General features: G+C 35.6%; 58 protein-coding genes and 3 tRNA genes (2 of these 61 running past the window's edge). 4 read left to right on the top strand and 57 right to left on the bottom strand.

All coding sequences use genetic code 11. From position 1 onward, the window contains the following. The 8 genes from guaB to BN30_RS04810 all read right to left on the bottom strand — a co-directional run. Positions 1-1,425 carry the 5' portion of an IMP dehydrogenase gene (guaB, locus tag BN30_RS04845; RefSeq protein WP_019214387.1) on the bottom strand. It extends 39 nt beyond the left edge of the window, so 1,425 of the gene's 1,464 nt are visible here — the first part of the coding sequence; the start codon lies at positions 1,423-1,425; the stop codon falls past the left edge of the window. Between the two features lie 24 nt (positions 1,426-1,449). Then, positions 1,450-2,358, bottom strand: a complete 909-nt coding sequence (locus BN30_RS04840; protein WP_019214386.1) for an NAD(P)/FAD-dependent oxidoreductase — start codon at positions 2,356-2,358, stop codon at positions 1,450-1,452. Positions 2,359-2,575: 217 nt separating this feature from the next. Continuing rightward, a complete protein-coding gene (locus BN30_RS04835; protein WP_019214385.1) occupies positions 2,576-3,112 on the bottom strand; it encodes a TIGR01440 family protein in 537 nt (178 codons plus the stop codon). Between the two features lie 126 nt (positions 3,113-3,238). Continuing rightward, positions 3,239-3,988, bottom strand: a complete 750-nt coding sequence (locus tag BN30_RS04830) for a transglutaminase domain-containing protein (protein ID WP_019214384.1) — start codon at positions 3,986-3,988, stop codon at positions 3,239-3,241. A 356-nt stretch (positions 3,989-4,344) separates the two neighbouring features. Continuing rightward, entirely contained in the window at positions 4,345-5,094 is a 750-nt protein-coding gene (locus BN30_RS04825; RefSeq protein WP_019214383.1) for a class B sortase, read from the bottom strand. Between the two features lie 9 nt (positions 5,095-5,103). After that, entirely contained in the window at positions 5,104-6,894 is a 1,791-nt protein-coding gene (locus BN30_RS04820) for a Cna B-type domain-containing protein (RefSeq protein ID WP_019214382.1), read from the bottom strand. Between the two features lie 74 nt (positions 6,895-6,968). Continuing rightward, the gene (locus BN30_RS04815; protein WP_019214381.1) at positions 6,969-13,088 is read right to left on the bottom strand and encodes a hypothetical protein; all 6,120 of its coding nucleotides are present in this window, start codon (positions 13,086-13,088) and stop codon (positions 6,969-6,971) included. Positions 13,089-13,281: 193 nt separating this feature from the next. Continuing rightward, the gene (locus BN30_RS04810) at positions 13,282-13,815 is read right to left on the bottom strand and encodes a hemerythrin domain-containing protein (RefSeq protein WP_019214380.1); all 534 of its coding nucleotides are present in this window, start codon (positions 13,813-13,815) and stop codon (positions 13,282-13,284) included. 97 nt (positions 13,816-13,912) lie between these two features. Between BN30_RS04810 and BN30_RS04805 the strand changes: the two genes are divergently transcribed. Further along, a complete protein-coding gene (locus tag BN30_RS04805; protein ID WP_019214379.1) occupies positions 13,913-14,686 on the top strand; it encodes a ZIP family metal transporter in 774 nt (257 codons plus the stop codon). 95 nt (positions 14,687-14,781) lie between these two features. Here the strand turns inward: BN30_RS04805 and BN30_RS04800 are convergent, their stop codons facing one another. The 19 genes from BN30_RS04800 to BN30_RS04710 form a co-directional block, all read right to left on the bottom strand. Then, complete coding sequence (locus BN30_RS04800; RefSeq protein WP_019214378.1) at positions 14,782-15,201, bottom strand: flavodoxin; 420 nt, start codon at positions 15,199-15,201, stop codon at positions 14,782-14,784. 200 nt (positions 15,202-15,401) lie between these two features. After that, a complete protein-coding gene (arsS, locus tag BN30_RS04795) occupies positions 15,402-16,352 on the bottom strand; it encodes an arsenosugar biosynthesis radical SAM (seleno)protein ArsS (RefSeq protein WP_019214377.1) in 951 nt (316 codons plus the stop codon). Next, the gene (locus BN30_RS04790; protein ID WP_019214376.1) at positions 16,353-16,691 is read right to left on the bottom strand and encodes an arsenosugar biosynthesis-associated peroxidase-like protein; all 339 of its coding nucleotides are present in this window, start codon (positions 16,689-16,691) and stop codon (positions 16,353-16,355) included. It abuts the gene before it with no gap. A 122-nt stretch (positions 16,692-16,813) separates the two neighbouring features. Further along, positions 16,814-17,839, bottom strand: a complete 1,026-nt coding sequence (gene mreB, locus BN30_RS04785; protein ID WP_019214375.1) for a rod shape-determining protein — start codon at positions 17,837-17,839, stop codon at positions 16,814-16,816. Positions 17,840-17,850: 11 nt separating this feature from the next. Beyond that, positions 17,851-19,119 carry a UDP-N-acetylglucosamine 1-carboxyvinyltransferase gene (gene murA, locus BN30_RS04780; protein WP_019214374.1) on the bottom strand — a complete coding sequence of 423 codons (1,269 nt, stop codon included), beginning with the start codon at positions 19,117-19,119 and terminating at the stop codon, positions 17,851-17,853. Between the two features lie 129 nt (positions 19,120-19,248). Continuing rightward, positions 19,249-19,794, bottom strand: a complete 546-nt coding sequence (locus BN30_RS04775; RefSeq protein ID WP_019214373.1) for a rubrerythrin family protein — start codon at positions 19,792-19,794, stop codon at positions 19,249-19,251. A gap of 81 nt (positions 19,795-19,875) precedes the next feature. Further along, positions 19,876-20,367, bottom strand: a complete 492-nt coding sequence (locus BN30_RS04770; RefSeq protein WP_019214372.1) for a ferritin — start codon at positions 20,365-20,367, stop codon at positions 19,876-19,878. Between the two features lie 13 nt (positions 20,368-20,380). Beyond that, complete coding sequence (locus BN30_RS04765) at positions 20,381-20,989, bottom strand: DUF4230 domain-containing protein (RefSeq protein WP_019214371.1); 609 nt, start codon at positions 20,987-20,989, stop codon at positions 20,381-20,383. 1 nt (position 20,990) lies between these two features. Further along, on the bottom strand, positions 20,991-21,275 hold the full coding sequence (locus BN30_RS04760) for a hypothetical protein (protein WP_019214370.1): 285 nt from the start codon (positions 21,273-21,275) through the stop codon (positions 20,991-20,993). A gap of 139 nt (positions 21,276-21,414) precedes the next feature. Beyond that, positions 21,415-21,490, bottom strand: a tRNA-Phe gene (locus BN30_RS04755). 4 nt (positions 21,491-21,494) lie between these two features. Next, a tRNA-Ile gene (locus BN30_RS04750) sits at positions 21,495-21,571 on the bottom strand. Between the two features lie 137 nt (positions 21,572-21,708). Then, positions 21,709-22,518 carry an ATP synthase subunit B family protein gene (locus BN30_RS09615; RefSeq protein ID WP_019214369.1) on the bottom strand — a complete coding sequence of 270 codons (810 nt, stop codon included), beginning with the start codon at positions 22,516-22,518 and terminating at the stop codon, positions 21,709-21,711. A gap of 196 nt (positions 22,519-22,714) precedes the next feature. Then, positions 22,715-23,146, bottom strand: coding sequence for a DUF2871 domain-containing protein (locus BN30_RS04740; RefSeq protein WP_019214368.1), 432 nt, complete (start codon positions 23,144-23,146; stop codon positions 22,715-22,717). Beyond that, a complete protein-coding gene (locus BN30_RS04735; protein WP_019214367.1) occupies positions 23,127-23,807 on the bottom strand; it encodes a hypothetical protein in 681 nt (226 codons plus the stop codon). The genes BN30_RS04740 and BN30_RS04735 overlap by 20 nt, the downstream gene beginning before the upstream one ends. A 46-nt stretch (positions 23,808-23,853) precedes the next feature. Continuing rightward, positions 23,854-24,405, bottom strand: a complete 552-nt coding sequence (locus tag BN30_RS09060) for a TetR/AcrR family transcriptional regulator (RefSeq protein WP_019214366.1) — start codon at positions 24,403-24,405, stop codon at positions 23,854-23,856. Positions 24,406-24,511: 106 nt separating this feature from the next. Then, positions 24,512-24,952: a GNAT family N-acetyltransferase gene (locus tag BN30_RS04725; RefSeq protein WP_019214365.1), complete on the bottom strand. Its 441-nt coding sequence runs from the start codon at positions 24,950-24,952 to the stop codon at positions 24,512-24,514. Positions 24,953-24,971: 19 nt separating this feature from the next. Then, positions 24,972-25,613 (bottom strand): pyroglutamyl-peptidase I, encoded by a 642-nt coding sequence (gene pcp, locus BN30_RS04720; RefSeq protein ID WP_019214364.1) that lies wholly within the window; start codon positions 25,611-25,613, stop codon positions 24,972-24,974. A gap of 41 nt (positions 25,614-25,654) precedes the next feature. Then, complete coding sequence (locus tag BN30_RS04715; protein ID WP_019214363.1) at positions 25,655-26,653, bottom strand: DUF979 domain-containing protein; 999 nt, start codon at positions 26,651-26,653, stop codon at positions 25,655-25,657. After that, the gene (locus BN30_RS04710; protein WP_019214362.1) at positions 26,646-27,317 is read right to left on the bottom strand and encodes a DUF969 domain-containing protein; all 672 of its coding nucleotides are present in this window, start codon (positions 27,315-27,317) and stop codon (positions 26,646-26,648) included. The genes BN30_RS04715 and BN30_RS04710 overlap by 8 nt, the downstream gene beginning before the upstream one ends. Before the next feature lie 141 nt (positions 27,318-27,458). On the opposite strand from BN30_RS04710, the gene BN30_RS04705 reads away from it, so the two are divergent. Both BN30_RS04705 and BN30_RS04700 read left to right on the top strand, forming a co-directional pair. Further along, on the top strand, positions 27,459-28,301 hold the full coding sequence (locus BN30_RS04705) for a C40 family peptidase (RefSeq protein WP_019214361.1): 843 nt from the start codon (positions 27,459-27,461) through the stop codon (positions 28,299-28,301). 46 nt (positions 28,302-28,347) lie between these two features. Further along, positions 28,348-28,406, top strand: a tRNA-Arg gene (locus BN30_RS04700). A gap of 39 nt (positions 28,407-28,445) precedes the next feature. Here the strand turns inward: BN30_RS04700 and BN30_RS09610 are convergent. Continuing rightward, positions 28,446-30,503, bottom strand: coding sequence for a glucosaminidase domain-containing protein (locus tag BN30_RS09610; protein ID WP_019214360.1), 2,058 nt, complete (start codon positions 30,501-30,503; stop codon positions 28,446-28,448). A gap of 191 nt (positions 30,504-30,694) precedes the next feature. Here BN30_RS09610 and BN30_RS04690 point away from each other — a divergent pair, with 191 nt between their 5' ends. Further along, complete coding sequence (locus BN30_RS04690) at positions 30,695-31,027, top strand: hypothetical protein (protein WP_019214359.1); 333 nt, start codon at positions 30,695-30,697, stop codon at positions 31,025-31,027. A 45-nt stretch (positions 31,028-31,072) separates the two neighbouring features. Here the strand turns inward: BN30_RS04690 and BN30_RS04685 are convergent, their stop codons facing one another. The 29 genes from BN30_RS04685 to BN30_RS04540 all read right to left on the bottom strand — a co-directional run. Further along, a complete protein-coding gene (locus tag BN30_RS04685; RefSeq protein ID WP_019214358.1) occupies positions 31,073-31,900 on the bottom strand; it encodes an ABC transporter permease subunit in 828 nt (275 codons plus the stop codon). Beyond that, positions 31,884-32,849: an ABC transporter permease gene (locus BN30_RS04680; protein ID WP_019214357.1), complete on the bottom strand. Its 966-nt coding sequence runs from the start codon at positions 32,847-32,849 to the stop codon at positions 31,884-31,886. The genes BN30_RS04685 and BN30_RS04680 overlap by 17 nt, the downstream gene beginning before the upstream one ends. Then, complete coding sequence (locus BN30_RS04675) at positions 32,830-33,900, bottom strand: ATP-binding cassette domain-containing protein (RefSeq protein ID WP_019214356.1); 1,071 nt, start codon at positions 33,898-33,900, stop codon at positions 32,830-32,832. The genes BN30_RS04680 and BN30_RS04675 overlap by 20 nt, the downstream gene beginning before the upstream one ends. After that, on the bottom strand, positions 33,893-34,954 hold the full coding sequence (locus BN30_RS04670) for a BMP family ABC transporter substrate-binding protein (protein ID WP_019214355.1): 1,062 nt from the start codon (positions 34,952-34,954) through the stop codon (positions 33,893-33,895). Before BN30_RS04670 ends, BN30_RS04675 begins: the two co-directional genes overlap by 8 nt. A 1-nt stretch (position 34,955) precedes the next feature. After that, positions 34,956-35,402: a GNAT family N-acetyltransferase gene (locus BN30_RS04665; protein WP_019214354.1), complete on the bottom strand. Its 447-nt coding sequence runs from the start codon at positions 35,400-35,402 to the stop codon at positions 34,956-34,958. After that, positions 35,402-36,586, bottom strand: a complete 1,185-nt coding sequence (locus tag BN30_RS04660) for a cation:proton antiporter (protein WP_019214353.1) — start codon at positions 36,584-36,586, stop codon at positions 35,402-35,404. The genes BN30_RS04665 and BN30_RS04660 overlap by 1 nt, the downstream gene beginning before the upstream one ends. Position 36,587: 1 nt before the next feature. Further along, positions 36,588-36,926, bottom strand: coding sequence for a hypothetical protein (locus BN30_RS04655; RefSeq protein ID WP_019214352.1), 339 nt, complete (start codon positions 36,924-36,926; stop codon positions 36,588-36,590). Between the two features lie 59 nt (positions 36,927-36,985). Further along, on the bottom strand, positions 36,986-38,122 hold the full coding sequence (locus BN30_RS09050; RefSeq protein WP_019214351.1) for a D-serine ammonia-lyase: 1,137 nt from the start codon (positions 38,120-38,122) through the stop codon (positions 36,986-36,988). A gap of 54 nt (positions 38,123-38,176) precedes the next feature. Continuing rightward, complete coding sequence (locus BN30_RS09605; RefSeq protein ID WP_019214350.1) at positions 38,177-39,274, bottom strand: hypothetical protein; 1,098 nt, start codon at positions 39,272-39,274, stop codon at positions 38,177-38,179. An 11-nt stretch (positions 39,275-39,285) separates the two neighbouring features. Continuing rightward, the gene (locus BN30_RS04640; RefSeq protein ID WP_019214349.1) at positions 39,286-39,828 is read right to left on the bottom strand and encodes an ImmA/IrrE family metallo-endopeptidase; all 543 of its coding nucleotides are present in this window, start codon (positions 39,826-39,828) and stop codon (positions 39,286-39,288) included. Beyond that, entirely contained in the window at positions 39,828-40,202 is a 375-nt protein-coding gene (locus BN30_RS04635; protein WP_019214348.1) for a helix-turn-helix domain-containing protein, read from the bottom strand. Before BN30_RS04635 ends, BN30_RS04640 begins: the two co-directional genes overlap by 1 nt. 70 nt (positions 40,203-40,272) lie before the next feature. Then, positions 40,273-40,875 (bottom strand): ribonuclease H1 domain-containing protein, encoded by a 603-nt coding sequence (locus tag BN30_RS04630; protein ID WP_019214347.1) that lies wholly within the window; start codon positions 40,873-40,875, stop codon positions 40,273-40,275. After that, positions 40,875-41,831, bottom strand: a complete 957-nt coding sequence (gene hemB, locus BN30_RS04625) for a porphobilinogen synthase (RefSeq protein ID WP_019214346.1) — start codon at positions 41,829-41,831, stop codon at positions 40,875-40,877. The genes BN30_RS04630 and hemB overlap by 1 nt, the downstream gene beginning before the upstream one ends. Then, positions 41,821-43,299, bottom strand: coding sequence for a uroporphyrinogen-III C-methyltransferase (gene cobA / locus BN30_RS04620; RefSeq protein ID WP_019214345.1), 1,479 nt, complete (start codon positions 43,297-43,299; stop codon positions 41,821-41,823). Before cobA ends, hemB begins: the two co-directional genes overlap by 11 nt. Continuing rightward, positions 43,292-44,194: a hydroxymethylbilane synthase gene (hemC, locus tag BN30_RS09040; RefSeq protein ID WP_019214344.1), complete on the bottom strand. Its 903-nt coding sequence runs from the start codon at positions 44,192-44,194 to the stop codon at positions 43,292-43,294. The genes cobA and hemC overlap by 8 nt, the downstream gene beginning before the upstream one ends. Further along, positions 44,163-44,756 carry a precorrin-2 dehydrogenase/sirohydrochlorin ferrochelatase family protein gene (locus tag BN30_RS04610; protein WP_019214343.1) on the bottom strand — a complete coding sequence of 198 codons (594 nt, stop codon included), beginning with the start codon at positions 44,754-44,756 and terminating at the stop codon, positions 44,163-44,165. Before BN30_RS04610 ends, hemC begins: the two co-directional genes overlap by 32 nt. Continuing rightward, positions 44,737-45,549, bottom strand: coding sequence for an energy-coupling factor ABC transporter ATP-binding protein (locus tag BN30_RS04605; RefSeq protein WP_019214342.1), 813 nt, complete (start codon positions 45,547-45,549; stop codon positions 44,737-44,739). The genes BN30_RS04610 and BN30_RS04605 overlap by 20 nt, the downstream gene beginning before the upstream one ends. Positions 45,550-45,553: 4 nt before the next feature. Further along, positions 45,554-46,234 carry a CbiQ family ECF transporter T component gene (locus tag BN30_RS04600; protein WP_019214341.1) on the bottom strand — a complete coding sequence of 227 codons (681 nt, stop codon included), beginning with the start codon at positions 46,232-46,234 and terminating at the stop codon, positions 45,554-45,556. 15 nt (positions 46,235-46,249) lie between these two features. Beyond that, on the bottom strand, positions 46,250-46,543 hold the full coding sequence (locus BN30_RS04595; protein WP_019214340.1) for an energy-coupling factor ABC transporter substrate-binding protein: 294 nt from the start codon (positions 46,541-46,543) through the stop codon (positions 46,250-46,252). Further along, entirely contained in the window at positions 46,530-47,240 is a 711-nt protein-coding gene (locus BN30_RS04590) for an energy-coupling factor ABC transporter permease (RefSeq protein ID WP_019214339.1), read from the bottom strand. Before BN30_RS04590 ends, BN30_RS04595 begins: the two co-directional genes overlap by 14 nt. 449 nt (positions 47,241-47,689) lie before the next feature. Next, a complete protein-coding gene (locus BN30_RS04585) occupies positions 47,690-48,034 on the bottom strand; it encodes an ArsR/SmtB family transcription factor (RefSeq protein ID WP_019214338.1) in 345 nt (114 codons plus the stop codon). Further along, the gene (rsmA, locus tag BN30_RS04580; RefSeq protein WP_019214337.1) at positions 48,024-48,884 is read right to left on the bottom strand and encodes a 16S rRNA (adenine(1518)-N(6)/adenine(1519)-N(6))-dimethyltransferase RsmA; all 861 of its coding nucleotides are present in this window, start codon (positions 48,882-48,884) and stop codon (positions 48,024-48,026) included. Before rsmA ends, BN30_RS04585 begins: the two co-directional genes overlap by 11 nt. Then, positions 48,877-49,410: a ribonuclease M5 gene (rnmV, locus tag BN30_RS04575; RefSeq protein WP_019214336.1), complete on the bottom strand. Its 534-nt coding sequence runs from the start codon at positions 49,408-49,410 to the stop codon at positions 48,877-48,879. The genes rsmA and rnmV overlap by 8 nt, the downstream gene beginning before the upstream one ends. Continuing rightward, positions 49,403-50,173, bottom strand: a complete 771-nt coding sequence (locus tag BN30_RS04570) for a TatD family hydrolase (RefSeq protein WP_019214335.1) — start codon at positions 50,171-50,173, stop codon at positions 49,403-49,405. The genes rnmV and BN30_RS04570 overlap by 8 nt, the downstream gene beginning before the upstream one ends. Continuing rightward, a complete protein-coding gene (gene metG / locus BN30_RS04565) occupies positions 50,173-52,110 on the bottom strand; it encodes a methionine--tRNA ligase (protein ID WP_019214334.1) in 1,938 nt (645 codons plus the stop codon). The genes BN30_RS04570 and metG overlap by 1 nt, the downstream gene beginning before the upstream one ends. 88 nt (positions 52,111-52,198) lie before the next feature. Further along, complete coding sequence (locus BN30_RS09035; RefSeq protein ID WP_019214333.1) at positions 52,199-53,914, bottom strand: ABC transporter ATP-binding protein; 1,716 nt, start codon at positions 53,912-53,914, stop codon at positions 52,199-52,201. Next, entirely contained in the window at positions 53,907-55,625 is a 1,719-nt protein-coding gene (locus tag BN30_RS04555; protein WP_019214332.1) for an ABC transporter ATP-binding protein, read from the bottom strand. Before BN30_RS04555 ends, BN30_RS09035 begins: the two co-directional genes overlap by 8 nt. Before the next feature lie 396 nt (positions 55,626-56,021). Continuing rightward, positions 56,022-56,594 carry a methyltransferase domain-containing protein gene (locus BN30_RS04545; protein WP_019214330.1) on the bottom strand — a complete coding sequence of 191 codons (573 nt, stop codon included), beginning with the start codon at positions 56,592-56,594 and terminating at the stop codon, positions 56,022-56,024. Between the two features lie 69 nt (positions 56,595-56,663). Next, a protein-coding gene (locus BN30_RS04540) for a DMT family transporter (RefSeq protein ID WP_019214329.1) crosses the window boundary here: on the bottom strand, positions 56,664-57,671 show its 3' portion. It continues 42 nt past the right edge of the window; only the last 1,008 of its 1,050 coding nucleotides appear in the window; its start codon lies beyond the right edge, outside the window — the gene reads right to left on this strand; it ends in the stop codon at positions 56,664-56,666.

Raw genomic sequence — 57,671 nt, 5'->3', positions numbered from 1 at the left:
CTTAGTTATAGTGATATCATGTGGATGGTTTTCAATTAGTGATGCGCTTGTAATTTGAACGTATCTTGAATTTGTCTTAAGTGTAGGAATGTCCTTGCATCCAAGGTAGCCCATACCTGATTTTAATCCGCCAAGTAATTGATAAATAACTTCGCCTACTTTTCCTTTATAATGAACTCTTCCTTCAACACCTTCTGGTACATACTTCTTAGCCTTTGATTGGAAATATCTGTCAGATGAACCAGCCTTCATCGCTGCTAGTGAGCCCATGCCTCTATATTCTTTATATCTTCTGCCTTCGAAAATAACTTCTTCTCCTGGTGATTCATCAGTACCTGCTAATAATGAACCCATCATAACAACGTCAGCACCAGCAGCTATCGCCTTAGTAACGTCTCCAGAATATTTTATACCACCGTCAGCAATTATAGGTATTCCAGTTTCTTGAGATGCTCTATATGCTTCCATGATAGCGCTTACTTGAGGAACGCCAATACCTGTTACAACTCTTGTTGTACAGATAGATCCAGGTCCTATACCAACTTTAACGCAGTCAGCACCAGCATCCATAAGAGCCTTAGTTCCTTCGTAAGTTGCTACGTTACCTGCTATTACTTGTAAGTCAGGGAATTCCTTCTTAATGCTTCTAACAGCGTCAAGCACTCCCTTTGAATGACCGTGAGCAGTATCTAGAACGATAACGTCAACTTTTGCATCATATAGGGCCTTAACTCTTACAAGCATATCCTCAGTTATACCAACAGCTGCTCCGCAAAGAAGTCTTCCTTGATCATCTTTAGCAGAATTAGGGAATTCGATAGACTTTTCTATATCCTTAATAGTGATAAGTCCTCTTAGATGGAAGTTTTCGTCAACAATTGGAAGCTTTTCAATCTTATGAACCTTCATAACGTCCAAAGCTTCGTCCATGGAAACACCTTCTCTGCCAGTTACAAGATTACCCTTAGTCATAACCTCAGCAATTTTCTTTTCCATGTTAGTTTCAAATCTCATGTCTCTGTTAGTGATGATACCAACAAGTTTGCCGTCTTCATCAGTTATAGGCACACCAGAAATTTTGTACTTTTTCATAATAGCTTCAGCATCAGCAATCTTATGTTCAGCAGATAGATAGAACGGATCAGTGATTACACCGTGCTCACTTCTCTTAACTCTGTCAACTTCGATAGCTTGGTCCTCAATTGACATATTCTTATGAATTATACCAATACCGCCTTCTCTCGCCATCGCGATAGCCATCTTTGATTCAGTTACAGTATCCATGCCAGCACTCATCATCGGTATATTTAGCTTAATTTTTTTAGTTAATCTAGTTTCAGTATTAGTTTCTTTTGGCAAAATTTCCGAAAAATTTGGTACTAGCAGTATATCGTCAAATGTTAATGCATTTCCAATAAACTCCATCTTTACACCCCTTCTTTGTATTTTTTAATATCCTAAATATTTTTGTGCTTCGATAGCGCAAGTGCAGCCCTCAGCTACAGCAGTTGCTATCTGTCTAATCTTTTTGTCAATAATATCACCACAAGCGAATACACCTGGGATCGAGGTCTTAACTCCATCAGTCTTTATATATGCTCCTGACATTTCAAGGCTGTCCTTAACTAGCTCAGTGTTTGGTCTTTGACCAATATAAGCAAATATAAGGAATTCGTCCTCGCCATTCTCAAAAATCTTTTCTTCCTTTTCATTTGAGTCATATACACAAACTTCAGTTATTTTATCTCTTGTTCCGCTTGCGCTAACAATCTTAGACGATGTCATCGCCTCGATATTGTCAGAATTTTCAATCTTTTCCTTGAACTCGTCAATCATGCCAAGCTCATCCTTTTCTTCGATTAAATAAACCTTCTTAGCAAGCTTTGAAAGATATAGAGCTTCCTTAGCAGCTCCGTCCGAACCGCCCGCAACGAATATGATTCTGTCTTCAATCTCATCATCAAGACCTAAAGCTGAGTGTTCAACTCCAATATCTTTTTCATTCTCAAGGCCTAAATCCTTTGGAGTAGATCCCATAGCGATGATTACTGCCTTTGCATTGTATGAGTTTTGTCTAGTTTTTACCTTTTTTAACTCATATTTTAAGTCAAGTTCGATGACCTCTTCATATTTTAGCTCAATATCAGCTTCTGCGATTTGATTTTCTAACTTTTCCCTGAAAGTTTCACCTGATTCGCCCTCAGATAAACCCACATAATGAGTTACATGTGAAACACTTTTAATAAGACCTCCAACTTCGTCCTTCTCTAACAAAAGCACATTGAAGCCGCGGCTCTTTGCATATAGAGCAGCAGAAACACCTGCAGGGCCGGCGCCCACTACAATTATATCGTACATTTTATCCTCCTTTGATAATAATTAAAACTATTCTCCTATCATTTTATCACAAATTTAGCTATTTGTAAAGCAATGAGCATGATTATTTTAATAATTTTAACTGTGATAATGACCTTGAGAAAATATTTTTCTATGTAAATAAACTATAAATATATTATCTTAAATAAATTTTATTAATTTATCATATAAAATAGAGGAGCGCATCGCTCCTCGTCATTTATTTATATTGTGCTCTTTCGCCGCCTATAAGTTTTGGTCTTCTTCTAACAAGAGTTAAGTGCGCGTCCCCAATCTCTTTCACGCTGACTCTAACTGGAACAGCAACCGGTTTTATGTGCATACCAATAAAAGTGTCTCCGATGTCAAGACCCGCGTGTGCTTGAATAGCTTCAACCACAACAGGATCAGCTAATTTTTTATAAGCGATAGTACCCATAGAGCCGCCTGCGTGCATCTTAGGCACAACACTTACTTCTTCAAGAAAATATTTTTCCATGCATTCCCTTGTAGTGACGATGGCTCTGTTTAAGTGCTCGCAGCATTGAAAAGCAAGATAAATCTTATGTTCTTTTGCAAAATCCATAAACACATCTATAAATTCTTTAGCGACATCCATCGACGATGATTTACCGATCCTTCCGCCAACAACCTCACTTGTCGAGCAGCCAACTACAAGTATTTCGCCTTCCTTTAAATTTGCCTCAGCTTGAAATTCATCAAGAACCATTTTAAGCGTCTCTTTATATTCTCCCATGTATATCACTCCTTATATCATTATAATTTTATTTCTATAATATATTTTATATCAAATAAATTTTATTGTCAATCGGCATAAAAAATCCGCATCGTTTGATGCGGATAATTAAATAATCTTATTGTATTAGTGTTGACCATCAGCTGCCATTGCTTGATAGCTTAGGTTAAAATATTTTCTCTTCTTATTTGTAGTGTCATTCCAAGTTACATCAAAGTATTTCCACTCGCCATTAACCTTTGCCCTATTCCATGCATGATCTTCATTTGACACAGTTTCTGACTCTATACCACACAAAGCACACATACGGTTAAAAAGGCTAGAGTATGCATCGCATACACCCTTGCCGCTATCCATAATTGCTTGCCAAGAATAGTAATAAAAACCATTCTTTGTAGTCATATTATCCCCTTGAGCGCTGTTAAGCACTTCATAGTAGTAATCTGACTTTCCTAATATATAGTCGTTGATCTTTTCAAGCTTTTGTATGTCACTTAATTTATTGCTCCAAGAATCAACCACATTTTCTAATTCCTTTAAATAGCCATCAGTTTTAGCTTTCTTCTTAGTCAAAACACTAATATCCTGCTTAAACTTTGGCTTAAGGGTGAGCGTCTTCCTCGACTTGCTGTAGCTCGACGAAATTTTCTCAAAATCACTCGGCTCAAATAAGCAGTCTCCCCGTATCCTTATAATATCGTATACTTCTTGAAGAGCGGCATCCCATTCAGAGTCGTTTTCTATAACTACTTTCTCGAACTTGATTTCGCTGTCGCAGTTATTGATTCCTTCCACTAATTTATCTTGTTCAATAACACTTGGAAAGAATACGAATATAAAAATTTGTACTATAAATAAAGTTTCAATCAGTAGCATATCATCACCCCGATTTCTATGATGCTTTCACATAGTAAATACTGTGATTAGTAAATACTATGCTGATTTTACTAGTCCTATCTTATCTACAACTATATTATAGCACAAAGCTTTGTTTTTGTAAAGTGAAATCGTGCGGAAGTCGAAAATGTTTTAAAATTTTATACTTAGCCATTGTTTTTTAGGTTTTTTTGAATAGTTTCGCTCTTAAAATATTTTTATGCACAAAAAATAATTTTCACAAAACTATATACATAGTATTAGTTAAGAGCAAATTTATCTAGATTATGAAACTAAAACAAAACTATAAGCAAGACATAAAAATGCCCCTATGTATCTCTACATAGAGGCATTTTTTATCTATCTACAATTGTTAGCACAATCAGCCTTTGGTTATCGGCCTCATAAGTGCAAGTAACAAAATTAACTATCTTGTCGTCCTCTTTTAGCTCGTAGTTAGTATCATAAACTGCATGCTTCTTGAGAAAATTGTAGAATTTTTTTCTTTGTTTAAAAGTCTTGTAATCTTTCGGATTGATATAAGTTTCTCCTGAGATTCTGGCTGCAAGAGTGCAAGTGGTTCTAAAATCTTGCTCTCTCGTGTAAATTGTAAAGCCTGTCTCACTTGGATTATCTTTAAACTTATGAAGCGAAGCAAACATCGTTCCATTTTTAATCATGTGTCCATATATCATGACCATGGGGTCATCAATAGATTCATTTCTATAATCCATAAAGATGGATCCGACTAGATTCCTCTTGCCATTGGCAGCTCGGTAAAGGTAGTAGTAATTGTCCTTGCCTTTAACGACAGGGTAGTCAATGCTTCCCTCGTCCGACTCTAGCCAGCAAACGATATCTTTGTTAATGGCCTCTAGCGCATCGAAGTCGACCTTCTTCGCCTCTTCTTTAGCTTCATCAGCCTCGCCATTAGCATGATCCTCATCCTTTTTATCCTTTTTAGAAACTTTTTCTTCAATCTCCTTATAGATATCCACAGACTCTTTCTCTTGCCTTTTTAAGTCAATGTATGAGTAGACCTTATATATTAAAAATAAACTTGTTATTATAATCAGAATATTAATTAATATTTTTGATCTTTTCATATAATCACCTTATTTTACAAGATATCTCTTTTTGATAAATACTAAGCCGAGTAATAATACAAAGGCAAAGTATATAGCGCCTAAATCTTCATTAACACCAGTCTTTGGTATTCTGTTTTTCTTAGGAGTACGATCTCTTTCTTCTTCGTCATTAGGCTTATGCTTCTTAGGCTCTTTCTTATCCTTTGGTTTTTCATCCTTAGGTTCTTCAGGTGGTATTTCTTTGTTGGTAATAGTGATGCTGCCATCTTCGCCTATACTGTAGCTTACTTCGAATTTTCTTTCGCCAATCTCAGTAACGTGGTTAGTTTCGCCAACCTCTACTACAGTGTAGACAATGTCCTTACCATCTCTATCCTTAGCTGGAAGATCTTTAAATACAGCACTCCAGTTGCCGTCACCTAAAGTTAGGAACTTATCAGTTGGCTCTCCATTAGCATATAATTGAACCTTAATGCTTGGAGTTGCTCCATTGTTAAGCACTTGCCATACTTTGTTAACTCTAATAGTTACTTTAACTTCCTTAGGTTCTTCCTTAGGATGATCTCCAGGATATTCAGGTTTTTCAGTGTTAGTAGCCTTTAACACAAATCCAAGCGGATCATCTTCACCATTAGCTAGTTTATATGTCTTAGTGCCCCTGAATTCATAACCTTTAACTGGAATTTCTTCAAGTTCGTATTCATACATATAGCCGTCAACTACAACTTGAACCTTAGTTCCATCATCAGTAATCTCAGTTTCAGATGTCTTTACAGTTTTCTTGAACAATGGTAAATGATAGATAGCATCAAAGAAGTCATTTGCTTTGTTAAGTTTTAGTGTATCTTTTTCAACTCCTAAATCCTTTAAGTTAACTTTTTCTCTGATTTCTTTGCCATTAGCATCTTTAACAGGTTTACCATCTTTATCAAGTTTAATTCTATAAGCATGAAGCTTGAATTCAACTTCTGGAAGATTTTTCTTAAGCTCTTTACCTTCAGAATCTTCAAATATCTTCTTAAGCTTAATAAATCTTTCCTTATCAAGATATACAGTAACTGTGTTTGATTTTTCAACTGTATTTGTTGCAAACATGTCTTCATTAGCTTTACTTAGCTTGTCAAGATCAAAGAAGTCTTCAGCTTTACCAAGTTCATGCTTTTCACCGTCTTCGCCAATGTATGATACTTTTCCGTCTTCAACTTTTGCATCAAATTCTGGAATCATCATTGGTAAGATAAATTCTTGATAAGTCCTATCTGGGTATGCACCCTTGATATTGATCTTATCAACTTTAGCAAGACTTGTTTTGCCCTTCGCAATAGCTTCTTCAAGTTGCTCTTTACTATAAGGTTTATTACCAACTGTATAAGTTACTTCAAAGCCTTCAGGAACATCAAGATAGTCACGAAGTACTGGTCTTAAGCTATGGCCTTTGTCATCGTTTACTTTTGCAAAGATATCATCAAGATTCCACTCACTATCAACTGCAAATGGATTAGCTTGTGTTTTAATTAAGTTTTTGTCTTGATAGTATTTAATCTTGTAATTAAATTTATCACCAAACTTAAGTTCAACGCTGCCCTTAAACCATTGTTTTAATACTTCATCTTTAAGCGGCTTACCATCTTTGTCCAAAACTTGTAGATATTTATTAACTTTACCTTCATGACCGTCGGTAATAGTTACAGTACTACTTCCTGAATAAATATCTGCTTTATTGTTAAAGCTTGCATGGTTTGTATAGATAGTTCCAATTACTCCGTCATCAAAGTCCTTAAATTTCTTCTTATCAGCAAGTACATTCTTAAGCTTCAAAGTGAATTGATTTGTTGAACCATGTGGAGCTTCAAATTCTGGTAACCAAGCTATAATTGCTTGTTGCTTACCAGTTACTTTTTACTATCTAAAGCTTTTTTAAGCACTTCAGCTTTTTCTTTGTCAGTCTTTCCAAGCTCTTCTAAATATTTAAGAACATCATCTGTATAGAAGTATTTAATTTTATTCCTAAAATCAGCAAAGTTAAGATTAGCATTTGCATCATTAGCCTTTAAAGCTTTTTCATCAATTGTCATTTCTATACTTGATTCAGCTGTAAGCTTAAATACGTCCGGTAAAATGTCCATGATTAAAGCGTTCTTATATATATAGAACTTATTTTGATAATCACTTTCATTAATTTTTTCTGTATTCTTTGGATCTAAAGCTTGCTCGTATTTCTTTTGGTCTAAGTTTTTCTTGTCAACAGTAACTGAAATTGTAAAGTCAACTGTTTTGTTGCCTTCTTTTTTAGATAGGTCAATTTTATCTTTACCTTCAGTCTTTTTGTCAACCTTTGGATTTTCTTTATCAGGTTCCTTCTTAGTTGGTGTGTAAGTTAATTCAAAACCTTTCTTAGTTTTTTCTACGCTGCCAAAATTCTTGTCATCGCCATAAGGTTTTTTTGTATTTTTGTTGCCTGCATCTTCAAGACACTTACCAATAATGCCCGAATAACACATCTTTGACTTCCAATCATCTTTGTTTTCAAAGATACCAGCGCTTTGTACTTCTTTGTCGAATTTGTAAATAGCATTGTTGTAATACATAGCTCTGTCGTAGCCTTTGTTTGACATATAATAAGCAGCCAAGTCTATAGAACTTTCTTCAGCTTCTTTATATTCTTTACTGTTTTTTAGTTCGCCAGGAACTTTTTCACTTAATTTTTTAGCGTCTTTGCCTTCACCAATATACCACGGATTGATAGTCTTGCCATTGCTGTCCTTTATGCTTTCTTTGTCATTAACAGCTAAGTCTTTATACTTAAGGTCTTTGCCTTTGGTAATAGTGAATTTTTCTAAGCTAAATGTGCCATCGCTAATAGTTACAAGATTCTTAAATAGCTCTTGATCCTCAGGATTAGCTTTTTTATGAGCTTTTTCCATAGCGTTAACTTTTTCATAAGCTTTTTTCATTACTTCCCTGAAAAGTTCTTCATTATTTAGATAATCCTTATACATTTTATTAGTATCATCATTTAAGAACTTTTCAACTTCTGCCTTTACATACATGTCTTTGTTTGTAATAGCCTTGCCAAATTCATCTGTATATGGAATGTCAATATCTGGAACTATAACTGATGTGATACCAAACTTTTTAGTCTTGGTTTCATCCATAGCTCCACCTATCTTTAGGTGTGGATTTAAAGCTATACGGATAGCGTTAAAACGCATATCATCGTTCTTATAAGTTCCTTTGCTTGTATCAAGATATTGAAGTTTTAGCTTAGGAATATCTTCTTGTAATTGCTTTTTAATTCTTTCTAGTTCAGCTTTAACATTAGTCTCATCATCATTAACTTTTAGCTTTTCTACTTTTTCCATTATTTCGTTAAGTTTTTTGTTAATGATGCCATAGCATTCTGTATCTTCAGTATGAACCGCTTTAAGAAGTCCATCAAAAGTTTTTTTAAACGTATCAACATTACTTGAATCGAGTTTTTCAAGTTGTTCATCAACTGCTTTCATCTTGTCTTCATAAGCTTTTTGTACTGGGCTGTAGAATTTGTTTTTACTATTTTGGTCAGCTTTTTTGTAGAAAGCATCTAAGACTTTAATCTTAATTTGTCCCTTGACTTCATCACGTGTCAACTCAAATTTAGTATCGCCTTTTTGGATATAGTACTTAGACTTAGTTATATCTTGTTCATTCTTTTCATATATATAGTATCCGCTGCTTGAGTCACTAGCATTAATTTGTTTCATCTTTTCAGTATTTTTAAGCGCTTCGATAATCTCTTTGCTAGTTAAGACAAAATCTTTGCCTAATGGAATGAAACGTCCTTCAACAAAGTTTGGATTAACACCAAATCTAATGTCTTTGATTTTATCGATATAGAAATATTGGTCTGTACCTTCAAAGTTAACAGCTTTTAGAGCTTCTTTTAAGGCTTCAATTTCTTTGCTTGTCTTTGTTTTGTCATTCTTAGCAGCTTCTAAAGCTTTTTTAGCATTTTGGTACTTCTCATTAGCGTCTTTCCATTTAGCTTCTTCTTCATTAACGATGATTTCATCATACACTAGTCTGTTGTCCATGCTGTGGTCTTCGATAACTATCTCAGCATCGCCATCTTCTGGGAATATTGTTGCCGCTTCATTGTTAAAGCCAATTTCCCAAAGAAGTTTACGAGTGATTTCGATTTCTTTACCATCTTTTGTGTAAACAGCTCTAAGTTTATTAGTGCTTTCATCATATTTGAATTCAGCATCAGGATTAATTTTCTTAAGTTCAGCCTTTAAGATATTTAAGAAGTCTCTTTCGTTTTCTAACTTTTTCTTTTCAGTTTCATCTTTAACTTCTTTAAGTTTTTCATCTTTATAATCGCCTTTAGCTTCTTTCTCTAGTAGACCAATAACATAACTATCTCTTTCTTCTCTGTGATCTTCATCTCTAAAGAAAATATTAAAGAAATGATAGTCAAGCTTATCGCTTAATTCCTTAGGTGCATCTTTAAAAAAGAATTCATTGCCTTTATCGCTTCTCTTTAGTGTAAAGTACTTGCTAAACTCTTTAAATTTAGTTTCCTTTTTATTCTCATCTTTGAATATAGATTTTTCAACTAAAATTTCGTTGCCTTGATCATCTTTTTGTGGTTCGAAGTACTTAGCAGCAACTTTAGCATCTATGTGATAAACTTCATGCTTACCTGCTAAGAAGCCTGGGAACATAAGTTTGAATTTAGCATTGTGAACTGCATCAAAGATACTTGTCTCATTTGTAACTAGTTCCTTACCTTTACCAAGTGTTTGAACTATCTTCACAATATCGTTAGCAGAGATAATATCTGCATTGCTAGTAGCATCAGCTTTAACTAGATAAGTCCCTTGACCGTCTTCTACCTTGTAGTAGATATCTTCACCCACTTTATAGTACTTGTTAGCGTCAGTTCCACCAAAGTATCTATTTACTGGCTTTTCAATAACTACTTCTTCTTTTTCACTTTTCTTATAAGCTTCTATAAGCTTCTTGGTTAAATCTGTTGTTGTTAAGCCAGTATAGTACTTACCATCTTTTACATCTTTATCTTCAACTTCTACAAACTTTTTACCATTGTAGTAGTACTTACCTTTTATAGAATTATAAGTTTTTCCTGCTTCGGGAACTACAACTTTGTTTTTATTGTCCACATAGATTTTTGAATCTCCACTGATAGTTATATTGCTTCCTTCTCCTGAAGTTTTAGCTTCTTTTACACCTTCTTTGGTAAATGTATAAGTCTTTTTAGTCCCATCATAAGTTACTTTGATATCCTTGATAGGTCTGCCAAGCTTATCAATTAGTGTTAGACCTGATTTATATGTTAAGCCATCTAGGATATAATCTTCTTCGTTAAATACAGCGTTAGTAACAAGCTTATAAGTTTCTTTTTCACCTACTAATCTTGTTTCATCCTTATCTTTATAAATTAGATAAGTTTCGCCGTTTATTTTTATTCTTTGAATGCCAGTGTTTGGATCTGTAACAATATCTTTAGGATTATAGGTTAAATCTTGCTTCTTACCCTCAGTGGAAATCAAAGCTGTGGTTGCTGTGTAATATTTATCTTTATTTTCTTCTTTGTCTTGTTCATTAAAGTAATATTCTTTATCGCCCTCAGTCTTAAAGATTTTATCTTCTACTATGGTTCCGCCATAAGACTCCTTGTCTCCGTCTTTAACAATAACTTGCTTGCCTTTATAAGTTTCGCTTACGTTTTCAGCTGCCTTTTCATCTGTACCTTTGCCTTCGTTTGTAACATTGCCTTCATAGACAGTTCTGGCATCTTTGTAAGATAATAAAGTGTTTCCACGTAACTCATAAGTTAGTTTACCTACAGTTAACTTGTTGTCTTTAAAGCTTCCAAGTTCTTTATAGTTACCATCTTCTTTTTTATAAAGTTTATTATCTTGTACTTTATAGTCTGAGCCTTCAAGAATATTTTTGTCAACTACATCATATTCATTTCCATCAGCATCAATATACTTTTTACTATCTTTTCCTTCTAGTATAGAATTCTTTAAAGCTTCTTTGATGTTTTCATTTGTAAGTTCTTTTTTATCATAAAACAGCTTACCATCTTCAACTTTAAATTTCGAATTACTTGTAAATGTTTTTGTATCAAGTTTTAAAGTGTATGTTCCATCGACATTTTTATGATACTTTAATCCTGATTCATAAAGATATTCTGCAAACTTGCCATTATAGTCAGGAATTGTGATTGTGATGTCCACTGATGAAAGTGGAAGTGCATCACCGTTGGCTGAGTTAACTAGAACTTTGTCAATGTAGGCATTTGATTTTTTTAAAAGTGTGTAGAAGTCAAATGCTTCTTTAGTATCTTCTTTTACTATGCCGTTATCTGTTGGACCAGCATCTACATTTTCTTGTGGATGCTCTTTGTCCTTAGTTCCAATACCACTTAAGTCAGCATAATCTTCATAACCTTTTTTAGTTATTAAGAATGTTTTTTTGACATCTTTTGCTCCTTCTTCATTTGAAGACATAGTAACTGTAAAACCCTTGTGAAAGGCTGCTCTAAAGCCTGGCATATTAAATCTAATTTGCGCTACACCAAAGTTTGTACCAGCCTTTGTTGTAAATGTGTAAGTCCCATCGCCCTTGTTTACAAGTTCAACAGGCTCACCATTTAAGAAAGCCAGATTTGATAAATATTCTTTAGAAATTTCTACGCCTTTTTGGCCCACAGCGCTAATAGTGAAAGTAAATTCCTTTGTTTTATCCTTATTTACTTGAACTAATAAGTCAAGTGCTGTTCCATCTGGAATATAGTATGTGCCTTGTTTAAGCTCTTCAGGCATCTTGCCAGATCCGTCTATATTATATAGCCTTAATTCAGTAGTATCATGATCAGTATAATATGGTTGAATTTCACCTTTACTTAATGCGTTATCTAAAGCATTTTTAGCCTTATTGAAATCATCTAACAATTTGTTAAAATCAGCCGATTTTCCGTCTGTGTTTTCAGCATCAAGAACTTTTTCTAAAGCCGCCTTAGCATTTTTGTAATTTTCAAAAATATCTTTAGCGTCTTTTGTATTATTAACAGGGATTGATGGAAGATCGCGCGTAAAGTTAGGTGCTTTTCCAAGCTTTTCTAAAGCGCTTTTTTCATCATCATCTAGCTTACGTGGTGGATCAAAGGTTCCAAGCTTTTTGTTAAAGGCATCAATTTCCTTTTGAGTTATCTTGCCTTCTTCAACTTTTTTCTTAAGAGCTTCATATTCCTCTTTAAGTGTATAGTACTCTTTTGTTCTGTATTTATCTGTAAAGCGATCCAAAATTGCATCGTCAAGCTTTTCAGCTCCTGATTTTTCTATAGCTTCAAAATACATTTTATTGTATTCAGCTTCCAAAGCTTTTTTCTTGTTAGGATCTTTTTCTGTTTCGATTTCAGCTTTCTTTTTGCTTAAGGCATCTTCAGACTCTTTGTTAATTTGGTCCTTTTCAACTACAGGTTTAGTAGGTTCTCCATTATCTACATCTTCACCATTGCCTTCGCCTGCTTTTAGTTCACCTACTGCTTCTGGTGCCTTTGCTGGTGCTGCTTGTAATTTTGCGCCATCTTCTGGACCATTGCCTGCTGCTGTTTTATCAGCTGGCTTTACATCAGGTGTTTCTACTGGTGTTTCAGCTGGCTTTTCAGCTTCTTTAGCTTGAGTCTTTTTCTCCTTTTGCTTTGCCTTAGGTGCATTTTCAGTATTTTCAGTTTTATTAGCTTCTGGTGTTTCAGTTTTAGTTTTAGCTGTCTCTTTATCATCATTAGCTACATTACTATCTATATCAGTATTTTTACCTTCTTCAACTGAAGATGCCCCTTCTTCACCTTCGTTTTTTGATTCTAAATTTTCTTCTATTGTGGGAGTTGTTTGAGGGTCCACTGAATTATTTTCATTTTGTGCCATCAAACGTGTGCCTCCAAACAAAAGAACAGTTAGAACCATTGTGAGTATTATTACTCTTATTTTTCTGTTCATTTTTCTCCCCTCCTTCCTTTTTTATATTTTATAATATCCCTATTATAATAGTGTGTATTATATCACTTATGATATTAAATTGCAATGCGCTTAAACACTTTAAAGTATAATAGAAAACGCTACTCATAAGCTATAGGCTTATTAAGTAGCGTCTTTGATTTAATGTATTAAAATTTTAACAATTTTGTCATAATTAGAATTTATTTATTATTTCTATATACTTGTCTCTTTGTTCTTTATTTTCTTCTTCAAAGACTTTTGTTTCTTCGTCTAAATGTTTTTGAATTTCTTCTGGAAGATTTTTCATGGCGAATGGATAAACGACTTTATTTTCTTTATCTGCATGACGAATTAATAGTGAGCGATAACTCATAAGATGACCGATAAGTTCAAGGCGTGCCTCGTCTGTATGATCTTTTTCATAATTTTCTAAACTTAATTCTATCATCATTCGTTCGTAGCGAGCTAGGTCATGCTCAACTAACATGCCGCTTGTAACAAGTTTTTCTGCTAGCTCGCCAAGATTGTCAAGCATGGCTTTAAAAACTAAATCCTCTTCTTTTTTATGATGATACCCATCGGCATAATTTTTAATCACATCTGTTATGGTTTTTATGGCACTTGCATTGACATTGCCATGTAAAATTTCTTTTGAAACGGCTAATATATGGTCTGTGAGCTTAATTATGTACTCGTGCTCTCTCATAAGTGTATCTATATAATACATTTGATCAACTCCTTCACTTTTACATTATACCCTTTTCTTGACTTTTAAATGCCTATATAATATAATCTTTTTATATTTATTGAAAAGGAGATATGTAATGGATAAATATTTTACTAGGGAGACCATCATAGCTATCGGACTCGTTTTTCCGGGTCTAATGACTGCTTTAGGCGCTGTCCCTGTGTTTTTTACGAAAAATGTTTCGCAAAAGCTTCTTGACGTTATGCTTGGCTTTGCAGCTGGTATAATGCTGTCGGCGACTTGCTTCTCGCTTGTTATGCCATCGATTGAATATGGCGGTGGTGACTTCAAGGCGGTTATGATCACTTCGGCTGGAATTATTTTGGGGGCTTTTATCATTGATATGATTGATAAATTCTCTCCGCATGAGCATCTTATTGACAAAAGGCGCGAGGGTGTCTCGTCATCTCTTAGCCAAATCTGGCTATTTATCATAGCTATCACTATTCACAATTTCCCTGAAGGTATGGCTACTGGCGTTGGCTTTGGTACTGAAAACATTGGCGATGGTCTTGCACTTGCTCTTGGTATCGGCATTCAAAATATGCCTGAGGGTCTAGCTGTTGCCTTAAGTCTTATGCGTGAAAAGTACTCTGTGAGATACGCTTTCATCGTGGCGGCTCTAACTGGACTAGTTGAGCCTGTGGGCGCTGTGCTTGGCTTTGGCCTTGTTAATATTTTTAAGCCTGTTCTACCTGTTGTGCTTGCTTCGGCTGCGGGCGCTATGCTTTTCGTTATCTGTGATGAAATAATTCCTGAAACGCACTCGAAGGGCTATGAGCGTGAAGCGACTTATGGTATCATCTTTGGTTTTGTCATAATGATGGTTCTTGATATTTTATTAGGATAATATTTTAAAACTCATTAAATATTAAAACTGCCTTGGTGGGCAGTTTTTTTATATATGTACAAGGGGCGCCAAGGGGGCTTAGCACTCCTTGATAATTAATTCATTAATTTTTCTGCTAGCTCTCTACACTTTGCTAGTGCTTCTGCATCTGGATGGTCGTATGCGATAAGTGCGTCTACAACTGATATGCCGCTATCAGCGCATTCATTTTTCCAAAGATCCATCCACTCTCCACTGTTCCACTCGTATGAACCGAAGATGGCAACCTTTTTGTCTTTGATTATGTCTTTAATGCTATCAAAGTACGGTCTGAAATAGTCCTCTTCAAGTTCTTCTGCTCCCATAGCTGGGCATCCAAGTGCTAGAAGTTCTGCCTCTTTCGCATCATCAAGGCTTGCTTCTTCTACTGATACAAGCTTTGTATCTGCTCCAAGCTCTTTTAGCTTTGCAGCGATTTCATTTGCCATGGCTTCTGTGTTACCTGTGCCTGACCAGTATATTACGCTTGCTTTCATAAAAAACCTCCTTTTGTTAGTCATTGCTAACTGAATTCATTATACAATATATTTTTATAAAAAGCAAGAGTATTTTATAAATATTTTTATAAATTGTAAACTATATTTATGATAATATTTTTTTGAAGAAATATAATTATAAAAAAACTTCCCGTCAGTGACAGGAAGTACTATGTGAGTAACTACTCCAATGCTCCGCCTCATGATGAGCCGCTGCCGGCTGTACATGTGTAGCAGTGGTTCATAGTTCTGATTTTTCGTCCGATTAAATCATTTTTTTCTATATCGAAGATTGTTTTGTGAGGACCAGCTATGCTCATGCCGAGCGCTAAATTAAAATCGCAATCATGAAGAGTGCCGTCGTAATCAACCGATAGCGTGTCAAGGCACATAAGGTCCTCGACTGTAGCTGGATTAAAAGCATCGCAAAGCCTTGTTAAATACCTTTGCATGTTGTTTGACCTCTCTAGCCACTCGCCAAAGCGTCCTATAGGTGAATTGGTCATGCTGAATAAATTATTAAAATCTATATCGTACTCGTCCTTAAGCTTTGTTCTATATATCGCCTCGAGTTCTTCTTGACTTGATGGTATCATCGCACCGCTGGGGTTATATACAAGATTTAGCTGAAGCGCCTCATCTCTTCCATAGCCAAGTGTGCAAAGCCTTTGAAGTACATCGATTGAGTCGTGAAAAACGCCTATGCCTCTCACTTTATCTGTCTTTACTTCTTCATAGAACGGAAGTGAAGCGACTATCTCTACTTTTCTCTCTTTTAAAAATTCTGGTATATCTTTATACTCATCATCATTATAAATAGTTAAATTTGATCTAGTCATAATTTTTTTGCCCATGGATGAGGCAGTATCGATAAGATATTTATAAACCCTGCTCATCTCTGGCGCTCCGCCTGTTATGTCAAGCGTAGTAAAGTCCCAGTCCCTAAGAAGCTCCATAGCTCTTTCGGCTGTACGCATCTGCATATACTCATCTCTTGCAGGTGAGCACTCAACGTGACAATGCTTGCACGCCAAATTGCACTTCCTCGTTATATTTAACTGAAGTGTCTTCGGGTTCTTCGCAAGTATATCATAGCCTACAGTCTTTGCAAATGGCTGAACCGCTTCTTGTAAACTCTTTAGATAAGACAATTACATCTCCATATCATCAGCAAGTTTTTTCATTTGAGTTGAGTAAGCAAGGACTGCTCCGCCAGTTATAGAGCTAGCTACGTGAACCGCTTCCATCATTTCTTCTTTAGTATATCCTTGGTCCAAACAAGCTGTTGTGTAAGCTTCTATGCAGTATGGACAATGAATTGCGTGTGCAACTGCTAGTGCGATAAGTGATTTTTCTCTGCCGCTTAGCTTGCCATCTTGATAAACGCTTCCGTAATATGCCATGAAATTATCCCATAGCTCCTTGTTTATTTCGCCTAAAGCGCCTCTACCAAATTCTTGTAAATCTTTTCTTTCAAAATATTGACTCATTTTTATTCCTCCTTAAATATTATTATGGTCTTTAAAGCTATTTACCCAAAAAAAGAGCGGATATATCATAACCGCTCTATTATAAATATTATTTATAGTTTATGCTGTAATCATAGATAAAATTATCTAAATCTTACGCTTGCTCCGCTCTTATTGTTTGATTTTTCAAGTATCTCTACCCAATCAAGTGACTTTCCTGTACCGATGGCAACGCATTCAACAGGGTCTTCAGCGACTCTACATGGTATGCCTGTTTTTTCTGTAACAAGTGTATCAAGGCCTTTTAGTAAGGCTCCGCCTCCTGTAAGTATAATGCCTCTACCAGAGATGTCTGCTGCTAGTTCTGGCGGTGTTCTTTCAAGTACTGTGTGAACTGCTTCGATAATCTCTTGAACTGGCTCTTTAAGTGCTTCAAGCATATCTGATGAAGATACTACCACGTTCATTGGTAGGCCGCTCATAAGATTTCTGCCCTTTACTTCCATGTATTGTTCTTCTTCAAGTGGATAAGCGCATCCTATAGTTACTTTTAGCTCTTCGGATGATCTTTCGCCTATCATCATCTTAAATTTCTTTCTAATAAACTTAGTTATTGCTTCGTCACAATTGTCACCAGCTACTTTGATTGACTTACTTACAACGATGCCGCCAAGTGAAATAACTGCGATGTCTGTTGTTCCTCCGCCTATATCTATAATCATATTGCCATTAGGCTGAGTGATATCTAGTCCAGCGCCGATAGCTGCCGCGATTGGTTCTTCGATAAGATAAGTTTTTATTGCGCCTGCTTCGTTCGCAGCCTCGATAACTGCTCTCTTCTCAACTTCTGTACAGCCGCTTGGAACGCAAACAATAAGTCTTGGCTTGAAAAGCATTCTGCCAAGTGCCTTTTGTATAAAATACTTAAGCATTCTTTGTGTAACGCTGTAGTCTGAGATAACTCCTTCTCTAAGCGGTCTAATCGCAACGATGTTGCCTGGTGTTCTACCAAGCATCTTTCTTGCTTCTTCGCCAACTGCTAAGAATTTATTTGTATATTGGTCTATCGCTACGACAGACGGTTCTTTAAGTACTATACCTTTGCCTTTTACATAAACAAGTACACTCGCTGTACCTAGGTCTATGCCTACATCAGATCTTAATCCCATGCGTATCCTCCTTATTCCTCTACTCTATAGACTTTTGCGCCTAATGATCTAAATTTCTCTTCAAAATCTTCATATCCTCTATCGATATGATATATATCCGAAAGTGTTGTCTCTCCCTCTGCACATAGGGCTGCTATAACAAGTGCGGCCCCAGCTCTAAGGTCTGTCGCCCTAACTTCTGCCGCATGAAGCTTTTCCACGCCTCTAATCGTTGCCGTTCTATCCTCTACATCGATGTCTGCACCTAGCTTTCTTAGCTCTTCTACGTGCATAAATCTGTTTTCAAAAACAGTTTCGATTACCTCTGATTTTCCTTCGATAAGTGTTTCAAGCGCCATGAATTGAGCTTGCATATCTGTTGGAAATCCTGGATATGGTAGCGTCTTTACCTTGATTGGCTTAAGTTTTTTAGTCGCTATGATTCTTAATGAGTCAGCCTCTTCATATATTTCGCAGCCTGCTTCACGAAGCTTAGCTATAACCGGTCTCATGTGACTAACGATAACGTTATTTAGTATGATATCACCATGTGTTGCAGCTGCAGCGACCATGAAAGTACCTGCCTCTATCCTGTCTGGCATGATTTGATGAGTCGCTCCTAAAAGTTTTTCAACGCCTCTTATACGGATAGTTGAAGTGCCTGCGCCATATATCTTTGCGCCCATCTTGTTTAAAAAGTTTACCATGTCAACGATTTCTGGCTCCATAGCCGCGTTATCGATAACTGTCTCGCCTTGAGCAAGAACTGCCGCTAAGATAATATTTTGTGTTGCGCCAACCGATGGAAAGTCAAGATAAATCTTGTTACCAGCTAAATTATCTGCATGAGCAAATATATCTGTGTACTCATCAGCTTCTTCAACGTCAACGTTTACGCCAAGTGATCTAAAACCTTTTAAGTGCAAATCAACTGGTCTTGCGCCGATAGCGCATCCGCCCGGCATTGATGACCTTGCCTTACCCATCCTGCCGATAAGAGCCCCCATAACTATGAATGATGCTCTCATCTTATGCATCAATTGATAATCAACTTCGTATTTATTTATAGTATTTGAATTTATTTTTACTCTATGTTCATCTAATTTCTCAACCGTTGCCCCAAGTGACTCAAGTACTTCGCACATGACCTCAACATCTTTTAGCTTAGGTAAATCTTCTAAGATGATGTCTTCAGTGCCAAGTATAGTCGCAGCAAGTATTGGTAGTGCAGCATTTTTCGCGCCGCTGACTCTAACTTTTCCTAATAAAGGGCTCGATTCTTTTATAAGTAATTTTGCCAATTAAATACCTCTTTCTAATTTAATCAGTACTATTTTATCACATATGAACAAATATTTCTACTATTTTTATAAAAAAATTCCTATACGCTTATGGTACAGGAACTTTTTAAATATTTTTTAATTTTTTTATTAATATTCAACGAATTTTGATGCTAGTGCACTACAGATTGGGCACTTTTCTTCTTCGCCTGTTAATGAGATGAATCCGCATACTGGGCATAGATAAATCTTTTCTACGTCTAGGTCTTTTCCTGCGTCAACTGCTTCTTTTGCTTTTAAAAATAGTTTTTCATGAACTTTTTCTGCTTCGATCGCGAATTTCATTGCTGATACAGCGGCTTTTTCGCCTTGCTCTTCAGCGACTAATATGTAGCTTGGATACATTTCTGTATGTTCAAAATGTTCTCCACCTGCGGCTGCTTCTAGGTTTTTGGATGTACCGTGGTCACCAAATCCTGCGCCTGATGTTACTGAGAAGTCTCCTGAAAGATCTTTCATTGCTCTAAAGTGTAGATGAGCGTGAACTCTTTCTGCTTCTGCTGTTGCTTCAAAAAGTCTAGCTACGTTCTTATAGCCTTCTTTTTCTGCTGCACCTGCCCAATAAAGATAACGCATGTGCGCTTGTGATTCTCCTCCAAATGCTGATTGAAGGTTTGTTTGTGTCATTGCTCTCATAATTTTTCCCCCTAAAATTAATTTTATAGCATTGCTATATATATTTAAAGGGTGCACTTAAGCACCCTCAAATACTTATAATTATTCTCTTCTACCTAGTTCCTTATCATATAGATATAAGCCTGTGTAGCCATCTTTTAAGTTTTCTAATACTTCAACTATAGTTCTCATGTTGTCTTCTTCTTCAGCTTGTTCTTTTAAGAACCAGTTTAAGAATTCAACAACTACATAGTTCTTTTCCTTAAGTGCTAAGTCATAGATGTTTTCGATTCTCTTTGTAACTTCTTGTTCATGAGCGTAAGCTGTTTTAAAGATTTCAAGAACTGATTTGTATTCCTTTTTTGGTTCAGGAATAGCTTTTAATTCAACTCTTTCACCAATTTCTTCAATGAAGTTTTTAAATTTTGTAGCATGCTCGTACTCTTCTACAGCTTGTTTATCCATGAAGTGAGAGAAGCCATCCCAAGCTTTGTCCTTTAAATCATGTACCATAGCTAAGTAAATATAGCCACTTTCCAATTCAAAATTGTATTGTTCTACTAGAGCATCTACAACTTTCTTACTAATTTTCATATCAAAATACCTCCTAAATGTAATTAATTTTTATATCTTTAAAACCAAGGCCTTGAAGCAATTTTCTTAAGATTTTATCAGCATTATCTTGTGCTCTCTCAAGCAAACCATCTTTCTTAGCCTTTAGCTCTCGAGCGTTCAATTCTTTTTTAAGTGTGTCTTGGTAATCACCCAAGTCTAAAGGATTAAATATATTGTTCTTTTGATCAAGTATGACCATGGATTTTTCATCTAAAACGCTGTCTGTGATTGTTGCAACCGGCACATCAAGCTCAACGCTTGTCTCTTTTATGTCCTTAACAACAGCTTTACTAAGGTCAACGCCTGCTTTGATGTAGCCATTGTACTTTATGATGTAGCTTTTATCAGTGAAAGGTATCTTCATATCCATAAGAGTTAAACTGTCTTTGTATGTTAATATGTCTGTGTAATTGTACTCGACCGTTACTAAGTCTCCTATGTCTTCGATGGAAGCCTTTAGATTGTCAACTCTTTCTTCTTTATTTAGACCTATAAATTTCTTTCTAAAGAAGAAAAAATATACCGCAATCAAAGCTATAAGTAAAAATACTAAAATTCTATAAAAACGCAGTCTTCTCTGCCTTTGATTCATCCTTGTCATACTAAACCACCGGTGTATACATTTCAAAAACGCTATATACAGGAACTTTTTTATCCATAAGTGCCTTTAATATGGCTGGTATGTTCCTTATCTCAGTTTGTATTTGAAAACCGTTGTATCTAAAGACTATATCTTCAGATTTAATGTTTTCTAAACTTGATAATAGCTTGACTATATTATATTCTGAATAATCTTCACTCTTGTAATCGACAATAAAAAAAATCTTCTTTTTCTTGTCGAATTCTTTCTGCACATCTATCCTATTAATAAGAAGAACGTCATTCATAATATTCATCCTTTCTTTACACTAAGTATCGTCTGTTATAAATATACCCACTAAAGATTTAAAATAAACATTTATTTTCTTATTATAATAGCTATGGAAAATTTATGCAAAAAAATAAGCTTAAGCAAAAACTTAAGCTTGGTGCCCAGAGCCGGGATCGAACCAGCCACACGTAGATTTTCAGTCTACTGCTCTACCGACTGAGCTATCTGGGCAAATTGGTGGACCTTCAGGGACTCGAACCCCGGACCTGCCGGTTATGAGCCGGACGCTCTAACCAACTGAGCTAAAGGTCCCAACAACGAATATTATACAATAATGAAAAGAAAATGTCAAGAATTTTTTAAATTTTATTGAGATAAAAAAGTTTATAGACGACCTTTTCTAGCCGCCTATAAACTTTAAATATTATATTTCATAAAAATAATTATTCTTAATCGTAACTATAAAAATAAGAACTGATCTCATTAAATAAATCTTTATCATAATTATTTTTATCGTATTTTTTCATATCAAGCGCTCCATATACGTTGTAGACTTCATCAGGTAGTATTAGTTCGCCATCCTTTAAGCTTACAAAGGGACTAAACTTAAGTTCTCTGTCTTCGCCAGTAATGCTAATTTCTCCATTTGGCGCTATATCTGAAATATTTTGACAGATAAGAACAGGACCGGTAAAGGATTTTCCATCTAAAAAATCATTTTTAACTGGTGAAAGTTTTCCTGTGTCCAAAAGTTCTAGCTCTTTTAGTGAAACTTTTGCTGCTCTGTACTTTGGGATCACTATATAAAACTCTTGAGCCATAAGATAAGTATTATTAGCCTCTTCGTCCTTGGCAAGAACTAATAACTTATTTATGTCATTGACATCGTAGTACTCTGAGCTCCATAGCTTTAGCTTTGATAAAACTTCTTTTAAAGTCTCTTCGTCATAAGCGCTGCCCAAAGGGACTACCATAGCTTTTTTCGTATCATTCTTAAGACTAATGCCTAATTTTTCTGCCATAGCCACATATAAATCAGAATATTTTTTACTCTCTTCATCGTCTTTTTCGTCTTTTCTTTTAGCTTCTTCTAGCTCATTTTTTTCTCTCTCTGTTTCTCTTAATTGATCTTCAAGATATTTAATGCGCCTTTCTTCTTCTCTAAGCAAGTTTGTCTGTCTTATATATAAGAAAGAAACTACAGCTAAAGCAATAAGCAGTACACATATTATAAGTATCATAAATTGTTTTTTATTCATGTTCTCACTTCCTTTGATATAATTATACCACCATTATTGTAAAAAACGCTCATGTAACACAAATTTAATAAAAAGGGAAGCCTCATCATTTGATGAGGCTCTAAAAAGAAATGAGGGGTAGAATAAAGTATATTCTGTATTTATGAATTTTAATTAATTTATTGCAAAATAAAATTATGAGTTTTGTTATTATAAATTAATCTTTTATTACTTGTTTTAGCGATAAGAATAAAAATGCGATCCCTATAGTGATTGATGCGTGTCCTGCTCCAGCTGTCCAAGATATAATTGCGTCTACTAAATTATTGCTTATGGCTAAAACTTCATATACGCCTCTTGCAAATAACATTGAAGCTGTTATAATAAGTCCAAAATTGTAATAATCATAGAAACGTTTAAAATATTCACTCTTAGTAAGATCTGTGATTAAAGCAAATGCTGTAACGATTAAAAACATTATCATTCCTAAAGCAAAAAGATGTGTGTGAACCTTTCCAAGTCTTGTAACTCCTGTAAACGCCATGTACTTTGTAAATTCTCTGTGAAAAACTCCAGCCAATAATCCAGCAATGGCATAAATAAATGCTGTGTCAATTAATTTTCTCTTGCTAATTTCTTTCTTTTTCATACCTTTCTCCTTTCATGTCCAAATACCCAATCAAAACTGTCCATACATAAGCGCAAGTCTTTGGTATCATAAGTAAACCAATATTTGGATACTTTTGTGAGTATAAAACAACTGGTGCATAAAAAGCAAAACTTAAAAATATAGTAAACCACATATATTTAAAATTTTTGTCCTTATGCTCTTTTTGTGATTTATAAAAAATCAACATAATTATAATTCCTATCAATAAAAATGGCAAATTTCTATATATCGCCCAGGACAATGGTGGATTAAGCGATAAAAAATCATTTATCGGGCAAAGGCAAAGAAGCACTCTAAGCAAAGCTAAGCCATATATTGTCATAGTTAATTCGCGTCTATCACTAATTTTGTAGCGAAGACGCCAAACATAATAAAGAATTACGTAAAAGACTGTCATGGTGATGGATGTGATGAGCTTACCAAGGCCAAGAAGCGCCACATAATTTTCTTCACCTGTTGTTAATAAAGCTATCATCCTAGGAATTAAGTGAAAAGCGTCTCCAAAGCCTAGTACTAATGCCATAAGCCCAAAGAGATGATACTCTTTTCTGCCCTTTGCCTCTCTCAACATGATTGTTCCGATACTAATAACTGTGATTAAATAAATAGCATCGAAAAGACTTTCAAAAATTGCTCGCATTTACACCACTCCTTTTATAAGTGCCTTGCCGATATTTCAAGGGCTACTAATATATCAATTTTTCAACTGCTTTTATAAAAAAATCTTTATCGAAATTCTTATCAAGTATAAGACTCATTATATTTAAAACAATTAAATTTATAAATCCCTCAGCTTTAAAATCATCTGAGAATGCATCTTCTTTAAGAGATTTATCCATGTACAAAACTTCTAAGAGTCTTGACTTAAGTCTAGCGATATATAATTGCATTGATGACTTTGCCTTTGACTTATCATTAGTTTGAAGCATAAGAGTATGAAGAGTGAAAAAGTTTGGATACTTTTTAACCCCTGAATCTATATGATCAAAAAGACTTTTCAAAAACTCTGAAAAAGATAATACTTCTTTATCATCTGCCTGAAATATATCTTCCCAAACACTTTTTATTGCTTCAACGATAAGTTCATCCTTAGAAGGAAAATAATAATAAATAATCCCAACTGACAAATTAAGCTCATTGGCAAGCCCTCTAATGCTAAGTGCATTAAGACCGTCTCTTGCGACTATTTCTCTAATTTTCAATATTATAGCATCCTTTGTTGTATGAGAATTGTTCATACGTCCTCCTAACTGAACCATGTTCAATATTATTATAGCATTGATTAATTTTTTTGTCAATAGTTTTGCGTTAAAAAAAAGACTAGAGTTCATCTAGTCTTTGTCTTTAATTAAATGGATGATAGAAAACTGCTGAATCATCTAAATCAAAAGCGCCTTCCTTTATATAAAATTTATATGCATCAGAATTTTTTAGTGTAGTGAAGAATGCGCCGCTCACACCAATATTTTTTAATTCGTCCCTTGCTCCCTCATATAATTTTTTTGCTATGCCTTGTCTTCTATAGGCGTTTGAAACAAAGAGTTCATCTATATAATAAGTCCTTTGCTTTGAATATGGTCTAATATTTCCCAAGATGGCTCCGAGTGCATCATCCCCATCACAAGCGATAAGGCCAAAAAAGTTTGGAAAGGCTAAAAGGCACTTTATTGCTTCTTCAGCGCTCTCTTCTGTCCACTCGTCGTTCCAAGGCGCTTCGTTATAAACCGACTTCAAAAGCTTAGCTAGTTTTTCAATATCTTTTTCTTCGATTTTTCTAATTATCATAAATATCTCTTTATTTTTATTAGTGAGTCTTGCCTCCTGTTACCTTAATGTCATCCTTATTATTTACAATCGCTTCTATAGCTAGTGTCAAGCCTTTGACAATAGTATCAAGCGCCATCGATGGCATGTTCTTCTTATCTACAACTTGTTCTGGTAGGAATGGAATGTGTATAAATCCTGTTCTCATTTCATTGTGCTTAGTAGCTTGTATATGTGCTACGCCGTATAGTACGTGGTTGCAGATAAAGGTACCTGCTGTGTTTGATACGCTTGCTGGCACTCCGCCATCTTGTATGTTTTTCACCATGGCCTTGATTGGAAGTGTCGAGAAATATGCCGCTGGTCCATCTTCAGCAACTTTTTCATCTATAGGTTGATTGCCTTCGTTGTCCTTTATTCTGCAGTCGTCGCAGTTGATGCCGACTCTTTCAACAGTGATGTCAGGTCTGCCGCCTGCTTGTCCAATTGATAAAACAACATCTGGATGCACTTCTTCAATCTTCTCTCTAATTTTATCTACTGATTTACCTATTACAGTAGGTATCTCTAACTTAATTATTTCAGCTCCGGCAATTGTATCAGGAAGTTTCTTTACTGATTCAATCGCTGGGTTGATCTTTTCTCCGCCAAAGGGGTCAAAGCCTGTTACTAATATCTTCAAAATATCGTCTCCTTTCAAGTTCTTTCTCTTTTTTCTAAATTTTATCTAAATCCTATTAATAACATTAATATAATGTGTACTACGATTAAAGGTATAGCAACTGGTGCTTGTGCCTTTATTATAGTGTATTTATCTTTTGTTTCAAGTATTGCGCCTGGAACTATATTGAAGTTTGCAGCCATCGGTGTTAGTAGTGTACCACAGTAGCCGCAAGTCATACCAAGTGCGCCTATGATGGCAGGATTACCGCCATTGGCAATAACAAATGGAACGCCAACGCCTAGTGTAATAACTGTAAACGCCGCGAAGGCATTACCCATAATCATAGTAAAGACTACCATACCAACGCAATAAGCGATTACGCCTAAAACTTTTGCTTCAGCTGGAACTACAGCTGAAACGCCTGAGCCAATGATTTCGCCAACGCCTGCTGCTGCGAATACTGTTCCTAGTGCTCCAAGTAGTTGAGGAAGTAATGATGAACTGCCTATTTGCATAAGCATCTTACTTGTATCTTCCTTTGTTTCAGAGTATTTTGCTTTTGTTATGATAAGTGCGATGATGATGGCAAGTACTGATGAAATGCCAAGTGTTTGAGCTGATGTGAATCCGAAGAATACATCTGCGCCATCTTTTACGTCAACAGCTAATTTAAAGCTCTTGAATTGTGCCATAATCATGGCGATGGCTCCTATTGCAAGTGCTGGAATAAATATCTTGTTTCCAACTTTCTTACCATAAGCTACTTTTTGTTCTTCATCTTGTGCCTTGAACTCGCCTATTTGCACTTGTTTTGTAAGTGTTAGTGCGCCTAATAGCATTAAGCAGCCGCCTATGATGGCTCCGCCATGTTCATTGCTATCGATAATAAACTTACCTGCTCCAAAAAGTATACCTAAAATTGTCCAGAAAAGAAATGTACCGATAGGAGCTTTTTTATTCTTTAATCCTCTAATTCCAGTCATAATGCAGACGATACCACATAAAATGTAGATGACTTCATCAATTATAGCTGAATTAGCATATATAAATTTAAACATTCTTTAGCTCCTTTCTTAAACTTCTTTCAAATAGGTAGCATTGAACTAGTGATAAAATCACCATTGCAACGCCGGCTAGTATTGAGCCTTGAGCGATTTCTGCGTTTGTTACTTGGTAGCCAGCTCCTGCTAGTGTACCTTGTATTAATAAAACACCGCTCGCAACTGGGAATATGTTTTGTCCGAAGAAGTTTCCGTAGTTTTCTGCGGCACCTGCAAGTCCCTTAAGCTCTTCTAATTTCTTTTCTGAAAGATTAACAGTTTTTGCTGCAGCACCTTCAGCCATAGGTAGTATAAGTGGTCTAACGAATTGAATGTGTCCACCTAATCTTAAAGATAATATAGCTGCCACCCATCTAATTAAGATGTATAAGCCAACAACGCCACCTGCGCTTGCTGATTTAATCTTCCTAATGGCATCAGCCGCTCTGTCTTTAAGTCCGTACCTTTCCATAATAGCGATTAGCGGTAGACTTAAGAAGAATAGTGACATGTATCTGTTTGTTACAAAGCCCTTTCCAATCAAGTCTAAAACTTCTACTAATGACATACCTGATACCAAGCCAGTTACTAGGCCAGATATCAAAACGACTGCTACAACATCAAGCTTTAGTGCAAAGCCGACAACTATTAGCAGTACGCCTATTAAAACTAAGTAATTCATATATATACCTCCTTTTTTAAATTATACCATATTTAAACTATTAATACACTAAATTTAATTATTTTTTTACAAATTTCGCACTTGCTATAAAAACTATTTACATATATAATAGTAATAAGAAAATAGTTATAGGAGGTTATTATGAGAAAAAAGATTTTTATTTTGCTTATAGGCATATTCTTACTAACAAGCAAAGCTAGTGCGCGTAACACTGCCACTGTTAAAGATGTAAATATAAGTGTCGACGGCAATATTCAAAGCGTTAGCTGCTACAATATCAAGGGATATAACTATTTCAAATTAAGGGACGTGGCTAAACTTATGATGGGTACTCAAAAGGGTTTTGCAGTTGAGCTTGATGAAGGCACTCCCGTTGTGGTAAGAGAAGGCACTTATCAAGAGAATGGCAGCGAGCTTGCTAAACTTAACTCTAATAAACTTAAGGTAAATCCAAAGTTTAAATACTTAGGTATGAGACCTAGCTATACGTCTTTGATAGTTAAATCATATAATATTAATAACTATAATTACATGAGCCTTAGAGATATTGCTTGTGCTGCGAATTTTTCAATCGGCTATGATGCTTCGTCAAGAACCATAATCATAGATAGCGCAAATGAATTTGTTTATCAAAGTCCACCAAGGGCTGAAAAGGTTGAGACTATGATTGATTATGTGTACTCAGTTTTAGGAGCACCGTATTCGGCTGTAGACTGCTCAGGTCTTGTGTCGTCAGCTATACAAGTAGCGGGCTTTGATGTGCCAGCTGATGGACTTTATTCGTGGACGCTTGATTGGTATCCAGAATCTTTCGTCGAAATACCTATGAATCAATTACAAAAAGGAGATATTCTAAATAATGCTGGTCAGCACATGATGCTCTACATTGGTAATGGTATGGTCGCTGAATCAATTGAAACAACTGGTGTAAGAATAACAAAGCTAAGAACAAAAGGCTATAAAGCTTATAGAATTACTGAATAAATAAAATAAATCCTCTGGTGTAATCCAGAGGATTTTTGATGTCAATAACTTATATAGAGTGTCTGTCTACGAACCAGAAGGTCGGGGGTTCGACTCCCTCATGATGCAGCAAAAAAGAGCAAGGCTTCTGCCCTGCTCTATATTTTATAAATTAACTTTATCTAGCTCTTTTAAATTATATTTATCGATGATGGCCTTAAGCTTTGCTGGATACTTAGGGTCAGTTGCGTAACCGCATCTCTTGATTGCGTATACACCTCTTTGGTCGTTAAACATAACTTTTCTAAATGGTGTGTACCATTTCTTTGCGAAGAATAATTCAGTATGATCAGTGAAGGACTCATCCGCAGATTTATAAGCTCTAAACTTGTCATCAATAGTCACCTTGACATTGTTATAAACTTCCGATGTAGTGATGGTTACAGAACCGTTTGAAGATGATCCTTTTATACCGAATAGATTGTTTGAGAACTTTCCTGTGTACTTATCAACTGGTACTGATTGACCCCAACCCGACTCAAGTATAGCTTGCGCTGTAGTGATAGCACCGCTTAGATCGGTTCTTAAAAATTCGCGTCTAGCCACTTTTTTAGTATAGTCAAGGAATTTATCTTTTGCCATTAGTGGCTGCTTTGTATAAATTTTTCCTGTGTATATCCTAAATTTTATGCTCTCGCCCTTGATAAAAGCGTCAATTTGATTGCCTGTAGCATAAATTTCGTTCTCGCCCTCATCTTCGGCGCTAACATTGTATCTATATTTTTCGCCATAAGTCACATTTTCAGCTATGGTCTTAGATTTTCCTGTTCTAAGATTTTTGATATAGTAGTTAACGCTGTTCACGCCAACATTTGCCACAGCATTTAAGTCTATATACTTATGAATGATGCTGCCTGGAGCAACGCCTTGCAATAAAAGCTTTGAATCGCCCTTAATCATCACAAGTTTGTGTTCACTCTCCATAGTCTTTCCGCTCGCGTCAATGCATCTTACAAAAACTTCTTTTTGACCTGCATTTTTAATATTTGGGAAAAACTTGCAAGCGCCATATGATTTTGATTCAATCACTTCTTCAGCACCTGTCACTGGGTCTCTCAAAACATAATCAGTTCTCATTACGTCAAAATTTCTTTGCGCATTAAGCGTTACTTGTCCTGAGATGATACCATCTTTAGGTACGCCTGTTATATTTAAGTATGGATTTATGCTCATGGTGAAAGTTTTTGTCTCGCCAAAGTGTTCATTGCCCAGTTCGTCAAAGGCAGATAGCATGATAGAGTAGCTGCCAGCGTCTAGATAGCTTGGCTTGAATAAAAATTCTCCCTCAGGATCAAGATTGTCCTTTGTTTCAGTCTTGCCTGTAGTTAGATTAGTTACAGTCGCCTTCATCTTTGATGCGATAAAGTTTATATCTGGTGTAATCTTTAACTCATCTTGAACAAAGCCGCCGTTTTCAACGCCTGAGTAAGTTACTCTTGGAAGTACATTTAAATTAATTTTTGCTCCTGCCGCGTCAATTACTCTGCCCTTTTCATCATAAAGAGCAAGAACTAATTTTTTGCTTCCCTCGTCCTTAAGACTTGGTATAAACTCAAGTGCTTCAGCTGCACTTGTCTTTACGTCTTGTATATAGCCTTCGTTTTTGTCATTTAATAACAATAGCTTTGCCTTTGCAAAATTTTTACTTGTGACAAAAGTAAAATTCATCTTAGTTGATATTGTTTGATTAGGTACAAGGCCGACTATAGTAGTGCTTGGAGAAACTGTATCAAAATTATTGGAATCAATAGTAACAGTGCTTGTAGCTTTATCGTAGCCGACAGCTATGTTCATAAGCTCAGCTATGGCTCTTAATGGTAAATAAGTTTTGCGATTAACAATGCAAGGACTGGCGTCAGTAAATTTAAGCGAGCCATCACTATTATCAATAATCTTTGAATCGATATATAGCTTAAAACTATTGCTACTATCACTAACTGTGACGCTCTTTTCGTCGTTGTTCCACTGAACTTCCTTGCCTAAAGCTTCCCCGATGAAACGAAGCGGAACTAAGGTCCTTCTGTTCTTGACAATGGGGCTCGCGCTCTTTGTTACGTTGTTTCCGTCTATAATTAAATTAAGTGACGCCGCCTTTGAGCTCATATTCATAAGGCCTAAAAGCAGTATCGAGACTATAAATAAATTTCTAATTAGCTTTTTCATTCTTTCACCTCTTTTTTTATTATATCATAAAAATTTTTTCTTAGCAATTTTAAAATTATTATAATTTTCGTTTTAAAATTTTATTACATGGGTATTAATTTAATGAACTAAATTGATTGAAAATTTAACAGCAATTAAACTCTATATAAGTATGGGTATACTGTTAATTTAACTATGAGGAGGTATTTAATATGATGAAATCATTCCAAAGGTTTATCGCAATTTATATAATGAAGTGTTTTACATTTGAAATATTTAATAGTTTCATTTTTGGCAAAGTACAAGATATAAGTACGATAATACAAATAATAAATGATAGGATTAATAATCCAAAAGCTGTTCCTTTAGGTGACTCAGGATATCTTCACGCTGAAAGGCAACTTATATCTCCAATTCCCACTTTATCAATAATAGCTAATATACTTATGATAGCTTTTTATGTTGCTATGGCAAGAGAATTATATTTAATGTATAAGTATGGGATAGACAAGTTACAAGAAAAAAAGGAAAGTGAAAATAAATAATTAAATTTCAGTTTAAAATAGTCCAGTAAATCTACATAAAAGTATTTACTGGACTATTTTTTTGCTATATTTTGTAAAATATAAAAAAAGCAAAATCACAAGGTATGGAATTAAATCTAAAAGTTTGTAATTTATAAAACCTAGGCTTTGTAAAGAGCCTGCAAGATAAGTAAAGACTGCGTATACAAGGCTTGCAATTGGCGTTAATATTGGGTGTATTGCCGAGAAACCTTCAAGCGCCAAGCATACGTAGCCCATATTTTGAGAAATATTTTCTGTGAAGTATGAAAAATATGAAAGCGATAAGAAGCTTCCCACAAGTGCTGCAAAAGCTGAAGCAAAGAGATTGGCAGTAAAATTTGCCTTTCCAATATCTATTTTTCTAAATAAAGCCTTTTTTTCGTCAAGGCCCACGGCTCTTAGCTCAAGTCCTGATTTTGTTTTATATAAAAATATATAATAGATAAGGCTTAATAATAATCCCAAAACTATAAATATGTCTACGCCAAAAATATTTACGTTAAAATCAATCTTTACAGAGCTCGACATGGCGAGATCACCTGCATACAGATAAAGCATAAGTCCTGATAGACCGCGAAGAATAAGGTTCATCGCTATGCCATAAACAATATCAGATGCGCCTTTCTTTTTTGTTAAATAAATAAAACTTGTATTTATCGCAAGCGTTACGAGTGTCGCTGCAAAAACGCTCATGGTAAAGGACTGCGTTTCGCTATAAACAATAAGCGCTGTTATTGCTGAGATATTCACAAGGCCGTCCGCATGTAAAAGACATAGGCCAATATTTCGCATCGCATTGATGGCTAGGCACAATAAAAATATGCGTATAAATGCTCTAAGAATTTCTGTCATCGCGCGCCTCCAATATCGATATAAAGATGAGTATGCCTTGCATTAGGTACATCACAGACGAAACGAATGAAAATTCGGTCTGCATGACAAGGCTTAAAAGTCTTATGTATGTAATTAAAATGGCTGGATAGGCAAGTTTTTTAAAGTCGCCGCGAGCAAGTAAAGACACAGTTATCGCGTCAAATCCATAGCCTGTGAATCCTTGAAGCGAAAAGCGCTCATAATTTAAAAATAAATATAAAAATGCTGCCACAGATGTAAGCGTAGCAAGGCAAAGGTCAATTGCCCTCTTTTCTTTATTTATATCAGTTCCAGTTGAGATTAAAATGCTTGGCGCGTCCTTAATTATTTTTAATTTATTTATTAGAGAGAATTTAATTGCAAAAATTATAAAAATAACAAGAGCAGCTACAGCTATAAGAATGCCTAATCTTAAATCAAGATTAAAATCAAATTTTTTAGTAACAGCTGAAGAAATATTTTCATCCGAGAAAAATGTATAGACCAAATAATTTACTAAGCCTAAAATTAGATAGTTAAATATAAGTGATGAAATTATAAGTTTATTGGCATCGCCTCTTGAAACTTTTTTAGGCACTTGCCAAATTAAAAATAAAATTAATGGCAGAAATATTATAGGCGCAAAAGCTTTTCCTAAATAAATCGCAGCTAGCGCTGATAAAAATACACCCATGTGAAAAATGCCTTCAAGCGAAAAATTCATCTCGCCCATTGACAAGGAAAGGTTCATCGCAAGAGACAAAAGTCCGACTATAAGAAATTCTTTGATAAAACTTATTCTGTAAAAAGGCGAAGTGAATGGCTTTGCAGCCGCTATAAATATTTCGCTTATTGATATATGAGAGACTATTGCCACCAAAAAAAGTGTTAGAAGCATCAAAAAAGGATATAGCAAAATGAAATATCTCTTAAATGATCTTGATTTCATCTACTATATCCTCCTTTAATTCTTCGTAATCGTCCGAGATGATGTAAATCGTCTTGCCCTCATCTCGCCTCTTTACTATCTCTTTTTGAGCAAGGGCCTTCGCTTCGAAGTCCATGCCTTTTTTGTAATTATATAAAATGTATACGTCTTCATCACGCTCAAGCTCTCTAAAGAAGACAAGTTTTTGTAAATTGCCTCCAGAAAGAGTTTTGGTGATGTCATTTGCCTTAAACTTTAATTTGTATTTTGCAATAAATTCTTCGGCTTTTTTTATATAATCAGTCTTAATATTTTTTAATATATCATATATAAAAATGTTCTTATATGCTGCTTCGTCCATAAGGAGCGCCATTCTAACATCCTTTGGAACGTAAGCAAATTGCTTGAATTTTTTAAGTACTTCGTTTATTTTAGCATCATCTTTTATATATATGCCAATAATTTTTTTGTTTGTATTATTTTCTAGAACCTCATTTTTTTGATCAAGTATATTTTTTTGCTTATCTAAGAAAATTTCTCTAGCATCAAAATTTTGAATAAAATCCTCATCATGCGAAACCATTAAAAAGCTCTTATTCGATAACTTGATGTAGCGGGTTAGTTTTTTACTCGCCATATAATCAAGCGCCGTACTCACCTCGTCAAGCAGTATCAGCTTTTTTTCACTTAGGCTCATCGCAATTAGCTCAAGCGTTTGTTTTTCTATAGTCGTCATAAATTTTAATTTGCGCTCAAGACCATTTATATAAAAAGGCGATGTCTTCACTAAATTTTTTACTTCTTTTTCCGCTAGGCCTATGGCGATGGCGATATTGTCATAGCCATTAAGTTCATCGAAGAGCATAAAGCTTTGACTCACCACGAAAGCATCGTCAGAAATTATCTCGCCAGTGTAATTTTTTAAATCGCCATGAATGAGCTTTAGAAGAGTCGTTTTGCCTGCGCCGTTCTTGCCCACAAGAAAGGCAAGTCTTTCATTAATCTCTAGGCTAAAATTATTAAAAATTTTATTTTCGCCATAAGCAAAGCTCAAATCTTTTATCTTAATCATTAAATTCGCTCCTGATAGTAATTTTATCAGCTTTTAACTCTTTAATAATCTCATTTATCTTAGCTCTATCTGCCTCGCTGACTGTGTTTTTATAAAAATCATTGTCAGCTATGCCGATGGCGTCATCTTTTATGCCTAAAAATTCTGTTTTGCCAAATATTTTTTCACCTGCTTTATACTTGTCAATCGCTCTTAATAATGATGTATCAACTCTTTTTAGTATTGAAGTCAAGATGTATTTTGCTTTTTCTTCGCCAAGTAAAGCTGCTTGATCTGAGTCAACGCCTATGACGTAGTGCTCTGTCTCAGCTGCTGCGTCAATTATGCCAAGACCAGCTATGGATGCGGCATTGAAAATAATGTCAACATCCTTCTCCTTGTATAAAATATTAGCCAAATCTTTTGCCTTAATCGCATCAGTAAAATTGCCAACGTAGCTTGTCAAGACTTTGATGTCCTTATCGATGTATTTTGCTCCGTCCTCATAACCAAGTAAAAAGTCCTTAACTATCTTATTATCCATGCCGCCAATTAAGCCGATATTTTTGCTTTTTTTAGCAAAGTCATATCCCTCGCCATTCTCTACAAGTCCAGCAAGTGCTCCAGCTAAGAAGCCGCCTTCATTTTGCTTATAAAGAATCGAGTAGATATTATCATACTTTTTCTCGCCGTCGTTGGCATTGTCATCAAAAAGTATAAAATTTTGCTCTGGATATTTTTCAGAAATTTTTTGCACCTTATCCTTAAGCTGCCAAGTGCCAACTACAATGATGTCATAAGACTTTGAGCTGACATTTTCTTCAAGTATCGCATTGTACTTTGTCTCGTCAACACCCATCTCTATGGTTTTAGTAGTAATTTCTGGATACTTTTCCTTGATTAAGTTCATGCCAGCTTCAGCGCTATCGAAAAAACTTTTATCGCCAAGTGTGCCATTGATAAGTAAAAGTATACTTAAATCTTTTTTATCATCTTTACTAATTTTTCCATCTCTAGCACATCCTGTTAAAGCGAGGCATAAAACCATAAGCATGGCCAATATTTTTTTATACATACTAATCTTTTTTATAAAGCATATCCACGTGCTCTATATCATCTTCAAGATAAGGCTCGGATATCTCTTTAAAACCTTTCTTCACATAATAATTTTTCATATATGTTTGCGCTTGTATCTTGATAGTATCCTCTTTCATGTCGTCTTTGATGAAATCAATCGCTCTTGTAAATAATTTGTCTCCGTAGCCATCTTTTCTAAAGTCCTTCTTCACTAAGAAGCGGCCGATAGAAACTTCTGGGTAGCGAGTGCCCTTCTCAGTTATTCTTGCATATCCAATAAGTTCGTCTCCCTCTATCATCATAAGATGAACTGAGACTGGATCGTACTCATCTATATCGTGATATGGGCAGTTTTGCTCAACTACAAAGACAGCTTGTCTTAGCTTAAGTATTTCATATAGCTCAGTTGTGTTTAGTTCGTCAAAATACTTAATTTTTATATTCATTATAAGTTCTCCTTTTTGATTTCTCCAGCTCTAAGTAGCGCCATCTTAGTTAATAGTGGTCCTACTAGTTCATAGATAACTGTAGCTGAAAGTATTATGTCTCTGATTACTGCTCCGTGTGGTGCTGGTATGATTCTTTTTGCTATAAGTGAAAGACCTATGGCAACACCGGCTTGTGGAACAAGACAAAAACCAAGGTTTTGTTGAACAGTACTTGGTAATTTGCCGATCTTTGCGCCAATGCCTGCGCCTAAAGCTTTACCTATAACTCTAGCTATAACATAGGCTCCTCCTAAAAGGCCTACCTTTGTTAAGCTTGCTAAATCAAGGTCTGCGCCTGATAGTACGAAGAAGCATAGGAAGATGGCTGGCGTGATAACTTCAATTGCATTAAACACTTTAACTTCTTCTCTTGATGTATTACAGATTGTTGTACCAAAAGCCATCATAGTAAGAAGGCTTGATAGGTCAAAACGTAGTGATATAGCTGCAAGTAAGAATATAACGCCAATAAAAGCAACTTGTATTTGTCCTTGATTTTTCATGAATCTCATAGACTTAACCATGATGATGCCTGCTACAATGCCAAGTGCAAGTGCTGCCAGTATTTGTATTATAGGTTTTCCAACCATGTTCATCATTGAAAAAGCTCCGCCTTGTATCATATTTTGAGCAAGTGTTGAAGCAACACCGAATGCGATGATACAAACACCGTCATCAAGTGCAACGACTGGTATAAGTGTTCTAACTAGTGGTCCTTCGGCCTTATATTGCTTGATAACCATAAGTGTTGCGGCTGGCGCTGTTGCGCATGCGATTGAGCCTATTGCAAGTGAGAATGGGAATGATTGTCCAAGTAAAAGCATAACTACTGTTACTAAGAAAAATGCAACTAATGCTTCTAGCACTGTTATTACAAAGATTGCTGTACCCACTTTTTTCAAATCGTCAAATTTTAGCTCAGCGCCTATAGAAAAGGCAATGAAAGCTAAAGCAACTTCACTGATTATATCGAAGCTCTTAACTGCTTCTTCTGGTATTAGTCCCAAAACCGATGGGCCTATAAGTATACCTGCTATCAAATAGCCAGTAACTTCTGGAAATTTGAATAAGCCTAGTATTTTAGCTACTATAAAGCCTACTAGTAAAATTGTTCCAAGATGTAATAAAATTTCGAAATTCATACTATTTAGTCAATCCTTCCACGCTCTTTACATCAAGAGTAAACATAATTCCTGTGTTTTCGTTATTGATATTGCCCATAACGCTCTTAACAACTTCTTTGGCAACGACAAGTTTTTCATCGTCAAGCACCATAAGTAAAGTTTTGTTGAATGGTCTTTGACCGTTAAGTATTTGTCTAAGTCCTCCGAAAGCACCGATTTCTTTGTGCCAATCAGCTAGTGTTGAGGCCATACCTTGACTGTCAAGTATAGTTCCTCCTGTGATTGATTTTTTAGAAAGCTCAAGTAATAATTCATCAAGCTTATCCATTTCATTTAAAATAACAACTAATAAATTCATAATATCCCTCCAAATTTTAATTATATCACTAATATTTGTTTTATTCAAGTGTTTAAGTACTATTTATCAACATTTGATCCAGTAATCCAAAGCACAGAATTTTTTGGTCTTCCTAATTTTTCATAAGCTAATAAAGCTGATGCGCTTGATGCTTCGACAATTTTCTTGTCACTCTCTTCTATAGCTTTTTTTGCTCTCAGAATGCTCTCATCATTAAAAGTGAAAAATCCATCTACAAGTGAGTTTAGCATAGGAAAAACAAGTTTTGATGGCGCGCTGCACGCAAGTCCATCTGCAATGGTTTTTCCGCCAAGACCAATATCATTAACGGATGCTGCCTCGCCAATTGTGTAGCTATATAGCATACATGGGTACTCAGTCGGCTCAATAAAATAAATGCGGACATTTTCTTTAAAAAAGCTTCTCAAGGCAAAAGCAATACCTCCTGGCGCCCCGCCAACACCGCACGGTAAGAACACGTGAAGAGGCATGTCAGCTGATACGCTCATTCCGCTCGCTAGGGCCTCTTCAGCGATTTCAAAAATTGATGCAGCATAGCCAAGAAAAAGCTTTTCACTCATCTCATCATCAACGAAGTAGCTCATAGGATTTTTCTCTGCGCTAGCTCTGCCCATCTTAACCGCGTAAGTATAATCATTGTCATACTCTATAACTTCAGCGCCCGCTTCTCTGAGTAATTTTTTCTTCCAATCTTTTGCGTCGCGGCTCATGTGAACTTTTGCTTTAAATCCAAAAGCCTTAGCGCAAAGCCCTATGGATAAGCCTAAATTTCCAGTCGAGCTTACTTCAATTGTATACTCACTCATAATTTTTCTTATATCATCAAGGCTTAGCTCATTAAATTTATCTAGCATATTATTTTTCTTAAGAACGTCCTCTACCTTGCACATGACCTCATTGAAGCCGCCTCTTGCCTTGACGCTGTGAGCAACTTTTAGCTCTGAATCAAGTTTTAAATAAAGCTCATCACCAAGCTTTGATTTTAATAAATCACTTTTATAATAGCAAGGACCATCTATCTCGTCAAAAGCTTCCATAAAGAGAGGCGCAAAACGCTCGAATCTTTTTTTCGCAAGAAATGCATCATATAAATTAAAACGCAGATTTATATCTTTATTTCTTTTTATGGGGCAATATATTTCTTCTCTATTTTTAAGTTTATCAAGTATATCCACTTCTACCTCACTCCTTTTTTAGTCAAAAAAATAGACGACCAAAGCCGTCTATCTCTAGTTATTATCTACAACGTAATATTCTTTTGACCATTGTCTAACTGTTTTGTCTATGTCAATGGCATCGTAATATCTGTCCTTACCCATGTATGAGCCGTCAGCATACTTCATACCCCAAGAGTTAGGATCATTTACTATATAATAAAGTCTTCCGTCAACAACTTTATATCCGTTAACAACGATGAAGTGACCGCCGCCACCTGTATAATACTTGTTAAAATGTGAATTTGCATCTGGATTGTAACGAAGTGTTGATGAATCAATACAGATTATGCAAATTTTACCTTCTCTAAGCGGTTTTAATAAGCTGTCTGGATTTTTGTAAAATTTCATTCTATGCTTAACGCCTGAATCTTTTAAAAAGTCACTAACATCGTTAGTAAACCACCAACCACCATCGTTGACACGAGTATTTCTAGCAGTTTCAGCTGTTACAGCTTTGTCATATCCTTTTTGGAAATACAAACTCATTACAGCACAGCTTGGTCCGCAGTTATTTTCAGAGTATTTACCAGTTTCTTTTTGGTCTATATACCAATCATAATCCTTTTGATTAAGAACTTCTAATTCATTATCGTCCTTTTCTGCAAAAACAAATTCGCCATTTTCTATCTTAAAACTAAATGCCTCTGCTAAATTTTCTAGTGGATAAAGAACTGTATCATTAAGTTTTTTAGCTCCGCTTTCTAAATCGATAGTTTTGTCCTTATAATATATAGGAAATTTTACGTCTTCCATCTTATTATAAGTTTCGCTGTCAAGTCTAAATGCTTCTATAGGCTTTTCTGAGCTATATAACATACCATCATCAAGATTATAATATCCATCTTCTGACTTTTTTGGCGTAGGAATGCCATCAATTACTTCATAAGTGTTACCAATTCTATGTGTTGTTGGATTAAGTAATTCTAAAAATTGGTCAAAAATGACATATTCTTTGCCATCAATATCATAAGATGTTAATACACCGTTTGTTCCTGCTGTTGTGTAATGTTCTTTTATAGTAAATTTAGCAGCATCTTTTCCATTGCACGCAAATAAAAATAAGCTTGCTAGGATAAATAATGCTACAACGCTTAATATTTTCTTTTTCATAGTATCCTCCACTAGTTGATATCATATTTTTTAGCTTGCTCTGCAAGATTTTGAAAGAACTGGCTTCTTGGAGCCTCGCTTAAATTAATCTTAAGCCCTCTCTTTTTCATGGACTTAAGCTTATAAAGAAGAAGGTTCTCGTCAACCATGAGCCTTTGAGCAAGCTCCATATAGCTCATTCCTTCTTCCATAGTGTCTAAAAGTTCTTCCTCATCAATAAGTAGATGCGCCGCGAAAGTATTGGCCTGGGCTTCGATGATGGAAGACTCTTGAGTTAATCCAAAATCTGCAAGCTCTGCCTCACTTGCGTATTCTTTATGATAAAGAAAGTGTCCTAGCTCATGAGCTAGCACTTCCCTAATCACAATCTCATCCGCATGAGTGTTATATATCACATAACTAACGCCATCCAAAATTCTAAACATGCCTAAGAAGGCCGCACCTATGTGTATAGGTATGACCACAACACCAAGGTTTTCTAGTATTTCGTATGGATCGTTAGTCCCGTGTTCTTCAATTAAAGCGAGTGCATCATCTAAATATTTTTCACTCACTAATTTTGCTCTTTTTTATCTGTTCCTTGATATTTTGATTTATAATAAGCATCTGTGATGGCTTCAACTACAGCCTTTTTGTCTTCATCGCTAAGAGTGCCACCTGCAAATAGGCCCATCACACCATTAACAAGCATATCATAATTTCTGTCTTCTACTGGAACTTTGTAGTCGTCATCATCAACTAATAAATATGATGCATCCACTCTAAATAAGTTAGCCAATTGGTTATAAATATCTCTACTACGTGGTCTCATACCATCTACTTCGTATCTTGATATTGTCTTTAGTGATACGCCAAGTTTTTCAGCAAGGTCAGATTGAGTCATACCTTCCATTGCTCTTAATCTTCTTAATTTTTTTGCAAAATTCATAAAATCACCTTTCCTATAATTTTATTTTGTCATTCAAGTACCTTTATTATATACTATGGACATATAAATGTCAAGACATTTTTATAAGTGCTTCCTTCGCAAGCGAATCGACCATCTCGTTGAATTTATCGCCTGTGTGGGCTTCAACCTTATGAAAATTAATAAAAATTTCTTCTTTTTTTTCATCAAAAAATTTTTTATATGCCTTTGTCTCGTCTTTATTAGTCTTCCAATAGCCCATCGCCCAGCTACGAATGCCTTCATAATCATAAAAAATATCTATTTCTTTATAATTATTTTCAATCGCATAATTGATAGCCATCATCGAAGCTTTTATCTCGCCAGCCACATTTCGAATCGCTAAATGCTCTTTATCATCATAAGCCATTGATTCTTTGTGAATAATTTCTCCGTCCATTACAAAAACAGCTGCCGCAGAATATTTTTTTAATATATTACTAAAACTTCCATCGACATAAGCGAGTAATTTGCCATCTAAGTCGTGATTTGCCTCAAAATCATCGCCCATCATGTAATTTTCTGCTTCTTCCATGGTTTTAAATGATTTATAAATTGCGTTCTTAAAGCCATGTACCTCTTCTTTTGCCTCATCCCATGTCTCGAAGATACCTGTATTTCGACCAGCTTTAACCGCATAATATTTCTTCGCCATTATAATCTTTCCGCCAAATATTTAGCAAAGTATGTTATGATTAAATTCGCTCCAGCTCTTTTGAATGAAAGCATTGTCTCCATAATGATATCTTCTTTAACAAGGCCGTTTTTAACAGCATCATAGAGCATAGCATACTCGCCACTAACTGAGTAAGCAACTATAGGTAAATTAGTTTCTTCGCTAGCAAGTTTAATTATATCTCCATAAGCCATAGCTGGCTTAACTATAAGCATGTCAGCGCCTTCATCTACATCTGAAAGTATTTCTCTAAGAGCTTCTTTTTTATTTCTATAATCCATTTGATATTGTTTTCTGTCACCAAAGCTTGGTGCGCTGCCAGCTGCGTCTCTAAAAGGACCATAGTAATTTGAAGCAAATTTTGATGCATAGCTCATTATTGATACATTTATATATCCCGCCTCATCAAGTGCTTCTCTGATTTTTGCAACGCGTCCATCCATCATATCAGATGGAGCGACTATATCGACTCCTGCTTCTGCCATGGATACAGCTATCTTTTGTAAATAGGAAACGGTTTCGTCGTTGTCAACATAATCCCCGTGAAGTATGCCGCAGTGACCATGATCAGTGTATTCGCACATGCAAACGTCGCCTATAACTAGGAAATCTTTATCTATCTCTTTAATTTTTCTAATCGCTCTTTGAACGACGCCGTCTTTTGCATAAGCGCCTGAACCGCATGCATCCTTATGTTCTGGCACGCCAAATAAAATTACAGAGCGTATGCCCAAGTCCTTTAGCTCTTTGATGACTTCATCAAGTCTATCGACTGTGTATTGTTTTTGTCCTTTTAAACTTTTTATCTCTTCTACTTCATTTACTCCATCTTTTACAAAAATCGGATATATTAAATCTTCTTTTCTTAATGCTGTTTCGGCGAAAACTTCTCTAATATTGCTATTTAATCTAAGTCTTCTCATTCTATTCTTCATAATTTATCTCCTCTTTCACTAAATCTATCATTCCTTCTGAGTCATGTACCTTTGCTTCCTTGTATACTTTATATCCCAAGGCCTCTATACTTTTTGTTGTATATGGTCCTATTGAATATATCCTTGCCTTTGACATTAGCTCTGGATAAAATTTATTAAAGCTAATGGCCTCTGATGACGAGAAGAAAAATATATCATATACCTTATCTTCTAAATACATCTTTTCATAAGCTTCATCGCTGTTTTTATATATTTCAAATGCATCCACATCATAATCACTAAGAGCAGCTCTGATATTGCCCTTTGCCTTATCTGAGTGAGGATAAAGTACTTTTGTGCCTTTTTCAAATTTTGATGTGATATTTTTAATCATTTCATCTGAAGTGTATTTTTCAGAAACGTAGTCCGCCTTAAAGCCATAAGTCTCAATGTCTTTCATAGTTTTTTGACCAATGGAAGCTATCTTAATATTATAAAATCTTCTAAAATCTATACCAAGCTCAAGAGCTCTTTTGAAAAAGAATTCTACTGCGTTTCGGCTTGTTAATATCAAATATTTATAAGCTTCGATATTTTTTAGTGCCTTATCAAAATCATCATCATGTATTGGTGTGTACTTAATTGTCTCTAACTCTAAAAATTCTGCCTTATTATCTATAAGATAATCTTTAAAATCTTGATTAAATTCTTTTTTTCTAGGTAAAATAAATGTTCTGTCCTTAAGTGGCCTACCTGCAAAAAAGTCTATATCATCAGCAAATTGGACAACGTCTCCAATAACAAAGACCGATGGATTTTTTATATCATTATTGCATTTGCATTCGTAAGCGTCCTTAAGTGTAGTAATAAAGCGCCTTTGATCGGATCTAGTCGCCTTATATATAAAAGCTGCTCTTGTATCTGGATCTTTGCCAGCCGCGATTAATTTATTTGCTATAGTCTCGATATTGCTCATAGCCATAAGAAAGATTAGTGTTCCTTCCATCTTAGCTAAGTTCTCCCAATCAAGCTCAGCTGGTCCATCCATAGTGTGACCAGTAAATACATGAAAGCTTCTTGAGACTTCTCTGTGAGTTGTTGGCACACCCCCATAAATAAGTCCGCCGATTGATGAAGAGATGCCAGGAACTATCTCTGAGTCTATTCCATGCTCTTTCAAGAAAAGTGCTTCTTCAGAGCCGCGTCCAAAAACAAGCGGATCGCCACCCTTAAGTCTAAGAGTAATCTTTCCTTCTTCGCGAGCGCATTTAAGAAGCAAATTATTAATTTCTTCTTGCTTCCAAGAGGACTTCATCCCCTCTTTGCCCACATAAAATAATTTTGCGTCTGATTTTTTTTCATTAAGTAAATTATAATTGATAAGCCTGTCATAAATTATGTAGTCAGCCTTTTGTATAAGTCTCAGTCCCTTGACAGTAATTAGGCCCTCATCACCAGGGCCTGCTCCTACTAAATATACCTTAGACATCTATATCACCTTTAATACTCTCTGTGTATTTTTTTACATCATTTAAATAATTTTCTTTATCCGTGTCAAAATTTATAAATCTATATCTTTTTAAATCATCCGACGCCATAAAAGCCTTTACATGCGCCTTATTATCATTTGAAACTACATGTATGCCTAATGGTTTGTTGCACGAAGCACCAGATTCGCTTAAAAATTCTCTTTCAATAGAAACTTCAAAATCAGTTTTTTCATCTCTTATCGATTTAAGCATCTGTTTAAGCTCGTGGTTATTTTTATTTATTTCAAGAGCAATAACCCCTTGACAAGGCGATGGCAAAAATTCATCTTCTTCTAGGTCTATGATTCTTCCTTCAAGTCCATCATTTAAATCAAGTCTATCAATAGCCGCTCTTGATAATATAATCGCGTCAAAGCCCTCTGAGTCAAGCTTAGCTATCCTTGACTCAATATTGCCACGTATTTCAGCAATGCTATAATCTTTTTCATCCATAGCGAGTAAAAACTTCCTACGAAGCGAGCCAGTTGCGATTCTCATGCCATTTACAAGCTGATTCTTGCCCCTATGTTTTTCATTTAGAACGATAATATCATTTCTTTTAGCTCTCTTCCCAAAATAAATTATTTCAAGACCTTTTTCAATCTCAGAAGTCATGTCCTTTAAGGAGTGAACGGCAATATCTATCCTTCCATCTTTAAGAGCGTCCTCAATCGCTCTAACGAAGACACCTTTTCCGCCCATCTGACTGATTGACGTCTTCTTGTCGATGTCGCCAAGCGTGTTTATGCCTACTACTTCGTAATCAATATCATAAAATTCTTTAAGTTTATTAAAAACAAGTTCAACTTGCTTCAAAGCAAGCCTACTCGTTCTCGTTCCCACTCTTATTTTCAAAGTCTTCAAACTCCTTTATGTAAGATAAAATTTCTTCCTTAGTATAATTTTTTATCTTTTTTATCATATCTTGTTTTTGATAATGGATATAGTATGATCTAAGTTTAAACGCTAAATCTAAATATTCATCGTCATAAGAGTCATACTTTTTTAAATCATCCATGATAGTTTTGTTTAAATCAGGAAGCCTTCCACTAGTTGATATAGACACGTCTATGCCACCAATCTTTTTCATGTTTATGGAGATAAAGTCACTGCTAGAGCTTTTATCGCATCTATTATACAAAACCCCTAAAGCTTTTGCATCCATCTCAATCTGAGCATTGAGCTCTTCGTCATCACTTGCGATGAAGAGCAAAAAAGCTCCTTCTATGTATTCTTTTTTGTAAACGTCCTTGATTAATTCAGCGCCTTGGTCAATAAAGCCATCAATAAAGTCTTTAGCAACGACTTTCACTTTAGCACCTTCATTTATAAGTGTTTTAAACTTTCTTAAAGCGACAGACCCGCCACCAATTATGGTAACAGGTCTATCCTTTATATTAAGAGCTATGCTTAGCATAAGCCTTTAACTCCTCTATCATTTGATCATTATTATCAAAGAAATCAACTCCCAATGCATTAGCCACTCTAACACATAGAGGAAGCTCTTGATTGGCGCGTTTAATGACATCTTCATCCTTGAAAATTTCATATTTACTTCCTTCTTTGATAATCTTAGCGTCTTTAACCACATAAATGTAATCTGCCATTTCATAGCAAAACTCCATATCGTGAGTAGATATTAAAAGTGAACTGTTTTTGGCAATACCTGCGATAGTCTTTTTAAGTATGCCTATAGAAACAGGGTCAAGACCGGCTGTTGGCTCGTCCATAAGGATGTAGCGAGCACCCAAAGCGATCGCTGAAGCGATGGCAACCCTCTTTTTTTGTCCATAACTTAAAAAGTGAACAGGCATCTCCTTTAGTTCGTATGCATTGGCACTTCTTAAAGCATTGTCAACCCTTTCCTTGACAGTTTCTTCGTCAAAACCAAGATTTCTAAGCGTAAAAGCAGTGTCATCAAAAACATTCGAGTAAAAAATTTGATTATCCGGGTCTTGAAAGACCATAGTCACGTTTTTTCTGTAATTCAAAAGACTTTTTTTGTCATAGCGAAGTTCTTCGCCATCGACAATTATATCCCCTTTGTCTCTTTTTAATAGACCAAGGATGTTTTTGAATAAAGTAGTCTTTCCCGCGCCGTTCTCACCAATTACCATGGTGATGGCACCGTTTTTAGTCGAAAGACTTATCCCATCCAAAACTTTTTTTCCACTCTCATAAGTATATTCTAAATTTTTAACTTCTAACATATAATCACCTAACTGGGAATTCTCCATTGTAAAGCTTGATATTTAGAGCATTTATCATCTCTTCATTTCTCTTTAATATGCCTAAAATCATATTCTCAACAAAAATTTTGATTGATTTAAACGATGTCTTCGTATTGATAAAACCGAATTTTATCTCAAGACAGTTTATATTTGTCTGAGCTTCTTCTATAATTATAAATATAAAGCGGTATATCAGCATAAACAGCTCAATAAACACATTTGGCAAGCGCAAGCTCTTAAAAACTCTGATTATATCGACCATAGGTGTCGTTACACTTAGGAAGATGACCGAAGAGGTCGCCGCAAGAGATCTCATGAAAACATTCAAAAATAGCATCTCTTGCCCTTCAATCACACCAAAGTATACACCGAAAATATTTATTGAGTAAACAAAATGATTTTCCTTAGAAAAACCAATTATCAAGAACACTGTTCCTAAAAATATGAAAATTATAGGAATTTTGATAAATGATATGACGTTTCTCACTTTAAACTTTGCAAATGCGAGCTCCAGAATTATTATTAATATAAATATGGATAAATTTACGTAAATATTGTCCAGACCAATAGCTAAAACTAGCATAAATAGTGTAAAGAAAAACTTATATCCAGCCTTAATATGCCTTAAGCCGTTCGTATATGCGAACTGATCAATGAGTAGCAATTTATATTAGCTCCTTTATTTATCTTTTTCCTTCTTACTTGCAGCGCCCTTCCAGCTGCCAATGATGTAGCCAATAGCTCCAGCACCGATAGCTGCTTGAAGACCAAATAATAAGGATTCAACTTCACCCGATGGTGGTTCCCAAAGGGATTCGAACCAAGGTTCATAATCAGGGTTTAAAGCTTCGATTTCTTCACTTGCAGCGTCATCAGATCCACCGTATTCGCCTTGAACGAAAACTAGTGGTAAAACTACTAGTAAAATCGCAAGTATAATTAAGATAAAGTTGGTTTTCTTATAATCTTTCATTTGTAAGTACCCCCTCACCTTTATATCTAACCATAAGGTTAACTATAACTACTGTTAATAAACCTTCAACTATAGCGATAGGGATTTGAGTAACAGCAAAGATTGATAAGAACTTTCCTAAAGCTGCGGCAAAGCCAACGCCTTCGTGGTAAACAATAGCAAGTTGAGTAGCTGTAACAACATAAGTGAATAAGTCACCAAGTGTTGCTGCACAGAAAACTGCTAAACTTCTATTTTGTTTTTTCAATAAGTGATAGATGGCAAAAGCGACAAAAGGTCCAGCTATAGCCATAGAGAATGTATTAGCACCTAAAGTAGTTAAACCACCGTGAGCTAATAACAAAGCTTGGAAAATTAAAACAATTAAACCTAAAACAGATGTTTGAAGAGGTCCAAATAGTATAGCACCTAGACCAGTACCTGTTGGGTGTGAACAACTACCTACTACTGAAGGGATCTTCATAGCAGATAAAACGAAGATAAATCCACCTGCAAGTGCAAGTAAAACCTTCTTTTCGTTTGAATCAGAGTCTTTAGCAATTTTTCTAATACCAAGTATAATAAATGGTAGTGATATTAGTCCCCAGATTAAGCACCATTCTTTAGGAAGGTAACCTTCCATGATGTGCATTGCATAAGCGTCTGCGGACAATAAAATTAGTGAAAGACCCATGAGAATGAAATTTTTCTTTCTCATAAATTATTCCTCCTTTTATTTTCCTACGCAAAGACTCCTTTTAAAAATCAGATTGATTTAGAAAAGAACCTCTCTTTGCCGAAGGTATTTCTTGATAGAGTAAGGTTTTCCGGCTAGCGTTTTAAGCCCTTGTAAACGCCTTCCCATTATTAAACGAATAACAGTGACATAAGTGTTTACTCAGTATGCGCCAACGGCAGCGGCGACTGCGTCTTTTAAACTTCCCCTATACAATATCAATATAATTATATCACTACATACTTGAAAATGCAAGGCAATAAGCGTATATTAAGTAATCTAGATGTGAAATATTATAAAAAATAATTTTGTTTAGGTATAAAAAAAGAGTGCTGCAAAATAAATTTATATAAACAAAATATCTATATGCTATTAATAAACTATATCTAAGCACAAAAAATCTGCCACCTAAGTGACAGATAATATATAATTTATTGAACTTTTTCTTTTGCGTGTTCCAAGCCTTGCTTATACAGCATCAAAACGTGCTCGTCATCAAGTGAGTATATCAGCGCCTTGCCATCTCTTTCGTATTTAACTAGGCCAAGATTTCTTAATATTCTTAGGTGGTGACTAACAAGTGGCTGTGTCATGTTTAGCGCGTATGAAAGGTCTGTAACACACATCTCGCTTAAGCTTAGCGCATGTATGATTTGTATTCTTGAAGGCTCGCTAAGCGCTTTCATGATATCTGCAAGTCTTTCAACTATCTTATAATCGATGGTATCATTTTTAATCGCGTCTAATTCTTCTTGAGTTAATTCTTTATTTTCCATATATTCCCTCCAAGTCTTTCGTTATATTTACAAAGTCATCGAAGCTTAGCTCCTCTGCCCTTGCATTTTCACCTTTGCCAATGGCCTTAAGTGCATCCACTGTATCTTTTTTATCTATACCCACTTCGCTATTAAATAAAGCATTCGCAAGTGTTTTTCTTCTCTTCATAAAAGAAGCTCTAATTATCTTTAAGAATAGCTCTTCATTTGCTAAATCTTTTTTCTTCTTTTTTATATATAGTACTGCTGAATCAACTTTTGGCTTTGGATAAAAGCAGTCTTTTGACACATTAAACGCAATGCGCGCATCTCCATAAGCCCTTGTAAAGACTGATATACTGCCATAGTCTTTTGATTTTTCATCGGCGACTATCCTCTGAGCGACTTCTTTTTGCACCATAACTGTTATTGAATCTATCTCAAGTTTTGATTCAAGCAAAAATGTTAGTATGGGTGTCGTCACATAATAAGGCAGATTTGCGCACACTTTAAACGCTCCGCCAGTCAAGGATTTTATCTCGTCCTCACTCGCGTCCATAAAATCTTTATAAATTACATGGGCATTGTCATGTGGGCCGAGTGTCTCCTTGTGAATTTCTCTAAGTGATTCATCAAGTTCAAAGGCAATGACTTTTTTCGCGTGCTTCGCTAGCTCTTCGGTCAAAGTGCCTATGCCTGGGCCTATCTCCATCACAGTAGTATCATTTGTAATTCCGCTTTCTTCAGCAATCTTTCTTATTATATTGCCATCGATCAAAAAATTTTGTCCAAGCGCTTTTTTAAATTCAAAACCGAAGCTCTCTTGCAGCTCTTTGAGTCTTGCTATGCTATATAAACCTTTTTCAGTCAATTTTTTTCATAGCCTCCTCGAAATCTTCTCTCGAAATTTGATAATAGTTTAGTGCGTCGAGCATCTTTTTCGCGTTTGAATTAGAAATTTTTAGTAGGCTCGCAAGTTTTTCGCGTCTCTCGCTTGAACCGCTTGCTCCTAATAGACCTGTCTCATACAAATCTTTCGTTGTGTATAAAACTTTTCTCTCCTCTGTTGAGGCTCTTGCATTCATCAGCGCATCAATGATTGCTTCCTTTGAAGCATTTTCAACACCTATATCATCTTTCTTAATTGCATCTGACTGCTTTAGATAAGCATTTTTGCAGCCCTTAACATTTTCATTTATAGTGCGTCTAATCATCTTGCCAGCGTAATCAGGGTCAGTAAATACAATTACTCCCCTCGTTTTTACAGCTTTTTTTAGCTCATCAAAGAGCGTCTTCTTTATTTTATAGCCATGTGTCGCGACGATGTCGGCATCTATAGCATTTTTTATCTGAGCGATGTCATCCATGCCCTCGACAACTATGAGTTCTTTAATCATTTTCTACTCCAAAAAATTCAAATGCGTTCTTCTTTGTCGCTTCTAAGACTTCATCTGTGCTAATATTTTTGATCTCAGCAAGTTTTTCTGCGACCAAAATTACTTTTCTCGGGTCATTTCTCTTGCCTCTAAAAGGTACCGGCGTCATATATGGTGAGTCCGTTTCTATAAGCAGGTCTTTCAAATCGACTTCCCTTGCGACATCCACTGTGTTTTTTGCATTTTTAAAAGTTAGTGCTCCTCCTAAAGCTAGTTTGTAGCCTAATTTTAAAAATTTTCTAGCCATCTCTATGGATCCTGTATAGCAGTGAATAAGAACCTTCATATCTTGAGCGTATTTTTCAAGTATTTCATAAGTTTCTTCCATCGCTTCACGCGTGTGAATAACGATAGGAACATCCATCTCTCTAGCTAAATCTATCTGGTCAATAAAAACTTTTCTTTGCACATCTCTTGGCGAAAAATCATAGTGATAATCAAGACCAATCTCGCCTATCGCCATAACCTTATCCTTTTTTAATAGCTCTTTAAGCGCCTCACGCGTTTCAGCTGTGTAATCCTTTGCCTCATGCGGATGCACGCCTACAACTGCGTAGACGTGATCATATTTTTTGGCAAGTTCATAGCTCGAGTAGCTTGTTTTAAGATCAGATGCTATATTGAAAAAATAGTTTCCGCCTTCTAAGATATCGGCTATGACCTGGTCTCTGTCCTCATCAAAGGCCTCATCGTCAAGATGAGCGTGTGAATCAACGAATATCATTACGCAATCACTGAGCCACTTGGCATATCTTCAAGCGATGTCACTAGTGACAAATCATCGCCGTTTTCGCAAGCAAGTATCATGCCTTGAGACTCAACGCCTCTAATCTTTCTAGGCTTTAAGTTGCATACAACGACAACCTTCTTGCCTATGATGTCCTCTGGCTTGTACCATTTTTTGATGCCGCTAACAATAGTTCTTGTCTCGTCACCTATTTTAATAGTGTTGATCAAAAGCTTGTCAGCTTCAGGATGTTCTTTTGAATCAATTACTTTGCCTAATCTTAGATCAAGCTTTGCAAAATCATCAAACTCTATAGCTGGCTTAGCATCAGCATCCTCTGTCTTTACCTTGCCATCTTTTTCTTCTCTAGATTTAATTAAATTTTCGTTCTCTGTAAGTAGTCTCTCTACTTCTTTATCAACATCAAGTCTTGGGAATAGTGTATCTATCTTCTTTACAGTATATTTGTCAACTAAGGCAAATTCGTCGCATTCTTCATATTTCATTTCTTCACTTAAGCCAAGTGCTTCCCTAATCTTCTTAGCAGTATCAGGGATAAATGGGCTTAGTAAAACAGATGATATTCTTAATGCTTCAAGTAAATTATATATGATAGTTTCAAGTCTTTCCTTGTGTTCGTCATCATTTAACGTCCATGGACATGTTTCATCGATGTACTTGTTGGATCTTCTGATTAGCTTAAATACTTCGTCAATGGCTACCGATAGGTTAAGGTGTTCCATCTTTTCATCAAGAACAGCTTTTCTTGTTAAAGCCACGTCTATTAAATCCTTATCAATTTCATCATCAGAATTCTTTTTATTAACAGTTCCGCCAAAGTATTTTTCAGCCATGGCAATAGTTCTTGAAACCAAGTTACCAAGGTCATTTGCAAGGTCAGAGTTAACTCTTTCCATAAACTTTTTGCTTTGGAAATTACCATCGCTACCAAAATTAAATTCTCTTAAAACGTAGTACTTAAGCGCATCTCTGCCATATAGCTTAACTATTGGCTCAGGATAGATGACATTACCTTTACTCTTACTCATCTTGTCACTTTCAAAAAGTATCCAGCCATGTGCAAAGACTTTCTTAGGTAGTGGAAGGTCTAGAGCCATAAGTAGTGCTGGCCATATGATTACGTGGAAACGCAAAATATCCTTACCAACCAAGTGAATATCAGCTGGCCAAAGTTTTTTGAACTTTTCGTCGTCTTGTAAATATCCTGCCGCGTCAATGTAGGATGACAAAGCGTCTATCCATACGTAAACAATGTGCTTTGGATCGAATGGCACTTGAACGCCCCAGTCGAACGAAGTTCTTGAAACGCATAAGTCTTGAAGGCCTTCCTTAAAGAAATTATTGATCATCTCAGTCTTTTTAGACTCTGGTTCAATAAATTCTGGGTGCTCTTCGTAATATTTTAATAGTCTGTCCTTGTAATTACTTAGTCTGAAGAAATAAGCTTCTTCATGAGCTGGATGCACTTCTCTACCGCAGTCAGGGCACTTGCCATCAACAAGTTGAGACTCAGTCCAGAATGACTCACATGGAGTGCAGTAAAGACCTTCATACTCGCCCTTGTAGATGTCGCCTTGCTCGTAAAGCCTTGTAAATATCTTTTTAACCATCTCGTCATGGGATTTATCTGAAGTTCTAATATACTTATCATATCTAATGTCAAGTAAATCCCATAGCTTATATATTTCTTTATTAATATTAGTAACAAATTCTAGTGGAGTAACGCCAGCCTTTTCAGCGTTCTTTTGGATCTTTTCGCCGTGTTCGTCGGAGCCTGTAACAAAATATACATCCATGCCTTGAAGCTCTTTGTACCTCTTAAGCATGTCCGCAACTATAGTCGTATACGTATTTCCTATGTGTAAGTAACCACTTGGATAATAAATTGGTGTACTTAAATAATATTTTTCCATTCTTTCAACTCCTTTTCCCTTAATTATAGCATAAAGAGACAAAAAAATCAAAGACCATTTATATATAGTCTTTGATTAATTTAATTTATTACTTATAAAATTTTGCTTGTGCTTCATACATCTCTCTATAATATGGCGAATTTTTTAATAGCTCATCATGTGTGCCAATATCACTCACTTTGCCATCTTTAAAAACTACTATCTTATCAACATTCTTGCATATACCAAGTCTATGTGTAACGATGATGGATGTCCTTCCCTTTGATATGTCTAGGAACTTCTTTAATATTTCGCTCTCTTGCATTGGATCAAGAGCCGATGTTGCCTCATCAAGTATAATTAGTTTAGCATCCTTATACATGGACCTTGCTATATCAAGCCTTTGCCTTTCGCCGCCAGATAGCTCTACTCCGTCAAAGTCTTTGCCAAGCCTTGTATCAAGTGAATGCTCTTTATATAATTTGTCTAATCCTACGTAATCAAGTAGCGACTTCACTTTTGCTTCGTCATAAGTTTCTTGCGATGCGATATGCTCAGCTATACTAAGATTAGTCTCTGTCCTTTCTTGAGGAACTATAGTGTAATCATCAAAACTTAATCCTCTTCCCTTTATATTTACTTTGCCAAAAGATATTTCTCCCATGGCGTCGTAAACGCCTGTCAAAGCCTTTGTAAATGTTGTTTTGCCTGAACCATTGTAGCCAACTATTGCCACGCTCTCGCCCTCATCTATACTTAAGCTTATGTCATGAAGACCGTTATCAGTCTTTGGATAAGTAAAGGTAAGTCCATTGACATCAATTTTGCCAAAATTTTCATCATAAGCTTTTTTCTCTTCACTGCTGTCCATAAAATTAAAGTAATCGCTTGCAAAAGAAATGTTTCTCGGTAAATTGCCGACAGTCATTATCATATCCTTACTTGAGTTTTGCATATTTTGATAAGCCATAAGTGCAGCGCCCATCATACCGATGAGTATCTTGCCATCGAAGGCAAGTTTTATCGTTATAATTATGGCGATGGAGAAGGCTATGACGCTTAGTATGTCGCAGAAAAGTAGTGACTTAGCATCTTTTAGTCTCTCATCAAAATATTTTTTACTTGTATCTTTAAATACGCTTTTATATTTATTTAAGAAAAAATTCGAGCTATTATATGATTTTATCTCCCTATTAGTCTTAGTATCTGTAAAAATGCTGTAGAAATAATTTAGTTTTCTCTCGTCAAAGGCTTCTATGCTCTTTAAATCATAAAAGGCTTTGCCGCGTATAAGTCTTGTGATTAGGTACGGTACTACTGTTAAGGCCGCTAGAGCAACTAAGTACGGGCTATAAGTCCAAAGCGTTATAAGTATCAAGATGACTTCAAGTCCTTGACCTAGTGCCATAGCAAGTAACCTAACTGAATTACTTAGCCTTTCGTCATCAACTGCACTAGCCGCTCTTTCTTCTATAGTTAAAAAATCTCTATCCTCAAAGTTAATTAAGTCTACCCTTGATAATTTTGCTGCCATCTCTCTATTTAAATAGCTACTAGTCTTTTCGAATAAATAGCCATTCATCGCTATCGCATATAAGTACTCAAGAAGTCTTTCAAGTGCTATGATAATTAAAAGCATGACTCCATATTTAATAAAAACGTTTATATCTGCAGCGTTTTTGATGTATTCATAGCCGCTTTGTATGATGTACATCGAGGCATATAGCTTTGCTGCGACAAAGAAGCCTGAAATTATATGGTAGATGAAGACATATATGCTCGCGATTGGTGTTACGCTAAATACTTTTTTAATTACCTTAGTCATTTTTTGCCTCCTTATACCAAGCCGCTTGCTCAGTGAACATCTTTGCATATTTGCCGCCCTTTTCCATAAGCGTTTCATGCGTGCCTCGTTCAATGAGCCTTCCCTTGTCAATAACTAGAACCTCATCAGCAAGCTTTGATAAGACAAGTCTGTGTGTAATAATGATTGCGCCACGCATCTTAAGCACTTTGATTATGTCCTCATACATCTTTGCTTCCATCATAGGATCCATAGACGCAGTTGGCTCATCAAATATCAGAAAATCAGAAGACTTTGAGATGGCTCTAGCAATTGCAAGCCTTTGGCTTTCGCCACCAGATAAGTATACGCCGTCATCTTCAAGCTTACCTAAATTAGTATTTGCATCATACTTATCAAGTTCCATTAAACTTAAATCTCTTGAAATATCCTTATCATCGCCAAGCAAAACGTTATCCTTTATACTAAGCTCATAATTTTGAAAGTCTTGATAGACTATCGCAAGCTCATTTGCTAGTTCTTTTTTTGATAAATAATATGGATCAGTACCATTGATCTTCACAGTGCCACTCGTTGGCTTATAAAGCCCCGCTATTAACTTGATTATAGTTGACTTGCCAGCTCCATTCTCGCCAACTATGGCAGTTACTTTGTTTTTGTCAATAGCTAGAGATAAATCATCTAAAACGATATTTTCACTTTGCGGATATTTAAAAGATAATTTGTCAAAAATAATTTTGTCGCCGCTCTTAATTTGCTCTTTGATTTCTTTTTCATCATAATCAAGAATATATAGAAGAGTTTCTGCTATGTAGCCAGAATTAGCTACGCTAGAGGCTTCATAAACAAAGTCCTCAGCCATATCCAAAGTAGTCGACGCAGATGTGATGACAGCTGTAAGCGAACCAACACTAATTGCTCTTTGAATTAGTTTTAATATTACAAAAAGTATTGCAAGTGCCATCCAAATTATGTTTATAAAAGAGCTAAGCAAAAGATATTTTTGACTTGCAATAGTCGTCTTAAGTCTTTCATCAAAAACAGCTTCAGAATATTTTTTAAACTTCTTAAGAAATAAAGATTTCATTTGAAAAACTTTTATTTCATAAATTGCATTTTTATCCTTTAAAATCCTTAATATATTTTCCATCTCACGCTCATTATGCGAAGTGTTTTCAAACATCTTGTTCATATTATTAACGGCTTTAAAGCTGAAAAACACATCAAGCGCAGCACTTATGATATATGCAAGGCCAAGATAAGCTGATATCGTAAAGAACACAAAGACAATACCCACTACCTTCACCACAATAGCTGCTATGGCTATGGATGAGTTAAAAAGTTCTATGACTGCCATATGAGGACGGTCTTTTACTTTGTTTAGCTTGTCTTGAAAACCAGTCTTTTCAATATCTTCCAAAGATATTTTATCTAGTTTATTCATTACAGCCGTGTTTAGATTGAGTTCAAGTTTTTGCTCAAGCTTTATATCTAGTATATTTCGAATGAACTTAGCTACCTCTCCCCAAGCAAATAAAAGTATTAATAAAATGACTGGAAATAAATTACGTTCTCCATGTACATAATTAAGAATCGAGTCGACAGCCATCGCCGTAGCGTAAATTATCGCTGGACTAACAAGAGCTGTGATTAAAGATTCAATTAGAATGAATATGTATGTGGAGCCTGCATGCTTGCGTACAAGTTTGTATGTGTTAAAAATTGCTCTCATATTAACACCTCCTTAGTAAAATTTATAAAATAATTAAAATACCCCCCCCTCAAACGAAGGAGAAAAAGTTTGTGGGAGGGTTAATATAATAAACTATTCACTGTATCAATCGTATCACTTTGCAAGCTAATTGTCAAGTCACTTTGTTAAAGCGATTAAATGTTTTGCAAATTAAATGGATGTCATTAATAAAAGACATCCATAAACATAGATTTTAAATTAATTAAATGGTTTTATCGCGAGTATCTTGCCATGCTTGATAAATTCATCAAGGCCTTCGTGGCCCCACTTATTTAGATACTCCTCTGTCAAGTCCTCTTCTACTATGGTAAATGGCATGAAGCCAACCTTTTCTAAAATTTTCTTCAGAGCCTCTGAAGTGATGGATCCACCTACTCATGTCGCGTGAAAGATGGGGTCAGCTAAGATATCATCAGGAAGCTTTTTTATCTGAATGATGTCACTTATCGAAACACGTCCGCCTGGTTTAAGCACACGAAATATCTCTTTATAAACCTTTTCCTTATCTTCAAGTAGATTGATAACACAATTTGATATAACGACGTCAAAGGTATTGTCAGGCAAGTTGATATCGTCAATGTCTGAGACTAAAAAGTCGGCATTGTCAAAGCCTCTTTTGTCGCGAATGAAATTCGCACGCTCAATCATTTCGGGTAGCCTATCAATCCCCACAGCCTTGCCAGTTCCGTGCATCTCACGAGCCGCCTTGAATACATCGACCCCTTTGCCGCAGCCAAGGTCAAGTAGCCACTCGCCATCTTTTAGCTTAGCATTTTGAATGGGATTGCCGCAGCCAAGACCCAAATCGCCGCCGAGCTCAATGTCCTCGTCAGTGTAGCCTAAGGAGTAGGCAACCGCTCTTTGCTTTTCCTCGTCCGAAACCTGATTGTCCTCGGCTATCTTTTTATAAAATTCATCAACATATTGTTTTGTATCTATTTTTTTCATATCATCACCATAGTATATATACCCAGAACATATTTAAAATATTCTATATGTTATATTGTTTCTTAATATTTATAAATTGTTCTTATGCAATCTCATGTGCTCTTCACTGCTCAAAAAGTCATTGTGACCTTCCTTGTCTTCATTCAAAAAGTGTTTGTGCTCGTGCTCATGTGTCAAGACATGTGTATGCGTATAACCATCATGTGTGTGAGTGATAGTATGTGTATGCAAGTGCGTATGCTTAATTAAGCAAGTGTCAATAACTACAAAAACTGTTCCCACTATCATCAAGATAAGCCCAACAAAATATGAAGCACTTAAAGCTTCACCATTGACCAGAAAACACAAAAACGTTCCAATAAATGGGGCGATTGCATAATAAGCACTAGTCTTAGCTGCGCCTAAATCTCTTTGACTGCGCACGTACAAAAATATGCTTAGTCCATAAGCCACATAGCCAAGCAAAAGTGCAAAGAAAGTATAGCGGATCTCAGGAAATTTCTCTCCTATAATTATGGATATGATTAAGGAAGCAATTCCTGAACAAAGTCCTTTTATGGTCACGATTTGATAAGAGGATTTGTTTGAAATTTTTCTAGTGCAGTTATTTTCAAGACCCCAAGACATAGTTGCCAGTATTACAAAAAGCGATCCATATGAAAATCTAAAAGATTCTTGACCCTCAAATGAAAGTATAATGCTTGAAAGCGTGATAAATACTATGGCAATCCATAAATTTTTCGACACATCTTCTTTAAAAAACACTAGAGCGATGATGCTTGTTGCAACTATCTCGAAGTTTCCTAAAAGTGATGCGTTTGCAGATGAACCTATTGATATACCTATCATTAAAAATATGGGTGCAATTACATCTAAGACCACCATAAGTATAGTGTATGTCAAATCATTTTTTGTAAGCCTCATGTCCTTATCCTCGTTTTTATATTTAAATAAATACATGATACCAACGCCGATGCCAGCTCCAAGGTAAAGGAAGGACGCCATGAATGTCGGCGAGATATTTTTTAATAAAACTTTTGAGAATGGCGTATTAAGTGCATAAAAGACGGCTGCTAA

The sequence above is a fragment of the Fenollaria massiliensis genome (genome assembly GCF_000312505.2).
GTDB classification, from domain to species: Bacteria; Bacillota; Clostridia; order Tissierellales; family Peptoniphilaceae; genus Fenollaria; species Fenollaria massiliensis.
Note: the sequence above shows the minus strand (reverse complement) of the source record. Positions and strands in the feature narration are given on the sequence as shown.

Excerpts from the sequence above, each read along its gene's own strand:
- BN30_RS04840 (WP_019214386.1), bottom strand. The coding sequence starts at position 2,358 with ATGTACGATATAATTGTAGTGGGCGCCGGCCCTGCAGGTGTTTCTGCT.
- BN30_RS04835 (WP_019214385.1), bottom strand. The coding sequence starts at position 3,112 with ATGGGAGAATATAAAGAGACGCTTAAAATGGTTCTTGATGAATTTCAA.
- BN30_RS04830 (WP_019214384.1), bottom strand. The coding sequence starts at position 3,988 with ATGCTACTGATTGAAACTTTATTTATAGTACAAATTTTTATATTCGTA.
- BN30_RS04825 (WP_019214383.1), bottom strand. The coding sequence starts at position 5,094 with ATGAAAAGATCAAAAATATTAATTAATATTCTGATTATAATAACAAGT.
- BN30_RS04815 (WP_019214381.1), bottom strand. The coding sequence starts at position 13,088 with ATGAACAGAAAAATAAGAGTAATAATACTCACAATGGTTCTAACTGTT.
- BN30_RS04810 (WP_019214380.1), bottom strand. The coding sequence starts at position 13,815 with ATGTATTATATAGATACACTTATGAGAGAGCACGAGTACATAATTAAG.
- BN30_RS04805 (WP_019214379.1), top strand. The coding sequence starts at position 13,913 with ATGGATAAATATTTTACTAGGGAGACCATCATAGCTATCGGACTCGTT.
- BN30_RS04800 (WP_019214378.1), bottom strand. The coding sequence starts at position 15,201 with ATGAAAGCAAGCGTAATATACTGGTCAGGCACAGGTAACACAGAAGCC.
- BN30_RS04790 (WP_019214376.1), bottom strand. The coding sequence starts at position 16,691 with ATGAGTCAATATTTTGAAAGAAAAGATTTACAAGAATTTGGTAGAGGC.
- mreB (WP_019214375.1), bottom strand. The coding sequence starts at position 17,839 with ATGGGATTAAGATCTGATGTAGGCATAGACCTAGGTACAGCGAGTGTA.
- BN30_RS04775 (WP_019214373.1), bottom strand. The coding sequence starts at position 19,794 with ATGAGAGCAATGACACAAACAAACCTTCAATCAGCATTTGGAGGAGAA.
- BN30_RS04770 (WP_019214372.1), bottom strand. The coding sequence starts at position 20,367 with ATGAAAATTAGTAAGAAAGTTGTAGATGCTCTAGTAGAACAATACAAT.
- BN30_RS04765 (WP_019214371.1), bottom strand. The coding sequence starts at position 20,989 with ATGACAAGGATGAATCAAAGGCAGAGAAGACTGCGTTTTTATAGAATT.
- BN30_RS04760 (WP_019214370.1), bottom strand. The coding sequence starts at position 21,275 with ATGAATGACGTTCTTCTTATTAATAGGATAGATGTGCAGAAAGAATTC.
- BN30_RS09615 (WP_019214369.1), bottom strand. The coding sequence starts at position 22,518 with ATGAATAAAAAACAATTTATGATACTTATAATATGTGTACTGCTTATT.
- BN30_RS04740 (WP_019214368.1), bottom strand. The coding sequence starts at position 23,146 with ATGAAAAAGAAAGAAATTAGCAAGAGAAAATTAATTGACACAGCATTT.
- BN30_RS04735 (WP_019214367.1), bottom strand. The coding sequence starts at position 23,807 with ATGCGAGCAATTTTTGAAAGTCTTTTCGATGCTATTTATTTAATCACA.
- BN30_RS09060 (WP_019214366.1), bottom strand. The coding sequence starts at position 24,405 with ATGAACAATTCTCATACAACAAAGGATGCTATAATATTGAAAATTAGA.
- BN30_RS04725 (WP_019214365.1), bottom strand. The coding sequence starts at position 24,952 with ATGATAATTAGAAAAATCGAAGAAAAAGATATTGAAAAACTAGCTAAG.
- BN30_RS04715 (WP_019214363.1), bottom strand. The coding sequence starts at position 26,653 with ATGTTTAAATTTATATATGCTAATTCAGCTATAATTGATGAAGTCATC.
- BN30_RS04710 (WP_019214362.1), bottom strand. The coding sequence starts at position 27,317 with ATGAATTACTTAGTTTTAATAGGCGTACTGCTAATAGTTGTCGGCTTT.
- BN30_RS04705 (WP_019214361.1), top strand. The coding sequence starts at position 27,459 with ATGAGAAAAAAGATTTTTATTTTGCTTATAGGCATATTCTTACTAACA.
- BN30_RS09610 (WP_019214360.1), bottom strand. The coding sequence starts at position 30,503 with ATGAAAAAGCTAATTAGAAATTTATTTATAGTCTCGATACTGCTTTTA.
- BN30_RS04690 (WP_019214359.1), top strand. The coding sequence starts at position 30,695 with ATGATGAAATCATTCCAAAGGTTTATCGCAATTTATATAATGAAGTGT.
- BN30_RS04685 (WP_019214358.1), bottom strand. The coding sequence starts at position 31,900 with ATGACAGAAATTCTTAGAGCATTTATACGCATATTTTTATTGTGCCTA.
- BN30_RS04680 (WP_019214357.1), bottom strand. The coding sequence starts at position 32,849 with ATGAAATCAAGATCATTTAAGAGATATTTCATTTTGCTATATCCTTTT.
- BN30_RS04675 (WP_019214356.1), bottom strand. The coding sequence starts at position 33,900 with ATGATTAAGATAAAAGATTTGAGCTTTGCTTATGGCGAAAATAAAATT.
- BN30_RS04670 (WP_019214355.1), bottom strand. The coding sequence starts at position 34,954 with ATGTATAAAAAAATATTGGCCATGCTTATGGTTTTATGCCTCGCTTTA.
- BN30_RS04665 (WP_019214354.1), bottom strand. The coding sequence starts at position 35,402 with ATGAATATAAAAATTAAGTATTTTGACGAACTAAACACAACTGAGCTA.
- BN30_RS04660 (WP_019214353.1), bottom strand. The coding sequence starts at position 36,586 with ATGAATTTCGAAATTTTATTACATCTTGGAACAATTTTACTAGTAGGC.
- BN30_RS04655 (WP_019214352.1), bottom strand. The coding sequence starts at position 36,926 with ATGAATTTATTAGTTGTTATTTTAAATGAAATGGATAAGCTTGATGAA.
- BN30_RS09605 (WP_019214350.1), bottom strand. The coding sequence starts at position 39,274 with ATGAAAAAGAAAATATTAAGCGTTGTAGCATTATTTATCCTAGCAAGC.
- BN30_RS04635 (WP_019214348.1), bottom strand. The coding sequence starts at position 40,202 with ATGAATTTTGCAAAAAAATTAAGAAGATTAAGAGCAATGGAAGGTATG.
- BN30_RS04630 (WP_019214347.1), bottom strand. The coding sequence starts at position 40,875 with ATGGCGAAGAAATATTATGCGGTTAAAGCTGGTCGAAATACAGGTATC.
- hemB (WP_019214346.1), bottom strand. The coding sequence starts at position 41,831 with ATGAAGAATAGAATGAGAAGACTTAGATTAAATAGCAATATTAGAGAA.
- cobA (WP_019214345.1), bottom strand. The coding sequence starts at position 43,299 with ATGTCTAAGGTATATTTAGTAGGAGCAGGCCCTGGTGATGAGGGCCTA.
- BN30_RS04610 (WP_019214343.1), bottom strand. The coding sequence starts at position 44,756 with ATGCTAAGCATAGCTCTTAATATAAAGGATAGACCTGTTACCATAATT.
- BN30_RS04605 (WP_019214342.1), bottom strand. The coding sequence starts at position 45,549 with ATGTTAGAAGTTAAAAATTTAGAATATACTTATGAGAGTGGAAAAAAA.
- BN30_RS04595 (WP_019214340.1), bottom strand. The coding sequence starts at position 46,543 with ATGAAAGATTATAAGAAAACCAACTTTATCTTAATTATACTTGCGATT.
- BN30_RS04590 (WP_019214339.1), bottom strand. The coding sequence starts at position 47,240 with ATGAGAAAGAAAAATTTCATTCTCATGGGTCTTTCACTAATTTTATTG.
- BN30_RS04585 (WP_019214338.1), bottom strand. The coding sequence starts at position 48,034 with ATGGAAAATAAAGAATTAACTCAAGAAGAATTAGACGCGATTAAAAAT.
- rnmV (WP_019214336.1), bottom strand. The coding sequence starts at position 49,410 with ATGATTAAAGAACTCATAGTTGTCGAGGGCATGGATGACATCGCTCAG.
- BN30_RS04570 (WP_019214335.1), bottom strand. The coding sequence starts at position 50,173 with ATGATATTCGTTGATTCACACGCTCATCTTGACGATGAGGCCTTTGAT.
- metG (WP_019214334.1), bottom strand. The coding sequence starts at position 52,110 with ATGGAAAAATATTATTTAAGTACACCAATTTATTATCCAAGTGGTTAC.
- BN30_RS09035 (WP_019214333.1), bottom strand. The coding sequence starts at position 53,914 with ATGACTAAGGTAATTAAAAAAGTATTTAGCGTAACACCAATCGCGAGC.
- BN30_RS04555 (WP_019214332.1), bottom strand. The coding sequence starts at position 55,625 with ATGAGAGCAATTTTTAACACATACAAACTTGTACGCAAGCATGCAGGC.
- BN30_RS04545 (WP_019214330.1), bottom strand. The coding sequence starts at position 56,594 with ATGAAAAAAATAGATACAAAACAATATGTTGATGAATTTTATAAAAAG.